The sequence below is a fragment of the Acinetobacter brisouii genome (genome assembly GCF_008993995.1).
Classification (GTDB): Bacteria; Pseudomonadota; Gammaproteobacteria; order Pseudomonadales; family Moraxellaceae; genus Acinetobacter; species Acinetobacter brisouii_A.
This window is the reverse complement of sequence record NZ_BKNN01000012.1, coordinates 1-57,671: the sequence shown is the minus strand read 5'-3', so window position 1 is coordinate 57,671 and position 57,671 is coordinate 1. Positions and strand designations below refer to the sequence as shown.

Annotated in this window: 47 protein-coding genes, 1 tRNA gene and 5 pseudogenes (1 of these 53 running past the window's edge); 17 read left to right on the top strand and 36 right to left on the bottom strand. The window is 41.4% G+C overall.

The window, feature by feature from the left end; all coding sequences use genetic code 11:
* A protein-coding gene (locus tag GBN19_RS05080) for a hypothetical protein (protein WP_151708743.1) crosses the window boundary here: on the bottom strand, nucleotides 1-139 show its start. It extends 368 nt beyond the left edge of the window; only the first 139 of its 507 coding nucleotides appear in the window; the start codon lies at nucleotides 137-139; its stop codon lies off the left edge, out of view.
* Nucleotides 140-463: 324 nt separating this feature from the next.
* On the opposite strand from GBN19_RS05080, the gene carA reads away from it, so the two are divergent.
* The 3 genes from carA (at nucleotide 464) to greA (ending at nucleotide 5,413) form a co-directional block, all read left to right on the top strand.
* A complete protein-coding gene (carA, locus tag GBN19_RS05075; protein WP_151777401.1) occupies nucleotides 464-1,603 on the top strand; it encodes a glutamine-hydrolyzing carbamoyl-phosphate synthase small subunit in 1,140 nt (379 codons plus the stop codon).
* Between the two features lie 14 nt (nucleotides 1,604-1,617).
* On the top strand, nucleotides 1,618-4,845 hold the full coding sequence (gene carB, locus GBN19_RS05070) for a carbamoyl-phosphate synthase large subunit (RefSeq protein ID WP_151777400.1): 3,228 nt from the start codon (nucleotides 1,618-1,620) through the stop codon (nucleotides 4,843-4,845).
* 91 nt (nucleotides 4,846-4,936) lie between these two features.
* The gene (gene greA / locus GBN19_RS05065) at nucleotides 4,937-5,413 is read left to right on the top strand and encodes a transcription elongation factor GreA (protein ID WP_151708740.1); all 477 of its coding nucleotides are present in this window, start codon (nucleotides 4,937-4,939) and stop codon (nucleotides 5,411-5,413) included.
* 32 nt (nucleotides 5,414-5,445) lie between these two features.
* On the opposite strand, the pseudogene GBN19_RS05060 reads toward greA, so the two are convergent.
* From GBN19_RS05060 to GBN19_RS05050, 3 genes and pseudogenes are all read right to left on the bottom strand, one after another.
* Nucleotides 5,446-6,326, bottom strand: a pseudogene (locus GBN19_RS05060) (histone deacetylase).
* Between the two features lie 12 nt (nucleotides 6,327-6,338).
* Nucleotides 6,339-7,307: pseudogene (locus GBN19_RS05055) on the bottom strand (hypothetical protein).
* A gap of 83 nt (nucleotides 7,308-7,390) precedes the next feature.
* Nucleotides 7,391-7,702, bottom strand: coding sequence for an MGMT family protein (locus GBN19_RS05050; RefSeq protein ID WP_151708739.1), 312 nt, complete (start codon nucleotides 7,700-7,702; stop codon nucleotides 7,391-7,393).
* Between the two features lie 89 nt (nucleotides 7,703-7,791).
* On the opposite strand from GBN19_RS05050, the gene GBN19_RS05045 reads away from it, so the two are divergent.
* Nucleotides 7,792-8,874: an ArsO family NAD(P)H-dependent flavin-containing monooxygenase gene (locus GBN19_RS05045; protein ID WP_151777399.1), complete on the top strand. Its 1,083-nt coding sequence runs from the start codon at nucleotides 7,792-7,794 to the stop codon at nucleotides 8,872-8,874.
* A gap of 12 nt (nucleotides 8,875-8,886) precedes the next feature.
* Here GBN19_RS05045 and GBN19_RS05040 read toward each other — a convergent pair whose 3' ends face one another.
* The 5 genes from GBN19_RS05040 to GBN19_RS05025 form a co-directional block, all read right to left on the bottom strand.
* Nucleotides 8,887-10,386, bottom strand: a complete 1,500-nt coding sequence (locus GBN19_RS05040; protein ID WP_151708737.1) for a cation:proton antiporter — start codon at nucleotides 10,384-10,386, stop codon at nucleotides 8,887-8,889.
* Nucleotides 10,387-10,600: 214 nt separating this feature from the next.
* Nucleotides 10,601-10,909: a hypothetical protein gene (locus tag GBN19_RS16060; protein WP_228271212.1), complete on the bottom strand. Its 309-nt coding sequence runs from the start codon at nucleotides 10,907-10,909 to the stop codon at nucleotides 10,601-10,603.
* Between the two features lie 8 nt (nucleotides 10,910-10,917).
* Entirely contained in the window at nucleotides 10,918-11,445 is a 528-nt protein-coding gene (locus GBN19_RS16055; protein WP_228271211.1) for an alpha/beta hydrolase family esterase, read from the bottom strand.
* A 16-nt stretch (nucleotides 11,446-11,461) separates the two neighbouring features.
* Nucleotides 11,462-12,361, bottom strand: coding sequence for a KPN_02809 family neutral zinc metallopeptidase (ypfJ, locus tag GBN19_RS05030; RefSeq protein ID WP_151777398.1), 900 nt, complete (start codon nucleotides 12,359-12,361; stop codon nucleotides 11,462-11,464).
* A 15-nt stretch (nucleotides 12,362-12,376) separates the two neighbouring features.
* Nucleotides 12,377-13,285 (bottom strand): DUF808 domain-containing protein, encoded by a 909-nt coding sequence (locus GBN19_RS05025; protein WP_151777397.1) that lies wholly within the window; start codon nucleotides 13,283-13,285, stop codon nucleotides 12,377-12,379.
* Between the two features lie 164 nt (nucleotides 13,286-13,449).
* Between GBN19_RS05025 and trpS the strand changes: the two genes are divergently transcribed.
* Nucleotides 13,450-14,463 (top strand): tryptophan--tRNA ligase, encoded by a 1,014-nt coding sequence (gene trpS / locus GBN19_RS05020; RefSeq protein ID WP_151708733.1) that lies wholly within the window; start codon nucleotides 13,450-13,452, stop codon nucleotides 14,461-14,463.
* Nucleotides 14,464-14,795: 332 nt separating this feature from the next.
* On the opposite strand, the gene sucD is transcribed toward trpS, so the two are convergent.
* From sucD to sdhC, 9 genes are all read right to left on the bottom strand, one after another.
* Nucleotides 14,796-15,686 carry a succinate--CoA ligase subunit alpha gene (sucD, locus tag GBN19_RS05015; protein ID WP_151708732.1) on the bottom strand — a complete coding sequence of 297 codons (891 nt, stop codon included), beginning with the start codon at nucleotides 15,684-15,686 and terminating at the stop codon, nucleotides 14,796-14,798.
* 12 nt (nucleotides 15,687-15,698) lie between these two features.
* Nucleotides 15,699-16,877: an ADP-forming succinate--CoA ligase subunit beta gene (gene sucC, locus GBN19_RS05010; protein ID WP_151708731.1), complete on the bottom strand. Its 1,179-nt coding sequence runs from the start codon at nucleotides 16,875-16,877 to the stop codon at nucleotides 15,699-15,701.
* A gap of 276 nt (nucleotides 16,878-17,153) precedes the next feature.
* Nucleotides 17,154-18,587: a dihydrolipoyl dehydrogenase gene (lpdA, locus tag GBN19_RS05005; protein ID WP_151708730.1), complete on the bottom strand. Its 1,434-nt coding sequence runs from the start codon at nucleotides 18,585-18,587 to the stop codon at nucleotides 17,154-17,156.
* Nucleotides 18,588-18,647: 60 nt separating this feature from the next.
* A complete protein-coding gene (gene odhB / locus GBN19_RS05000; RefSeq protein WP_151777396.1) occupies nucleotides 18,648-19,865 on the bottom strand; it encodes a 2-oxoglutarate dehydrogenase complex dihydrolipoyllysine-residue succinyltransferase in 1,218 nt (405 codons plus the stop codon).
* 21 nt (nucleotides 19,866-19,886) lie between these two features.
* Nucleotides 19,887-22,706 carry a 2-oxoglutarate dehydrogenase E1 component gene (locus GBN19_RS04995; protein ID WP_215903478.1) on the bottom strand — a complete coding sequence of 940 codons (2,820 nt, stop codon included), beginning with the start codon at nucleotides 22,704-22,706 and terminating at the stop codon, nucleotides 19,887-19,889.
* A gap of 571 nt (nucleotides 22,707-23,277) precedes the next feature.
* Nucleotides 23,278-23,988, bottom strand: coding sequence for a succinate dehydrogenase iron-sulfur subunit (locus GBN19_RS04990; protein ID WP_151708727.1), 711 nt, complete (start codon nucleotides 23,986-23,988; stop codon nucleotides 23,278-23,280).
* Between the two features lie 14 nt (nucleotides 23,989-24,002).
* Nucleotides 24,003-25,898 carry an FAD-binding protein gene (locus tag GBN19_RS04985; protein WP_151777394.1) on the bottom strand — a complete coding sequence of 632 codons (1,896 nt, stop codon included), beginning with the start codon at nucleotides 25,896-25,898 and terminating at the stop codon, nucleotides 24,003-24,005.
* Between the two features lie 12 nt (nucleotides 25,899-25,910).
* Complete coding sequence (gene sdhD / locus GBN19_RS04980; protein ID WP_151777393.1) at nucleotides 25,911-26,276, bottom strand: succinate dehydrogenase, hydrophobic membrane anchor protein; 366 nt, start codon at nucleotides 26,274-26,276, stop codon at nucleotides 25,911-25,913.
* Complete coding sequence (gene sdhC / locus GBN19_RS04975) at nucleotides 26,276-26,677, bottom strand: succinate dehydrogenase, cytochrome b556 subunit (RefSeq protein ID WP_151708724.1); 402 nt, start codon at nucleotides 26,675-26,677, stop codon at nucleotides 26,276-26,278. The genes sdhD and sdhC overlap by 1 nt, the downstream gene beginning before the upstream one ends.
* 954 nt (nucleotides 26,678-27,631) lie before the next feature.
* Between sdhC and gltA the strand changes: the two genes are divergently transcribed.
* Nucleotides 27,632-28,906 (top strand): citrate synthase, encoded by a 1,275-nt coding sequence (gene gltA, locus GBN19_RS04970; protein WP_151708723.1) that lies wholly within the window; start codon nucleotides 27,632-27,634, stop codon nucleotides 28,904-28,906.
* Nucleotides 28,907-28,973: 67 nt separating this feature from the next.
* Here the strand turns inward: gltA and GBN19_RS04965 are convergent, their stop codons facing one another.
* From GBN19_RS04965 to GBN19_RS04945, 5 genes and pseudogenes are all read right to left on the bottom strand, one after another.
* A complete protein-coding gene (locus GBN19_RS04965) occupies nucleotides 28,974-29,213 on the bottom strand; it encodes a helix-turn-helix domain-containing protein (protein ID WP_151708722.1) in 240 nt (79 codons plus the stop codon).
* A 32-nt stretch (nucleotides 29,214-29,245) separates the two neighbouring features.
* Nucleotides 29,246-29,677 (bottom strand): DUF2946 domain-containing protein, encoded by a 432-nt coding sequence (locus GBN19_RS04960; protein ID WP_151777392.1) that lies wholly within the window; start codon nucleotides 29,675-29,677, stop codon nucleotides 29,246-29,248.
* The gene (locus tag GBN19_RS04955; RefSeq protein ID WP_151777391.1) at nucleotides 29,643-29,927 is read right to left on the bottom strand and encodes a hypothetical protein; all 285 of its coding nucleotides are present in this window, start codon (nucleotides 29,925-29,927) and stop codon (nucleotides 29,643-29,645) included. Before GBN19_RS04955 ends, GBN19_RS04960 begins: the two co-directional genes overlap by 35 nt.
* 42 nt (nucleotides 29,928-29,969) lie before the next feature.
* Nucleotides 29,970-32,045, bottom strand: a pseudogene (locus tag GBN19_RS04950) (TonB-dependent copper receptor).
* Between the two features lie 77 nt (nucleotides 32,046-32,122).
* The gene (locus tag GBN19_RS04945; RefSeq protein WP_151708788.1) at nucleotides 32,123-32,530 is read right to left on the bottom strand and encodes a DUF2946 family protein; all 408 of its coding nucleotides are present in this window, start codon (nucleotides 32,528-32,530) and stop codon (nucleotides 32,123-32,125) included.
* A gap of 393 nt (nucleotides 32,531-32,923) precedes the next feature.
* On the opposite strand from GBN19_RS04945, the gene GBN19_RS04940 reads away from it, so the two are divergent.
* Entirely contained in the window at nucleotides 32,924-34,549 is a 1,626-nt protein-coding gene (locus tag GBN19_RS04940) for an NAD+ synthase (protein WP_151777390.1), read from the top strand.
* A gap of 108 nt (nucleotides 34,550-34,657) precedes the next feature.
* Here the strand turns inward: GBN19_RS04940 and GBN19_RS04935 are convergent.
* Both GBN19_RS04935 and GBN19_RS04925 read right to left on the bottom strand, forming a co-directional pair.
* Nucleotides 34,658-34,734 (bottom strand) — tRNA-Met (locus tag GBN19_RS04935).
* A 687-nt stretch (nucleotides 34,735-35,421) separates the two neighbouring features.
* On the bottom strand, nucleotides 35,422-36,897 hold the full coding sequence (locus GBN19_RS04925) for an alanine/glycine:cation symporter family protein (RefSeq protein ID WP_151777389.1): 1,476 nt from the start codon (nucleotides 36,895-36,897) through the stop codon (nucleotides 35,422-35,424).
* A 685-nt stretch (nucleotides 36,898-37,582) separates the two neighbouring features.
* Between GBN19_RS04925 and GBN19_RS04920 the strand changes: the two genes are divergently transcribed.
* Complete coding sequence (locus GBN19_RS04920) at nucleotides 37,583-38,290, top strand: nitroreductase (protein ID WP_151777388.1); 708 nt, start codon at nucleotides 37,583-37,585, stop codon at nucleotides 38,288-38,290.
* A 59-nt stretch (nucleotides 38,291-38,349) separates the two neighbouring features.
* Here the strand turns inward: GBN19_RS04920 and GBN19_RS04915 are convergent, their stop codons facing one another.
* Both GBN19_RS04915 and GBN19_RS04910 read right to left on the bottom strand, forming a co-directional pair.
* A complete protein-coding gene (locus GBN19_RS04915) occupies nucleotides 38,350-38,754 on the bottom strand; it encodes an NUDIX hydrolase (protein WP_151708715.1) in 405 nt (134 codons plus the stop codon).
* Nucleotides 38,754-39,356, bottom strand: coding sequence for a DUF2939 domain-containing protein (locus GBN19_RS04910; protein WP_151777387.1), 603 nt, complete (start codon nucleotides 39,354-39,356; stop codon nucleotides 38,754-38,756). Before GBN19_RS04910 ends, GBN19_RS04915 begins: the two co-directional genes overlap by 1 nt.
* A gap of 219 nt (nucleotides 39,357-39,575) precedes the next feature.
* Here GBN19_RS04910 and ygfZ point away from each other — a divergent pair, with 219 nt between their 5' ends.
* Complete coding sequence (gene ygfZ, locus GBN19_RS04905) at nucleotides 39,576-40,298, top strand: CAF17-like 4Fe-4S cluster assembly/insertion protein YgfZ (RefSeq protein WP_151777386.1); 723 nt, start codon at nucleotides 39,576-39,578, stop codon at nucleotides 40,296-40,298.
* 135 nt (nucleotides 40,299-40,433) lie between these two features.
* Nucleotides 40,434-41,141, top strand: coding sequence for a DsbC family protein (locus GBN19_RS04900; RefSeq protein ID WP_151777385.1), 708 nt, complete (start codon nucleotides 40,434-40,436; stop codon nucleotides 41,139-41,141).
* A gap of 44 nt (nucleotides 41,142-41,185) precedes the next feature.
* Here the strand turns inward: GBN19_RS04900 and GBN19_RS04895 are convergent, their stop codons facing one another.
* From GBN19_RS04895 to GBN19_RS04880, 4 genes and pseudogenes are all read right to left on the bottom strand, one after another.
* Nucleotides 41,186-42,172 (bottom strand): bile acid:sodium symporter family protein, encoded by a 987-nt coding sequence (locus GBN19_RS04895; protein WP_151777384.1) that lies wholly within the window; start codon nucleotides 42,170-42,172, stop codon nucleotides 41,186-41,188.
* A gap of 177 nt (nucleotides 42,173-42,349) precedes the next feature.
* Nucleotides 42,350-43,273, bottom strand: a pseudogene (locus tag GBN19_RS04890) (AEC family transporter).
* Nucleotides 43,274-43,287: 14 nt separating this feature from the next.
* A complete protein-coding gene (locus GBN19_RS04885) occupies nucleotides 43,288-44,412 on the bottom strand; it encodes an NADH:flavin oxidoreductase/NADH oxidase (RefSeq protein WP_151777383.1) in 1,125 nt (374 codons plus the stop codon).
* 22 nt (nucleotides 44,413-44,434) lie between these two features.
* The gene (locus tag GBN19_RS04880; RefSeq protein ID WP_151777382.1) at nucleotides 44,435-46,576 is read right to left on the bottom strand and encodes a TonB-dependent receptor; all 2,142 of its coding nucleotides are present in this window, start codon (nucleotides 46,574-46,576) and stop codon (nucleotides 44,435-44,437) included.
* 231 nt (nucleotides 46,577-46,807) lie between these two features.
* Between GBN19_RS04880 and mutM the strand changes: the two genes are divergently transcribed.
* Nucleotides 46,808-47,638: a bifunctional DNA-formamidopyrimidine glycosylase/DNA-(apurinic or apyrimidinic site) lyase gene (gene mutM, locus GBN19_RS04875; protein WP_151777381.1), complete on the top strand. Its 831-nt coding sequence runs from the start codon at nucleotides 46,808-46,810 to the stop codon at nucleotides 47,636-47,638.
* Between the two features lie 16 nt (nucleotides 47,639-47,654).
* Nucleotides 47,655-47,939 carry a peptidylprolyl isomerase gene (locus GBN19_RS04870; RefSeq protein WP_151777380.1) on the top strand — a complete coding sequence of 95 codons (285 nt, stop codon included), beginning with the start codon at nucleotides 47,655-47,657 and terminating at the stop codon, nucleotides 47,937-47,939.
* 41 nt (nucleotides 47,940-47,980) lie between these two features.
* Here GBN19_RS04870 and GBN19_RS04865 read toward each other — a convergent pair whose 3' ends face one another.
* The 4 genes from GBN19_RS04865 to typA all read right to left on the bottom strand — a co-directional run bounded on the left by GBN19_RS04865 (nucleotide 47,981) and on the right by typA (nucleotide 51,707).
* Nucleotides 47,981-48,328 (bottom strand): gamma-glutamylcyclotransferase family protein, encoded by a 348-nt coding sequence (locus tag GBN19_RS04865; protein WP_151708708.1) that lies wholly within the window; start codon nucleotides 48,326-48,328, stop codon nucleotides 47,981-47,983.
* Nucleotides 48,329-48,550: 222 nt separating this feature from the next.
* Nucleotides 48,551-49,108, bottom strand: a complete 558-nt coding sequence (locus GBN19_RS04860; RefSeq protein ID WP_151777379.1) for a thermonuclease family protein — start codon at nucleotides 49,106-49,108, stop codon at nucleotides 48,551-48,553.
* Between the two features lie 102 nt (nucleotides 49,109-49,210).
* Nucleotides 49,211-49,645 (bottom strand): large conductance mechanosensitive channel protein MscL, encoded by a 435-nt coding sequence (gene mscL / locus GBN19_RS04855; RefSeq protein ID WP_151777378.1) that lies wholly within the window; start codon nucleotides 49,643-49,645, stop codon nucleotides 49,211-49,213.
* Between the two features lie 226 nt (nucleotides 49,646-49,871).
* Nucleotides 49,872-51,707 (bottom strand): translational GTPase TypA, encoded by a 1,836-nt coding sequence (gene typA, locus GBN19_RS04850; protein WP_151777377.1) that lies wholly within the window; start codon nucleotides 51,705-51,707, stop codon nucleotides 49,872-49,874.
* Between the two features lie 177 nt (nucleotides 51,708-51,884).
* Here typA and GBN19_RS04845 point away from each other — a divergent pair, with 177 nt between their 5' ends.
* The 5 genes from GBN19_RS04845 (at nucleotide 51,885) to GBN19_RS15740 (ending at nucleotide 57,453) form a co-directional block, all read left to right on the top strand.
* A complete protein-coding gene (locus GBN19_RS04845) occupies nucleotides 51,885-53,258 on the top strand; it encodes a uracil-xanthine permease family protein (RefSeq protein WP_151777376.1) in 1,374 nt (457 codons plus the stop codon).
* A 63-nt stretch (nucleotides 53,259-53,321) separates the two neighbouring features.
* The gene (locus GBN19_RS04840) at nucleotides 53,322-54,356 is read left to right on the top strand and encodes a methyltransferase (RefSeq protein WP_151777375.1); all 1,035 of its coding nucleotides are present in this window, start codon (nucleotides 53,322-53,324) and stop codon (nucleotides 54,354-54,356) included.
* Complete coding sequence (locus GBN19_RS04835; protein WP_151710102.1) at nucleotides 54,357-55,823, top strand: amino acid permease; 1,467 nt, start codon at nucleotides 54,357-54,359, stop codon at nucleotides 55,821-55,823.
* A gap of 259 nt (nucleotides 55,824-56,082) precedes the next feature.
* On the top strand, nucleotides 56,083-57,288 hold the full coding sequence (locus GBN19_RS04830; RefSeq protein WP_151777374.1) for an RtcB family protein: 1,206 nt from the start codon (nucleotides 56,083-56,085) through the stop codon (nucleotides 57,286-57,288).
* A gap of 3 nt (nucleotides 57,289-57,291) precedes the next feature.
* Nucleotides 57,292-57,453, top strand: coding sequence for a hypothetical protein (locus GBN19_RS15740; protein WP_171492602.1), 162 nt, complete (start codon nucleotides 57,292-57,294; stop codon nucleotides 57,451-57,453).
* 33 nt (nucleotides 57,454-57,486) lie between these two features.
* On the opposite strand, the pseudogene GBN19_RS15890 reads toward GBN19_RS15740, so the two are convergent.
* A pseudogene (locus tag GBN19_RS15890) lies at nucleotides 57,487-57,671 on the bottom strand (IS4 family transposase); the annotation flags it as partial.

The window sequence follows — 57,671 nt, the reverse complement described above, 5'->3', positions numbered from 1 at the left end:
CCTGTTCCGCAGCCTTTTCTTTCACCTCTTCAAATTTTGCTTCAGCTGCTTCAACTTTCTTTTCAACTTTAGCCTTCACCTCTGTTGCGGCTTGCTCAAGCTGTTCTGTTTTTTCTTGTAGAGTCGTTTTCGTCGCCATGAGTGCGCTCCTTATTTATACAAAATCAATTGCAGTATTGCTGTTACCCAATCTACCAAAGCGATGTTTTTTTAAACATAAAATTGTCGGACAATTAACGAATTCTCACATAATGACATTGCTTTTTTGCAGTTCACTACAAATCCTGAGCACAGTGCTTTTGTCTGATTGATTATTTATAAATAACGTGGACTTTCTTTGCCTATATGCGTACAATACGTTTTTAAGTTACAAGCGAGCAGACCAAAGGAGGGCATGTTTTTAGGCAGCCATCTTTTTTATGTCTACTCGCTTTTTTACAGCTTAAAATTCAGGAGCTTTGGTTTGAGCACCCCCGCCATTTTAGCCCTCGCAGATGGAACTATCTTTAAAGGTACCTCTATCGGCGCTACGGGATGTACGACTGGTGAAGTCGTTTTTAATACTGCCATGACTGGCTATCAAGAAATTCTTACTGACCCAAGTTATGCACAACAACTTGTGACATTAACTTATCCGCATATCGGAAATACAGGTTGTAACGCAGAAGATTCTGAATCAGGTCGTATCCATAAAGTATGGGCGAACGGTTTAATCATCCGCGATCTTCCATTACTTCACAGTAATTTCCGTGCAGAACAATCTTTAGGTGAATATCTTGCACAGCATAATGTTGTTGCAATTGCTGACATTGATACCCGTAAATTGACACGTATTTTACGTGAAAAAGGTGCACAAAACGGCTGTATCCTTGCCGGTGAAAACATCACTGAAGAGCAAGCTTTAGAAAAAGCACGTGAATTTGGCGGTCTCAATGGTTTAGACCTTGCTAAAGAATGTTGCGATCCTGAAGGCTTTGAATGGACTGAAGGTTCATGGGCTTTAGGTCAAGGCTTTGCACAACCTGAATTTAAATATCATGTCGTTGCATATGACTACGGTGTCAAAACCAACATCTTACGTATGCTCGCAGACCGCGGTTGTAAGTTGACTGTTGTACCTGCGCAGACTCCTGCTGAGAAAGTTCTCGCATTAAATCCTGATGGCGTATTTTTGTCGAACGGTCCTGGTGACCCAGCGGCATGTGACTACGCAATTGAAGCTGTAAAAACTATCGTTGAAACCACAACTTTACCTGTATTTGGTATTTGTTTAGGTCATCAAATCCTTGCTCTCGCTTCTGGTGCAAAAACCATCAAAATGAGCCATGGTCACCACGGTGCAAACCATCCTGTGCAAAATCTTGAAACAGGGACAGTGATGATTACATCACAAAACCACGGTTTCGCAGTGGATGCAGATACTCTTCCAGCGAACTTAAAAGCAACACATAAATCGTTGTTTGACGGCACGCTACAAGGTATCCACCGCACAGATAAACCAGCGTTTAGCTTTCAAGGTCACCCTGAAGCAAGCCCAGGTCCACATGACTGTGCCCCACTGTTCGATCATTTCATCGAACTTATTGAAGCCACTAAGAAGTAATTAAGGAGCGAATAATGCCTAAACGTACGGATATTAAAAGCATCTTAATTATTGGTGCTGGTCCTATTGTGATTGGTCAAGCCTGTGAGTTTGACTATTCTGGTGCACAAGCCTGTAAAGCACTTCGTGAAGAAGGCTACCGCGTTATTTTGGTGAACTCTAACCCAGCGACCATTATGACCGACCCTTCAATGGCGGATGCAACTTATATCGAGCCAATCACTTGGCAAACTGTTGCACAAATCATTGAGAAAGAGCGCCCAGATGCCGTTCTTCCTACAATGGGTGGTCAAACGGCATTGAACTGTGCGCTTGCGCTTGATGAACACGGTATTTTAGAAAAATACAATGTGGAATTGATCGGTGCGACTAAAGACGCGATTGAAAAAGCTGAAGACCGTAAACTGTTTGACATCGCCATGCGTAAAATCGGACTTGAATGTCCTCGCGCTGACGTTGCAGAAAGCATGGAACATGCTTTAGAAATTCAAGCACGTTTCGGTTTTCCTGTAATCATTCGTCCATCATTCACGATGGGTGGTTCAGGTGGCGGTATTGCGTATAACAAAGAAGAATTCATCGAAATTTGTGAACGCGGTTTCGACCTTTCTCCAACTAAACAGTTATTGATTGATGAATCTTTAATTGGTTGGAAAGAGTACGAAATGGAAGTTGTTCGTGACAAAAACGACAACTGTATCATTGTTTGTGCGATTGAAAACTTCGACCCAATGGGCGTGCACACAGGTGACTCAATCACTGTTGCCCCTGCGCAAACATTGACGGACAAAGAATATCAAATCATGCGTAATGCATCGATTGCTGTTCTTCGTGAGATCGGTGTTGAAACGGGTGGTTCAAACGTTCAGTTCGGTATTAACCCGAAAGATGGTCGTATGGTTGTAATCGAGATGAACCCTCGTGTTTCTCGTTCATCTGCACTTGCATCTAAAGCAACGGGTTTCCCGATTGCAAAAATCGCAGCAAAATTGGCAGTTGGTTACACACTTGATGAGCTTAAAAATGACATCACTGGCGGTGTAACACCTGCGTCATTTGAACCCGCAATCGACTATGTTGTGACCAAAATTCCACGTTTCAACTTTGAGAAATTCCCTCAAGCTGAACCTGTATTGACCACACAGATGAAATCTGTGGGTGAAGTGATGGCGATTGGCCGTAACTTCCAAGAATCAGTACAAAAAGCACTTCGTGGTCTTGAAGTTGGCGTTTGTGGTTTTGACGAACAAATCGCTGTAGGTACTGAAGGCGCGAAAGATAAGATCTTAAAAGAACTTAAAGTTCCAGGTCCTGAGCGTATTTGGTATGTTGCTGATGCCTTCCGTCATGGCTTTAGCCTTGATGATGTGTTTGAAGCGACTAAGATTGACCGTTGGTTCTTGATCCAAATCGAAGACATCATCAAAACTGAAGCTCAAGTAAAAGCTTTAGGCTTTGGCGACTTGACTGCTGACAATATCCGTTCATTCAAACGTAAAGGTTTATCTGACCTTCGTATTGCGAACTTGATGGGTATTTCACAAAAACAATTCCGTAAGCACCGTTGGAACTTGGGTGTTTACCCAGTTTACAAACGTGTTGATACCTGTGCAGCAGAATTCGAATCTGGCACTGCCTACATGTACTCAACTTACGATGAAGAATGTGAAGCAAATCCTTCAGCGAAAGACAAGATCATGGTGATCGGCGGTGGTCCAAACCGTATTGGTCAAGGGATCGAGTTTGACTACTGCTGTGTACACGCTGCGCTTGCAATGCGTGATGACGGTTATGAAACAATCATGGTGAACTGTAACCCTGAAACTGTTTCTACCGACTATGACACTTCAGATCGTTTGTACTTCGAACCAATTACTTTAGAAGATGTCCTTGAAATCGTACGTACTGAAAAGCCAAAAGGCATTATCGTACAGTACGGTGGTCAAACTCCGCTTAAATTGGCTCGTGCTTTAGAAGAAGCTGGCGCACCAATTATTGGTACATCTCCAGATGCGATTGACCGTGCAGAAGACCGTGAACGTTTCCAGCAAATGATTCAACGCCTGCAATTACGTCAACCCAACAACAGCATCGTAAAATCTGCTGAAGAAGGTATTTCTGAAGCTGCGAAAGTGGGTTATCCGCTCGTTGTTCGTCCATCTTATGTATTGGGTGGTCGTGCAATGGAAATCGTATATAACGAAGATGAGTTAAAACGCTACCTTCGTGAAGCGGTTCAGGCCTCTAACGAAGCGCCTGTACTTCTTGACCATTTCTTGGATTCAGCCATCGAAGTTGACGTTGACTGCGTATCTGACGGTAAAGATGTGGTGATTGGCGGGATCATGCAGCACATCGAACAAGCGGGTATTCACTCTGGTGACTCTGCATGTTCAATTCCTCCATACTCGCTTTCTCAAGAAATCCAAGACGAAATGCGCCGTCAAACTGTAGCTATGGCGAAAGAGCTTGGCGTGATCGGTTTGATGAACGTACAGTTTGCGGTTAAAGGCAACGACATTTATATCCTTGAAGTGAACCCACGTGCATCACGTACTGTTCCGTTCGTATCTAAATGTATTGGCGAGTCTTTAGCGAAAGTTGCTGCACGTTGTATGGCGGGTCAGTCTTTAGAATCTCAAGGTTTCACCAAAGAGATTATTCCGACTCACTTTGCTGTTAAAGAAGCGGTATTCCCATTTGCGAAATTCCCTGGTGTTGACCCAATGCTTGGCCCTGAGATGAAATCTACAGGTGAAGTGATGGGTGTTGGTAAATCATTTGGTGAAGCATTCTATAAAGCTGTATTAGGCTCAAATGAACGTTTACCAGGCTTACCAACTGAAGGCGAAGTTAAACATGCATTCTTGTCTGTTCGTGATTCAGACAAAGAACACGTGGTTGATATTGCTAAACGCCTTGCTGACTATGGTTTCAAACTGATTGCAACGTCTGGTACGCACAAAGTATTGAGCGATGCGGGTGTTGAATGCGAACGCGTAAATAAAGTAACCGAAGGTCGTCCACACATTGTAGACCGCTTGAAAAATGGTGAAATACACCTTATTGTCAATACCACTGAGGGCAAACGTGCTCAGTATGACTCAGCCATGATTCGTCGTGCTGCGCTACAAGGTAAAGTGTATTACACCACCACCATTAATGGTGCTGAAGCAGTTTGCCAAGCCTTTGCGATTCAATTACCAATGGATGTATATCGCTTGCAAGACTTGCAAAATTAATTCCTGATCTGATAAGTCCCGTCACCTTATCGGTGGCGGGATTTTTCTTTTTTTTAAACGATATAATCCCATTTCATTTCGAGGGACTAAAATGCAACGTTATCCAATGACGCCTGAGGGCAAAGCAGCTTTAGAGAAAGAATTACAGCAATTAAAAACTGTTGAGCGTCCACGTATTATTCAAGCCATTGCTGAAGCACGTGAACATGGTGACTTAAAAGAGAATGCTGAATATCATGCTGCTCGTGAACAGCAAGGTTTCTGTGAAGGTCGTATTCAGGATATCGAAGGCAAGCTTGGTGCATGCCAAGTGATTGATGTCAATGATCTTGAACAGAATGGTCGCGTTGTATTTGGGGTAACAGTAACCATTGAAAACCTTGATACTGAAGAACGCAAAACCTATAAAATCGTAGGTGATGACGAAGCAGATTTTAAAATCAACAAAATTTCGGTCAATTCACCCATTGCACGTGGTCTTTTAGGTAAGAATGAAGGCGATGAAGTCAAAATCGTCACGCCACAAGGTGAAGTTGAATACGAAATCGTAAATGTAGAATATCTATAAAAAATTAAGGAAGTACAAGGTACTTCCTTTTTTTAGCTCGCTGCTTCAACTTCAGCATACACTTCATGTGCCGCCTCAAATGTATTCACATGTAATGGGACTAGATCAACCAAAGGCTGATATCCTCCTGCCAAGACAAACATCAAAGGAAGGTTATTTTTTTTGCTAAAGAAAAAACCAAATGATCTCTCTGTTTAAGCAATTCAGTGGTAAACCAAGCCGAACCAAAGCGATCATGTTGATGACAATCCATCCCCGCCTGATAAATAATCAGATCTGCTCCCCAAGCAATCGCATTGTTAAAACCTTGCTGAATCGCTTTGACATACTGCTCAAATGAACCTTCTTGTTTATCAATATGATGGGTTAAGCTACGTTCGTGATAAGCACAACCAAAAGGAATAGCAAAAATACTATAATTAAATAAATTATGTAGTCTCAAAGTAAACTCTGCCGTACCATTTCCACCATGCTGATCACAATCAAGTATAAAGATTTTCTTATGCGGAAAGTGCTGCGCCACCAAAGCTAAGCCATTAAAGGTACAATACGCCAAGCCACATTCATAAACGGCATGATGAAAACCTTGTGCAATATTGGCAGAAATTCCATATTGAAATGCCAGTTCAGCTGCCTTTAGTTGTCCACCTTGTACACTCAGTACCGCGTCACGCAATTGTTCATTCCACTGTTTAAAGCCTTGAGCACTGGCAAGCGGTTTTTCCCCTTGCACAAAAGCATCAACATAATGTGGATCATGCAATTTTTTTAATAACTGAACATCAATCAGCTCTGGCTCCACCAGTTCAATATAACTTTTCTGTGCAAGTACCTCTGCCACCGCAGCCAGTTTTTCCATGCTATTGGTGTGGGTATGTGCATAATAACGTGGCGAATAACACACATGGATCACATTGGATTTCATCTAAATTTGCTCGTTTGCAATATCAACCAATTGGGATAGCTTGGTGGTTTCTGGGCTAAATAAATGATTATCAACCTGTTGTTTAAAATGGGTCGTAAAAGCTCTTGGACGGTTTTCAGGGCTAATCGCCAAAGTGGTGATACGTAAGAACCAAAATGTAACGGCTTCAACAGGAATGATATACCCCCGAACTTGTTTATTTGGGCGTTTATCTGCGATCTGTTCCAAATCATAATCGAGTGAAAATAAACTCCCCGCAGGTAAACGCACACCATTAATGAGCACAGGAACAAGACTGATACAGGAATGATTATCGCCCATATTCATTTTTTCAAGCAAAATCGGGCGCTGCTGATGATCCACAAAAATATTAATTGAGCCTTGCCTTAAAATACGATGATGTGCAATCTGCAAGAAAAAATCTTCAGCCATAGGACAAGAGCCGACCTTCGGCTTAGCTTGGGAATTCACCAGTTCAACATATTGATCAGTCAAGTTCTCAATCGGTAAAATGATATCTGCAATCAACTGACAAATCAGATGACTTTCTTCTAATTTTGCTTGCTCACTGATATGGCGTAAGTCGTGCTGGAACTTAATTTCCTGCCGTAATTGATCAATGATTGGGTCAGTAGTATTTTGATGTTCTTTTAAAAAATGGATGACTTGAGATGAAATATCCAAATTTCGCCAATCTTCTAACGCTAAACCATACTGTTTCAGCATCGGGAATTTGCTTTTAAGCTGATTAATTTTGTAATCATCAAAAATACGATGATCTTTGTTGTCTTCAGTATTTCGGGGCTGATTAATAAACTCAGCCAGTAATCGGGTTGATTAGGTATAACCACAACCACGACGTTCAGTTTGGTGACTATAATGCTCGTTCAGCATTTCCGTGAGTGTATTTGATAATGGAAGTAAATGTTGCTGAAATAAAGCAACAACTTCATGATTGAGTTCAGCCATAGTTATCATTATTCTCCTTTCTTTATTCTGTTTTACCATAGCTGTTTCAAGCTTGAAAGTCTTTCAATGATTAGTTTTCACACTTAAATTTGCCATTGATATTGGCTTAATTTAACGCGACCTGCAATCACCACAATCCCTTCTTGTTGCAACTTGAGTGCCTGAATATTATTGCCTTTTGCATCGAGTTGGCTGAGGCTAATTTTCCCTTGTGCATTGATCACCCGATGCCAAGGAATCTGACTTCCTGACTCTAAGTTCTGTAAAACCTTACCCACCAAACGTGCATGGCGAGGCAGACCTGCCATCTTGGCAACTTGCCCATAAGTTGCAACTTTTCCATCTGGAATTTGCGCAACGACTTCTAAAATTTGGCAATAAAGTTCTATTTGCATTTGAAATATAGCAGTCTGATCATAGGAAAAATACTAGAATAAGCGGCATCGACTTGGTATTGCCAGCCCTTTAGTACAGGATTTCTAACATGAAAACAACACACACTGTAGATGTTTGTATTATTGGTGGTGGGCAGGCAGCTTTGGCTTGTGCCTATTTTTTAAGACGTACAAATCTCTCCTATGTCATTCTTGATCGAGAACAGCATGCAGGTGGTGCGTGGCAACATGCATGGGATTCTTTACAGTTATTTTCACCTGCCAGTTGGAGCTCAATTTCAGGTTGGTTAATGCCGCCCACTCAACATGCTTATCCAACTAAAGCTGAAGTCCTCAATTACTTAAGCAATTATGAAATACGCTATCAACTGCCTATTTTGCGCCCGATTGATGTCAAAACAGTCACGCCCCTAGACAATGATTTATTGGTGCAAAGTGCCGAACAAAATTGGCAAGCTAAAGCTGTGATTAGTGCTACAGGCACATGGAGTCATCCCTATATCCCCTATTATTCAGGTTTTGAAAATTTCAAAGGTATGAGTTTACACTCTGCACACTATCAAAATCCTGAGGCATTACAGGGACAGCGTGTGTTAATTGTGGGCGGTGGTAATTCAGCTGCACAGCTTGTTGCTGAAATTTCTCAGGTGGCTACAACGATATGGGTTACACAGACTCCACCACAGTTTTTAGCCGATGATGTCGATGGACGAGTGCTATTTCTGAGAGCAACGGAACGTCTAAAGGCACAACAGGAAGGGCGTAGTATTGAACAGCCACTTGGTGGCTTTGGCGATATTGTCATGGTTGATTCTGTCAAAGATGCTCGAACCCGAGGCGTTTTAGTCAGCCATCCTGCGTTTTCTCACTTTACAGAACACCATGTGGTTTGGGAAAATGGCGAAATGCAAGAGATTGATCGCGTGATCTGGTGTACAGGTTTTCGCCCTGCGCTATCTCACTTAAAAGCATTAAATATTATTGAAGAAAATCAGCGTGTTCTTACTCAAGAATCACGTTCAATCAAACAGCCAAATCTATGGCTTGTGGGTTATGGCGACTGGACGGGCACTGCATCAGCCACATTAATTGGGGTAAACCGCACTGCACGTCATGCTGTTGCTGAAATTAAAGCTTATCTTGACCAAAGAGATGATTTTTCATCTCCTTGATCTCATTAAAACTTAGAAATTATGTGGATTTTCCAACTGATTGCGTTCAGTCATTTTGCTTGGATCATGTAAAGCAGCAACACCATCCTCTGTTTTTACATCGGTAATTTGCTCTGGATTATAGACCGTAATGGTTTCATTACCATTGGCATCCTCCCCCACAATATACTTAATCCCTTTACGATTCATTTTATGGCACATCCGCTGATACCAACCTTTAAAACCTTCTGTTTCCTCATGCGGGTTGTAGTAGAAAGCATTCATCACCGCAGGCAATCCCAAACCACAGACTACACCTGACAACAAAACCGCAATAAACGTATAGCCAATTAAAATACTACTGTATTGATTTAAAGCAGGATGGTTGGCAACAGCCAAGATCAAGGCAAGTGACAGTCCACCTCGCACACCACCCCAGCTTAAAATGGCAAGACTACCGTTATAACTCTTTCTTCTAAAACTTGGGAAACAGGCAAAAGAGAGAAAATTCGCTGCAAATCTTGAAATATGTAGCACAATAAATGCCACAATTCCGCCAAAAATCATACTGGCATTCAAATCTAAAATGAATAATTCCAAACCAATCAAGGTAAACAGAAAGGAGTTAATAATTCCTTCAACAGTATGCCAAAAGTGGTTAATTTCGCGGATTGCCGTATCTGATAAAATCTCTTGCCAACGGTTCCCCACAATCAAACCACCAATCACACAAGCAATTGGAGCAGATGCGTGAGCAAACAATGCCACCAAGTATGAGCCACATGCCAATAATGCTGTGGTTAAAATCAAAGATTCTGGCTCATGCTTCCCGCGAAGCAAACGCAAAATGCCCTGCCCAAATGCCCAACCGATCAGTACCGCCACCATAATTTCATAGAACAAGGTTTCCAGTGTCCCAATCAGGGTAAAGTTTTTACCTTGAATGACATTCAGCAACGTCATGAATACGGCAATACACATGGCATCATTAAACAGCGATTCGCCTTCAAGCTTAACGATTAAATGATGTGGCGCACGAACTGAACTCAGCACACCTTTAATTCCAATCGGGTCAGTTGCACCTAATGCTGAACCTAAAAGCAATAAAATCGCAATCGGTACATAGTGCCCAATTAACAACTGAAACCCAAAGAGCATTCCCCCAAAAAAGACAGCACACAGCACTAGTGAAATACTTGCCAAAATACTGATAGGTTTCCAATGGTTACGCAAATCAGAAATTTTAAATTTAAGGGCTGACGAGGTTAAAATAAAGCAAATCACACCATTAATTAAAAAGTCATAAAAATCAATATGACGAACCGCATTTTGAATACTCTGAATATTAATACTGACAAAAGCATTTCCGCTCAGCAGACTAGCGCCCCACTGAAGAATAAAGACAAAAATTGCCGAAACAATAGGCACACCAATGGCTTGTGGAAAACCTAAAACACGCTTATTGAAAATTGTAGTGGCAATAGAGAGGGCAAAAATAACCGTAAAAACCTGTAAAATAAAATAACTACCCATAAGCACCCTACATCATTGAACTCATCTTGTTTTACATAAATAAACTCTGCGACGAAAAAAAAGCCGTCTGAATCATTTTACAGATTTTTAGGCTTTACTGGGGAAAAATGTAACAAACTATTTACATAAAATGAAAATTCTTACGGTGTTTTGAGTCATTCACGAAATAAACATTTCATAAAGCTCAAACAAGCTTTATCAATCAAAAGTCTCATCAGCGATGATGTTGCTTTAAGAAATTCCAAATCGTTTGTGTTGTATCAAACTCATTGGCGTGCTCTGCTTCTAACCATGTATGCCCTGTCAATTTTAGTATATTTACCTGTAAGTCGGCTTGACATACAGTGTATTGCCATATGCTTAAAGTGTTAGAAGTTGATATCAAGTTTTTGTTTTGACAATGATTTGTTTTTTTCCAAATATTCAGAGTCTGATTTAAAGACAAAAATGGCTGGGCTTGCGTACGAGCAACAAATCTCATCTGACTCATGCCACCATCTATCGGTACCACTTGATCTTGCACGCCATGAATCACCAATAAAGGCAGGCAGCCTGAGGCTGTGGCTGCCCTGCAAACATCGCCGCAGAAACAACGGCAGCAGCAGCAAATGGCGTTCGATTTTGCGAAATCAATTGATAGGTCAGCATTCCCCCATTTGAAAACCCAACAATATAAATATGATAGGGATCAATAGAATAATTCTGTTGTGTACTTTTTAGTACCTGCTGAATAAAAGCAGCATCTGCATTTTGTTGCTGCTGACCTTGTCCACAGCATCCTACTGCATTCCATGTGTTTTTTTCAGCATTAGGCGCAACAATAATTAATCCCTCACGCTGTGCTACGCTTTGCCAACGCTTGAGCATTCGTAAACCATTACCACCACCACCATGTAAAACCAGTACTAAAGGTGCTTGTTTCTGTTGATGTGCATCAAAGACAAAGTATTGCCGATCTACCCCTTGTATCTGTAAATGCCGTTCAACTGGCTGTTGTGCCATGATCTCAGATGAACCCCAAAAACCGAGACAAATCAAAAATAAAGTGACCCAACGCATAAGGGATTACCTCTTATCAGGTATGTTGAAATGTGTCACAAGCTGATAAATCCTGTGCATGTAAGCCCTGCTGAAACCATTTAATCCGTTGCTGACTTGTCCCATGCGTAAAACTGTCAGGAACAATTTGTCCTTGGCTACGCTTTTGCAAATAGTCATCCCCAATTTTTTCAGCAGCATCAATCGCTTCTTCAACATCGCCTTGTTGCAAGAAGTGTGTTCGCTGATTGTTATATTTTGCCCAGATACCCGCAAAACAGTCCGCTTGTAACTCCTGTTTAACTGAAAGCTGATTTGACTGTTTTTGGCTCATTTGCTGACGCTGTGCATAGACTTTTTCAGAAATCCCCAACAGGTTTTGAACATGATGACCTACTTCATGCGCAATCACATAAGCCATCGCAAAATCTCCCGCTTGATCCTGCCGTGAGAGCTGGGTACTGTTTTTCTCACCAGAAATCCCCAACTGTTGACGCATTTCCACAAAGAAATCTGTATCTAAATAAATGCTCCGATCTGAAGGGCAATAAAAAGGCCCCATCGCAGATTGCCCAGTCCCACAAGCTGTTGGTGTAGATTGACGATAAAGCACCAATTTAGCAGGGGTATATTGTAGACCTTGCTGCTTGAAAATGATTTTCCATGTATCTTCTGTATCCGCAAGAACGGTGGATACAAATTGTTTTGCTTCTTGCTGCTCGGCTGTTGGATTTTGGATGGCTTGAGAAGAAGCTGGCTGCTGCTGTGTGGTCAGTTGCTTGGTGACCTGATACGCCTGCTGCGGATCTGCACCAAAGAATTTCCATGCCACAAATGCAACCACTAAGCCTAGAATACTGATACCACCCGTTTTTACTGCACCGCCACCACGGCGGTCTTCTACATTGTCACTTTCTCGACGCCCTTTCCATTCCATAACAACACCTTTTATTTAATTTGCACGACGAAAAATTTTACTGAAAACTGTCATTGCCACCAAGACAATGACTCCAGCAATCATGCCAATACCAAAATTGAGTAACATTGGGGTAATGCTTCCCAAAATCTGTCCAACGGTTGGAATCACTTCAGCTTGATTCGTTGCATGTTCAGTTAAATGATGAGCAAAAGGAACCGCATGGTTAATAATGCCACCACCCACCAAAAACATGGCAATCGTCCCCACAAGCGTCAATGTTTTCATTAATTTTGGTGCAAAAGCCAAGAGAATATTCCCAAAGCGAGTTTTCCATGCCTGACCTTGTTGTGTTAAATACAGCCCTATGTCATCAATTTTGACGATAAAAGCCACTAAGCCATAAACACCAATTGTCATAGTTAACGCAATTGCACTCATGACAATCACTTTATTCAGCAAAGTTGTGGCTGCAACTGTGCCTAAGGTAATCACCACAATTTCAGCAGAGAGAATAAAATCGGTACGTATTGCGCCTTTAATCTTATCTTTTTCATAAGCCACCATATCTTGTGGAAGCTCAGGAATTTCGCTGACATCGGTATGTTTTTTGGTCTTTAACGTATGTAAAACTTTTTCTACGCCTTCATAACATAGAAATAATCCGCCAATCAGCAGTAAAGGATTAATTAACCATGCTGCGAACACGCTAATAATCAGTGCAACAGGCACTAAAATGCATTTATTGAGTAAAGAGCCCTTGGCCACCGCCCAAACAACGGGTAGCTCGCGTTCTGCTCTTACACCTGCAACTTGTTGAGCATTTAGAGCGAGGTCATCTCCCAAAACGCCCGCTGTTTTTTGTGCTGCGGTCTTACTCATTAAGGCAACATCATCTAATAAAGTTGCAATATCATCTAATAAGAGTAATAGGCTACCTGCCATATCAAGTTCCAATCAATATTTTCTAGCATTGTAAAGTGTTTTTATGGCACAAATCTAACAATCTTCAAGAATTGCCTGACTTTGGCATAAGACATCACTTCGCTTATGCCTTACAATAACTGCATTTTTGAAAAACGATCAAAGCACAGTTTTTAGGATATCCCATGACAACAGCAGATCAACGCCCAATTATTTTGACAGGTGACCGCCCAACTGGACAACTCCATTTAGGTCACTTTGTTGGTTCACTTCGTTCACGTGTTGGTTTACAAGACACGCATCATCAACATATTTTATTAGCCGATGCACAAGCATTGACAGACAATGCCGATAACTTTGAAAAAGTTCGTCGCAATGTCATTGAAGTTGCGACAGATTATCTAGCAGTCGGTATCGACCCGACTAAAACAACGATTTGTGTTCAGTCTCATTTATCGGCTTTAAATGAACTGACCATGCTGTATTTGAACTTTGTGACTGTGGCACGTTTAGAACGTAACCCAACAATCAAGTCTGAAATTCAAATGCGCGGTTTTGAGCGTGATATTCCAGCAGGTTTCTTATGCTACCCAGTGGCTCAAGCTGCCGACATCACTGCATTTAAAGCGACTGTTGTTCCTGTGGGCGAAGATCAAATTCCAATGATTGAACAGACCAATGAAATTGTTCGTCGTGTCAACCGCCAGATTGGCCGTGATTTACTCCCAGAATGCAAAGCATTACTCTCAAGTGTTGGTCGTTTACCGGGCTTCGATGGTAAAGCCAAAATGTCAAAATCTTTGGGTAACACCATTGTGTTAAATGCGACAGACAAAGACATTAAAAAAGCAGTCAATGCCATGTACACAGACCCAAATCATCTTCGGGTTGAAGATCCAGGTCAAGTCGAAGGCAATGTCGTATTTACTTATTTAGATGCATTTGATCCAAATAAAGAAGAGCTAGAAGACTTGAAAGCACACTATCGTCGTGGTGGTTTGGGTGATGGTACGGTGAAAAAACGTCTTGAAGGTATTCTAAAAGATTTGATCGCTCCAATTCGTGAACGCCGTAATGAGTTATCTAAAGATCCTGACTATATTATGGATGTTTTGAAAGCAGGTACTCAGAAGTGTCAAGTGATTACCCAAAGCACTTTAGATGAAGTCAAAGATGGTCTTGGAATGTTCCGTTTCTAAGCATTATTCTTGCTACAAATAACCAAAAGTGACCATTTTGGGTCACGGTACTGAAATCTTGCAACAAAAAGTGTCATTTTTTTACGTTATTTAACACTTAATTGAGCTTAAAGCCTATTATTTTAGTCTGCTTTTTACTATACTAGCTCTATAGCGTTTAGTTGTTACAACTAAATGACATTTCTCCATTTTACGGAACTGTATGCAGTTTTTCGTTGTTCTACGCAGTGGTCACCCCAACCATTGCGTATTTTTTTGCCTAAAAATCCTCAAAAAAATCAAGTTGCCACTTTCATGAAAACTTGATTTTTAAACTTTAGAGAAATTACAACTTAGACCAATTTTCTCTGTTTTAATACTTCCAACATGGTTGCACCAATTTCTGCGGGGCTACGTGTATAAGCCATACCTGCACGCTCAAATGCCATAAATTTCTCTTCCGCAGTCCCTTTACCACCAGAAATGATCGCACCTGCATGCCCCATACGTTTACCTTTTGGTGCTGTTACTCCTGCAATATAACCAACAACAGGCTTCGTCACATTGGATTGGATATATTCAGCAGCTTCTTCCTCAGCAGTTCCACCAATTTCACCAATCATAATAATCGCATCGGTATCTGGATCATCTTGGAAAAGTTTTAAAGCATCAATTTGGTTCATACCTGGAATCGGATCTCCTCCAATCCCAATACAAGTCGACTGCCCAAGTCCTAATTTTGTGGTTTGAGATACTGCTTCATAAGTCAAAGTACCTGAGCGTGAGATAATGCCAATCCGCCCTGCTTGATGAATATGACCTGGCATAATTCCAATTTTACATTGGTCAGGGGTGATAATACCCGGACAGTTTGGCCCAATCAGACGGGTATTATTACCACAGGTTTCCAAATAGCGCTTGGCCTTTAACATATCTAGAGTTGGAACACCTTCCGTAATGACCACGACCAACTCAATTCCTGCATCAATCGCTTCAACAATCGAATCCAAAACATAAGGTGCAGGGACATAAATCACAGAGGCATCTGCCTGTGTTTCACGTACCGCATCTTGCATGGTATTAAATACAGGTAAATCAATATGTGTTTGCCCACCCTTGCCCGGCGTTACACCACCTACCACTTTCGTTCCGTAATCTAGTGCTTGCACAGAATGGAATGTGCCATTTTTCCCTGTAAAGCCCTGTACTAAAACTTTTGTATCCTTATTGATTAATACGCTCATGCTGACAATCCCTTATTCATTTTCGTTTTGTTGTAATGCTGCAACGACTTTTTGTGCTGCATCAGCCAAGCCATTTGCAGAAATAAGTGTCAATCCAGATTCATCCAGAATTTTTGCACCTAACTCAGCATTATTACCTTCCAAGCGAACCACAACAGGGATTTGTACCGCCACTTCCTGTACAGCTGCAATAATGGCTTCTGCGATCATGTCACAACGTACAATTCCACCAAAAATATTGATTAAAACTGCTTCAACAGAATGATCTGCTAAAATAATTTTAAACGCCTCAATCACACGTTCTTTAGTTGCACCACCACCCACATCAAGGAAATTCGCGGGTTTTCCCCCATAAAGCTGAATAATATCCATGGTCGCCATGGCTAAACCTGCACCATTGACCATACAACCAATATTCCCTTCGAGGGCAACATAGTTAAGATCATGTTCAGAAGCTTTGAGTTCACGCTCATTTTCTTGCGTTTTGTCACGTAAATTTGCAACTTCAGGAATACGATAAAGCGCATTAGAATCAATGCCAATCTTGGCATCAACACATAAAATCTCACCATTTTCACGAATGGACAATGGGTTAATTTCAAACAATGCAAAATCATTTTCAGTAAATGCGCGATAAGCACCCTGCATCAATTTTGTGAAACTCGAAATTTGCTCTTCTGTAAGTTGTAATGCATACCCCACTTGGCGTGCTTGAAATGGTAACAAACCGACTAGAGGGTCAATACTAATTTTAATGATCTTTTCAGGTGTTTCTTCTGCAACTTTTTCAATTTCAACACCGCCTTCGGTCGATGCCATAAACGTCACGCGACGTGATGAACGATCAATAACTGCCCCTAAATACAATTCACGCTGTACAGGATAAACATCCTCGCACACCAAAACACTATTTACAGGTTGACCAAAAGCATCCGTTTGGTAGGTTACAAGGCGAGTTCCTAAAATTTGCCCCGCATATTCAGCAGCTTCATCTTTGGATTTTACAACTTTTACACCACCCGCCTTACCACGCCCACCTGCATGGACTTGAGCTTTCATGACCGCAAATTTACCAGCTAATTTTTTATAAGCAGCGATGGCTTCATCGGGAGTTGTAGCGAGAATACCTTCTTGAACGGGTAAACCATAACGCTTGAGTAGAGCTTTTGCCTGATATTCGTGTAAATTCATTCTCGTACCTTTATACTTATTACATCCACTTATTTTAAGAGCGAGCTACGACAGCATCATGCTGAAGTCTAATTGTAGTTGTATTAGAAATTTGCTTGAAACTCAACTCATTACTACAAATTAAACATAATTCTCAAAAATATCGCAAAATTTGGTATTTTTTATATAAATAAAAATACATTTTCTAATTCTTAATATTTATTTATCAATATCTTAAAATAAAAAGAGCGACCAAAATGATCGCTCTTTTTCAATTAAATTATTTAACTAATCTAATTATTTACGCTTACGCTGAATCGCATGAATTGCACGACCATCAACAGCAAGTGCAGCTTCATGTACAACTTCAGAGAAAGTTGGGTGACCAAAAGTCATCAACTGTAGATCTTCAACAGAAGATACAAACTCAAGTGCGATCATACCTTGGTGAACGATATCAGACGCAGCAGGTCCAATCACGTGCATACCCAATAAGCGGTCAGTTTTTGCATCTGCAACAAACTTCACAAAACCTGCATTTTCACCCGCAGCCATTGCACGACCATTTGCAGCGAAACCAAATTGACCCGTTTTAACTTCATGGCCTTTTTCTTTCGCTTGCTCTTCTGTTAAACCTACCCATGCCGCTTCAGGATGTGTATAGATGACAGAAATGATGGTGTCATAGTTCACTTGTGCAGCATGACCATGAATACGTTCAACCGCCATGACGCCTTCTTCCATTGCTTTATGTGCAAGCATTGGACCACGTACCAAGTCACCAATTGCATATACACCTTCCACAGAAGTTGCACACCAATCGTTCACTTCAACCAAACCACGTTCAGTCAATTTAATGCCAGAGTCTTCAGCCAATAAACCTTCTGCATAAGCACGACGACCAACACAAACGATTAATTTATCAAAAGTTTGCGTTTTTTCTTCGCCACCTTGCGTGTATTTAACTGTAACTTCACGGCCATTTACTTCAGTGCCAGCGACTTTAGCGCCAACACGAATATCAAGACCTTGTTTAGTTAATACTTTTTGGTATTCTTTAGCCAATGCTTTATCTGCCATTGGTAAGAATGCATCCATTGCTTCAAATACAACAACTTCAGCACCTAGACGACGCCATACTGAACCAAGCTCTAAACCAATTACGCCAGCACCAATAACACCTAAACGCTTAGGAACTTCTTGGAATTCTAAAGCGCCCGTTGAATCGACAATAATGTCTTGATCAACAGGAGCTACAGGAATATTTACAGGCACAGAACCAGATGCAAGGATCACATATTTTGGCTCTAAAACTTGAGTTTCACCTTCATGAGAAACAAACTCAACTTTTTTACCCGCAAGTAATTTACCCGTACCTTTTAACCATTCGATACCATTACCTTTAAGAAGACCATCGACACCCATTGTTAATTGGTTGACGATTTTATCTTTACGATCCAGCATTTTAGCCAAGTCAAACTGCACTTCACCTGTTGTAATACCATGATCATCTAAATGATGAACTGTATCTTCATAGCGGTGAGATGAGTCAAGCAATGCTTTAGAAGGAATACAACCCACGTTTAAGCAAGTACCGCCTAAAGATGGCTTGCCTTTGTGAATACGTTTCTCAATACACGCAACTTTAAAACCCAGCTGAGCAGCACGAATTGCCGCTTCATAACCACCTGGGCCACCACCGATTACAACAAGATCATATTGTTGAGACATGTTTATCTCCAAATACAGACTTAGAGGATCACTCTAAGCCTGTTATTTTTATTCTATCAATTAAAGGTCAAGGATTAATTTAGCTGGTTCTTCTAACAATTCTTTGATTGTTACCAAGAAACCTACCGCTTCTTTACCATCGATCATACGGTGGTCATAAGAAAGCGCTAAATACATCATTGGCAAGATTTCAACTTGACCATTCACCGCCATTGGACGTTCTTGGATTTTGTGCATACCCAAGATACCTGTTTGCGGTTGGTTCAAAATTGGCGTTGAAAGCAATGAACCGAATGTACCACCGTTAGTAATGGTGAATGTACCGCCAGTCATGTCTTCGATGCCCAATTTGCCATCACGTGCTTTATACGCATAATCACGGATGCCATTTTCAACTTCGGCATAGCTCATACGGTCTGTATCACGCAGTACAGGAACCACTAGACCACGATCAGAAGATACAGCAACACCGATGTCATAGTAACCGTGATAAACGATGTCGTCGCCATCAATTGATGCATTCACTGCTGGGTAGCGTTTTAATGCTTCAGTTGCAGCTTTAACAAAGAAAGACATGAAGCCTAAACGTGCACCGTGACGTTTTTCAAAGATGTCTTTGTATTGCTTACGCATTTCCATAACTGGTTTCATGTTCACTTCGTTAAACGTTGTCAACATTGCAGTTTGTTGAGTTGCTGAAAGCAAACGTTCAGCTACACGTTTACGTAAACGAGTCATTGGAACGCGTTTTTCAATACGTTCACCAACAGCCACGCTTAATGGTGTTACGTTAGCAGCAGCAGGTTTAGTTTGATGATTTACAACATCTTCTTTGGTGATGCGACCACCACGACCTGTACCTGCCACATCAGATGCTGCAATACCCGTTTCGTTTAATGCCTTACGCACAGCAGGAGCTTGGTCTTGAACAGTTTGAGTACGCTCAACCACAGGTGCAGCGCCTGCTTGTGTATTTGCAGCCGCTTGTTCTACTTTTTCTTCGCTTTGAACAGCTTCAGTCGCAGCAGCACCAGAAACAGCACCCACTTCGAATTGAGCAATCACTTCACTAGAAAGAACAGTTTCGCCTTCACCTTTCACAATTGCAACTAAGCTACCATCAGCAGGTGCAACAACTTCCAATACAACTTTATCAGTTTCAATATCACAGATCACTTCATCACGTGATACTGCTTCGCCCACTTTTTTATGCCAAGTTGCAATTGTTCCGTCTGCTACAGACTCTGGGAATACCGGAGCTTTAATTTCGGTTGCCATTATATTAGTCTCTCCTGATGATTAAGCTTCAATCGCAAGCGCGTCTTGAATTAATTTAGCTTGTTGTTTTGCATGCAAATATGGTGAACCACATGCTGGGGCTGCAGAAGCGTCACGACCTGCGAAGCTAATGCGTACTTGTTTGCCGACATTTGACACAGTGTCATATAAGAATGGGGCAATAAAGTGCCATGCACCTTGGTTCTTCGGCTCTTCCTGACACCAAACAACATCTTTTGCGTTTGGATATGCATTCAGAACTTCAGCAATACGTTGTTCTGGATATGGATACAATTGTTCTACACGTACAATTGCAACATTTTTCAATTCAGCTTCACGACGTTTTTCAAGCAAGTCGTAATACACCTTACCACCACAGAACACGATGCGATTTACATCGGCTTTGTTGATTTGATCAACTTCATCAATCACAGTTTGGAATTGACCATGTGCCAATTCTTCTAGATTAGATACTGCAAGTTTATGACGAAGCAATGATTTTGGTGACATGACGATCAATGGTTTACGAATTGGGCGTACAGCCTGACGACGTAATGCATGATAAATTTGTGCAGGTGTGGTTGGTGTGATCACTTGCATGTTGTCTTCAGCACAAAGCTGCAAATAACGCTCTAAACGTGCAGATGAGTGCTCAGGACCTTGACCTTCAAAGCCATGTGGTAACAACATGGTTAAACCACAAACACGTTCCCATTTGGTTTCGCCAGATGCGATAAACTGGTCAATCACCACCTGCGCACAGTTTGCGAAGTCACCAAACTGAGCTTCCCAAACAATCAAACTATTTGGCAATGTGGTTGCATAACCATATTCAAATGCCAAAACAGCTTCTTCAGAAAGCAGTGAATCCCAAAGTGCAAAACGCGGTTGGTTTTCTTTGATGTTACAAAGCGGAATGTAAACTGCACCATCTTTTTGGCTATGGAGCTTAGCGTGACGGTGTGAGAATGTACCACGACCCACGTCTTCACCACTGATACGAACCAAGAAACCTTCATCCAGCAAAGTGGCATAAGCGAGAGTTTCAGCCGCACCCCAGTTTAAAGGCACTTCACCAGTTTGCATTTTCAAACGTTCGTCAATCACTTTAGAGACTTGACGTTGCATTTCAAAACCTTCTGGAAGCTCACGCATTTTGGTACCTAACGCTTTTAAGCGGTCGATATCAAATGAAGTATCCCAGTTGTCTGTGTAGTCATGACCCAAGTACGGAGTCCAGTCCACAAACATTTTTGTATTTGGCTCAAGTACTAATGCGTTCGCAACATGGTTACCTGCTTCTAAATCCGCACGGTAGTCTTCAACCATTTTGTCCGCTTCAGCGCGATCCAAGATTTTTTGTTGAACCAATTGATCAGCATAAAGCGTACGAGTGGTTGCTTTTTTGTTAATCACTTGATACATCATTGGTTGAGTTGCAGATGGCTCATCCGCTTCGTTGTGACCACGACGACGGTAACAGAACAAGTCAATTACAACATCTTTACGGAATGTATGACGGAAATCATGCGCAAGTTGTGCAACAAATACCACCGCTTCAGGGTCATCACCATTCACATGGAAGATTGGTGCCTGAACCATTTTTGCGATATCGGTACAGTATTCGGTAGAACGTGCATCACGTGGATCTGAAGTTGTGAAGCCCACTTGGTTGTTCACTACAATGTGAACTGTACCACCAACGGTATAACCGCGGGTTTGTGACATTTGGAATGTTTCCATGTTCACGCCTTGACCTGCAAATGCAGCATCACCGTGAACGATCACTGGTAACACATCGTCACCACCAATGTCTTTACGACGGACTTGGCGTGCACGAACAGAACCTTCAACGACAGGCCCAACGATTTCTAAATGTGATGGGTTAAATGCCAATGCCAAGTGAACTTCGCCACCTGGAGTCATTACATTTGATGAGAAACCTTGGTGATATTTAACGTCACCAGAACCTTTTTTGTTGAGTGCTTTACCTTCAAACTCACCAAAAAGGTCGGCTGGGTTTTTACCCATAATATTTACAAGCAAGTTCAAGCGGCCGCGGTGTGGCATACCGATAACAACTTCTTTACAACCTACGGCACCAGCACGTTGAATCAGCTCATTGACCATTGGAATAAAGGTTTCACCACCTTCCAAACCAAAACGCTTTGCACCAACGTATTTGTTACCTAGAAATTTCTCTAAACCTTCAGCAGCAGTCAAACGTTCTAAGAAGTGTTTCTTTTGTTCTGCTGTAAAGTTAAATTGACCACGCGCACCTTCAAGGCGTTGTTGAATCCAGCGTTTCTCTTTTGTGTCCACGATATGCATATATTCAACACCGATCGAACCACAATAGATTGCTTCCATTGCTTCAATCATCTCAGCAAGCGTTGCTTCGCTTTTACCGATCTCAAGATTGCCTGTGTTGAATACTGTGTCTAAATCAGATTTGGTCAACCCATGTGCATTTAATTCTAAATCTGGAACGTCTTCACGCTTTGCTAAACCTAATGGGTCCAACTTCGCTTTTTGGTGTCCACGGTTGCGGTAAGCAGCAATAAGTTGCAAAACACCAATTTGGCGTTTTTCATGCTCAGTACTTACAGTGCTTTGAACAACAGGCTGTACACGGTTTGAATTACGACCCAGTAATAAAAATTGTTCACGCACAGTTCCGTGTGGTTGGTCGCCTTTTGGGAATTTATCGAAATATTGACGCCAGTCTTCACTGACAGAGGATGGAGAAGTTAGGTACTGCTCGTATAGTTCTTCGATATACGCTGCACTATCAGCGGAAAGTTCAGTATCAAGACGCAATGCGTCAGCAACTTCTTGCATTTGTGGACCCATTTCCTATTGCAAAAATATTACAGATTACTCAGTGAAGTAATCCATGATCGATAATGTCAGATTGGTAAAATGACATCATGCCCAATGACTTTCATCATCGGGAACATTCGCGCTTATAAAGTAGACATAACCTACTTTACAGGCACAATGAATGATAACGCCCATACCTGGCATTATCACTCACTTATACCCGACCAAAAGCCGAGCAATTTTTTGCAAATCGTTTTAGATAAAGATAAATTCACGATTTAGCTTTTCTAAAACGTTTTTAGGCGTCTTTTAAACTCACGCTATTTTCTCACATTATGAAAATAATAGCTCTTTTTTTTCACTATTTTTTTCAATATAGTGACTTGCTAAATGCTAACATGTTCTCCGAAATGATTTAATTTTTTTCCCACATACCCCTCATAACTGATCAAAATATATAAATACAAAACAGGTATATATGTTGATCGATCTATCAAAAATATGCAATTTCAAGTCCAATAAGCTTAACACTCCACCTACAAATAAAAAAAAGCGCACATTGAATAATGTGCGCTTCTTTTGCATAAAATTAGCCCGCTTGATCTAACAACATGCTACGAATGTGACCAATTGCCTTAGTTGGGTTCAAACCTTTAGGGCAAACCGATACACAGTTCATAATACCTTTACAACGGAACAGACTAAATGGATCATCTAAACGCGCTAAACGATCTTGAGTTGCTGTATCACGTGAATCAATAATGAAACGGTATGCATTCAACAATGCTGAAGGACCCAAGAATTTATCAGGGTTCCACCAGAATGATGGGCATGAAGTTGAACAACATGCACACAAGATACACTCATACAGCCCGTTCAAATGTTCACGCTCTTCTGGAGACTGCAAACGTTCTTTAGGCGGAGCTGGTTGGCTGTTGATCAAGAATGGGTGAATTTTGTTGTATTGATCATAGAACTGATTCATATCAACAACCAAATCTTTAATCACAGGCAAACCTGGTAATGGACGAATCACGATTTTTTCTGGTAAATCGTTCAAATTCCACAAACAAGCCAAACCATTTTTACCGTTGATGTTCACACCATCTGAACCACAAATCCCTTCACGACAAGAGCGACGGAAAGTCAATGTTTCATCTTGCACTTTCAAAGCAAGCAAAGCATCAAGCAACATACGGTGCTTATCAGTCAATTCAAGCTTAAAAGTTTGCATGTACGGTGCTTTATCCTTATCAGGATCATAGCGGTAGATTTCGAATGTACGAGTACCTCTACTCATCTTTATACTCCCGATTAGAATGTACGTGGTTTAGGTTCAATCGCTTCGACAGTCAACGGCTTATAGCGTACTGGTTTGTACTCTAAACGGTTATCTGAAGAATACCAAAGGGTATGTTTCATCCACTCATCATCACGGCGACCGTATGGATAGTCTTCATGATCTGGCGGTAACTCATAATCCACAACGGTATGCGCACCACGACACTCTTTACGTGCAGCTGCAGAAATTAATGTGGCTTTCGCAACTTCATACAGATTTTCAACCTCAAGTGCTTCAACACGAGCAGTGTTAAATACTTTAGATTTATCTTTCAGATGAATATTGCGCACGCGTGGTTCAATCGCAAGAATTTGTCTCACACCCTCATCAAGCAAAGCCTGAGTACGGAATACACCTGCATGATCTTGTACGATATCACGAATTGCATCAGCAACATCTTGTGCATTTTCGCCTTGAGTCGACTCATCTAAATGACGAACACGTGCTAATGTTTTTTCTAAAACATTGGTTGGTAACGGCGCATAATCATCACCGTGATGCTTGGTCACATAATCAATAATATGCTCACCAGCAGCTTTACCAAATACAACCAAGTCAAGTAGTGAGTTTGTACCTAAACGGTTTGCACCATGTACAGACACACAAGAACACTCACCAATAGCATACAAGCCTTTTACAGGTTGTGTGTAATCACGTGTTCCTGTATGAGAATATTCTTTCGTTTCTTTATTATAGTGGGTTGTAAACTCACCTTCTTCAACACCTACTGGAATCACAACCTGACCATGAATATTGGTTGGAATCCCACCCATTTGATAATGGATTGTTGGCACAACAGGAATTGGCTCTTTAGTGATATCTACGTTCGCAAACTTCTTACCGATCTCAAATACAGATGGTAAGCGCTTCATGATCGTATCTGCACCCAAGTGAGTCATATCTAGCAAGATATAATCTCCTTTAGGACCACAACCACGACCTTCTTTAATTTCTTGGTCCATAGAACGAGAAACGAAGTCACGAGGCGCAAGGTCTTTTAATGTCGGTGCATAGCGTTCCATGAACGGTTCGCCATCTTTGTTACGAAGAATCGCACCTTCACCACGACAACCCTCAGTGAGCAAGACACCAGCACCAGCTACACCTGTTGGGTGGAATTGCCAGAACTCCATATCTTGCAATGGGATACCCGCACGAGCAGCCATACCCAAGCCATCACCTGTATTAATATAGGCATTGGTTGATGCACGGTAAGCACGACCTGCTCCACCTGTTGCCAACAATGTGACTTTTGCATGGAATACTGCAATGTTTCCTGTTTCTTGGTCATACGCTGTTACACCAAGAACATCACCTTCTTCATTGCGAATCAAATCAAGTGCGATCCACTCAACAAAGAATTGAGTACCCATTTTCACGTTGCTTTGATAAAGCGTATGCAAAAGTGCGTGACCTGTACGGTCGGCTGCTGCACATGCACGAGGTACTGCTTTTTCACCATAATTTGCAGAGTGACCACCAAAGGGACGTTGGTAAATCGTACCATCATTATTACGGTCAAATGGCATACCCAGATGCTCAAGCTCATACACCACTTTTGGTGCTTCACGAGTCATGAACTCACACGCATCTTGGTCACTTAACCAGTCGCCACCTTTAACAGTGTCATAAAAATGGTAATGCCAGTTATCTTCTTGCATGTTTCCAAGAGATGCACCAATACCACCTTGAGCAGCAACTGTATGAGAACGAGTCGGGAATACTTTGGTTAAAACCGCTACCTTCAATCCAGCTTGTGCGAGCTGATAAGAAGCTCGCATACCTGAACCACCACCGCCAACAATAACGGCATCAAAGGTAAGATTTTGAATATTTGAATAATCTTCTTTAGGGGTTATAGCGCCCATGATTTTTTCCTATCAATTCGCCCAGAAAATCTGGATACCCCAGATTGCATATACAAACACAGCAATAATTACTGCACTCGTTAATACTAGGCGCAAACCTTTAGCAGATGGACCCATCTGACGAGTAGTCACATAGTCTGTAAAGACTTGCCACATACCAATCCAAGCGTGCACAACCAATGATAAAATTGAAAGCAATGAAAGAACTTTCATTGGCAAAGTCATCATAAAGCCAGACCATTGTTCATAGCTAAAGCCGCTGTGGAATAAAATCCAACCCAAAATCACGACTGTATAAACAGCTAGAATAACCGCGCTAACACGTTGGAGATACCAATCGCGAGAACCTGAACCCGTTAAACCTGTAGCACTTTTCATTAGAATACAATCCACACAAAGGCTGCGATAATTGCTACCACAGATAGAACCAATGAAATTGTAGCTGCCACTCGACCACTTTGTAGTTCTTCATTAAAACCAAGGTCTGCGAGTAGATGTTTAATACCATTAATAAAATGGAAAATTAAACCTGCTACAAAAACCCAAACAATGAATCGTACTAAGAAATTCCCAAATATTTGTTCTTTTACATAAGTAAAGCCTTCAGGTGAAGACAATGACTTATCTAATATCCATAAAAGTACTGGAACCAACAAAAATACGATGACACCTGATAAACGGTGCAAGATTGATGCAATAGCCACGGGAGAGCGTAAGTTAACCGCTAACACCTGCCCCATGGACAAATTGACAGGTCTGTTGCTTTTCACAGCGGGCATCCTGTAAGTAGAAACTCCAGCTGGAGTTTGTTTGATTAATTCGAAGGAAAGCTGGCATCGTTAGGCGAGCAAATGCCTAAACTTTTAAACGACACTGGATTATAGAACGCAAACTAACAAAATTCAAACAACCTAAATGCATGCATTTTCAATATTTTTCATAAATAAGAATCATTTACATCTATTTTTAACTCGAAAATTCACTATTTTTCATAACATTTTTGCGCTATGTTATTATTTTTATAAATTAATTTAATTGTTTATTCTAACTTTGACTTTCATCATCCAAGTTTCCTCCTACAACCAAAGACCAATATTATGAAAAATAATAAGGAACATTTATTTAACGAAATACACAACCAACTTTTTGCATACCTTTTCGTCAAATATCACAAAATATCCTTTCATGGCGATAATTTTTTAAAAGAATTGGTATTTAGAAAATAAATAGTTATTAAAAATAAAATTTACCAATTTGTCGTATTTAATCATTGTTTTTTTCCATGAGAGTGCCTAATTTCATCTAAATTGAGCTAAATATGTGATATAGCGCAAAGCTTCATGAATTATGATTATGACTTTTTACCAATAAATGTTTTACTAAATATTTCGAGAGCAAATAACCGTGTTTCATAGGCTTTCATCATTCTAGTGCTTATTTTTTGTTCTTTTTTAAGCTTTTTTGCCTCTTTTTTCACATGATAGTTGCAATATGCACTGTATTTTTAAGCACTGCTTGCTGTACATTTATGTCGGGCAAAAAAACGTACCACCAATTCACCTAGATACAGCATGGATGCGATTAACATAGAGGTTAAAAGTTAATCCATAAGTATTATTGACAATTTTGTGGTAACGAATAATCTTTGTCCATGTTTATCCCCCTGATTGCGTTCATTAAAATACAATTAATACGTATCAGATCAACATTCACCAGGACAGGAGATCTATTGAATGTCTGAAGCAACTGGCAAGAAAGCCGTTTTAAAACTTGACGGAAAAGAAATTGAATTACCAATTTACAGTGGTACATTAGGTCCAGACGTTATTGACGTTAAGGATGTATTGGCTGCTGGGCACTTCACTTTTGACCCTGGTTTTATGGCTACCGCTTCTTGTGAATCTAAAATCACATTTATCGATGGTAACAAAGGGATTTTATTACACCGTGGTTATCCAATCGATCAATTAGCGACTAAAGCTGACTATTTAGAAACTTGCTACTTGCTTTTAAATGGTGAATTACCAACGCCAGAACAAAAAGCAGAATTTGATGCAAAAGTTCGTAACCACACTATGGTGCATGACCAAGTAAGCCGCTTCTATAACGGTTTCCGTCGTGATGCTCACCCTATGGCTATAATGGTTGGCGTTGTTGGTGCTTTATCTGCGTTCTATCACAACAATCTTAATATCGAAGATGTTAATCATCGTGAGATTACTGCAGTTCGCCTGATTGCAAAAATTCCTACACTTGCAGCGTGGAGCTACAAATACACTGTAGGTCAACCGTTCATTTACCCACGTAATGATTTAGGTTATGCAGAAAACTTCTTACACATGATGTTTGCTACACCTGCTGACCGTGATTACAAAGTCAACCCAATTCTTGCTAAAGCAATGGATCGTATCTTTACGCTTCATGCTGACCACGAACAAAATGCATCAACTTCAACTGTTCGTTTAGCGGGTTCTACTGGTGCTAACCCGTATGCATGTATTGCTGCTGGTATTTCTGCACTTTGGGGTCCTGCTCATGGTGGGGCGAACGAAGCTGTTCTTAAGATGCTTGATGAAATCGGCTCTGTAGAAAACGTTGCTGGCTTCATGGAAAAAGTGAAGACTAAAGAAGTTAAACTCATGGGCTTCGGTCACCGTGTTTACAAAAACTTCGACCCTCGTGCGAAAGTCATGAAAGAAACTTGTGATGAAGTTCTTGCTGCTCTAGGCATCAACGATCCACAACTTGCGCTTGCAATGGAACTTGAACGTATTGCACTTTCTGACGAATACTTCATTAAACGTAACCTGTATCCAAACGTAGACTTCTACTCAGGTATCATCTTAAAAGCGATTGGCATCCCAACAGAAATGTTTACGGTAATCTTCGCGCTTGCACGTACAGTAGGCTGGATCAGCCACTGGTTAGAAATGCACAGCGGACCTTACAAAATCGGTCGCCCTCGTCAGCTTTACACTGGTGAGACTCAACGCGATATCAATCGCTAATTCCTCGCAGGAAAGTAGCAAAACGACAAAAAAGACCGCATTTGCGGTCTTTTTTAATTGGTCACAATCAATATGTAAGATAACGAACAACAAAGCGCGGATTTTGAATAAAAAGCTTCAACAAGGTCTGCGCTGCACTCGAAGGTTGACGTGTACCTCGCTCCCAACTTTCCAAAGTTCTTACCGAAATGCCCAGCACCTGAGCCAGTTGCAATTGGGTAATTTGAACCTGCTTACGTGCTAGTACAATTTGCCGAGCCAGTTTCAAATCTTGTGTTTGATGAATGGATTGGTTTTGGATATACATTCTTTGCATCCCCACCTATTTTTATAATGTGATTAGAAGTCTCGATAACTATTCATTCTCAACATCACAGGGGGTGCGCGCCCTTGTGGCAATAAAAAAACGCCATTCCAAAATATTTCAAAAAATCGCCTGACGTTGTTGACCAACATCAGGATTCTGATTTGAATCCCATCCACAACTGCCTGAACACCAAACCCCAAAGCAATCGGTAGATGTCCATAAACAAAACAATATAAACAAGTATGCTGTTTTGAGTTGTCCTGCACAGGCAGATGCTGCATATGAGAATGTTCTGCAACATTCATGACCATCACACATGCAGGTTCTATCTGGAACTTTTTCGGTAATAAAGGCTGAGCAAACACTGCGATTTGACACAGGATTGCAAACAGCCCCAAATATGCAAAAGTGAAGCGAAACGCCCCTTTGTTATTGCTGTTTAACCGCGCTTGCTGGCGTATCATGATGCATGTTTGCCATATCTTGCTCACTCATTTTCGACATATCCATATCTTTCATATTGGACATGTCATGCTGCATTGAAGATGATGATTCATCTCCCGTTGAGCGCCACTGCTGCGAATAGCGGTTAATATCGTTATTATCTGAAGCAACGCTGTAATACAAAAAGCCTAAAAAAGTAAGGCCCAAGACCACAGCAATAATCACACCACGCCATCTACCTGATGACTTCTTATTTTGCGAATTTTCCATAAAAAAAGACCTTAAATTAAGAGATTAAAAATCTGAGAGCAATTAAAATTTAAAGCTCATGCGTGCCCAATAGTTACGTCCAATACTATCAAATTGTGTATCTGGGGCATAACCAAAAACACTGGCTCCTGCTTTGTTCAGATGCTCGGCATACGCTTTATTAAAGAGATTGTCTACACCCAAAGACAGATCGATTCCTGAACTCACATGGTAAGTCGCATTTAGTGCAACTGTGGTAAAGGCTTTACTTGCCCCCATGTCATAACCCACAACATTTCCCTCATGTAAGCTATAGCGGTTCTGTTGGGCGACTGAACGGATTAACATTCCCAAGGTATAACGATCTTGGATGTAACGTAGATTCAAACGCGCTTCTAAAGGTGCAATTTGCGGTAATGGGGTATGATCCGTGGTGTTTTGACCCCATGCATACATCAGGCTCAGATTAGTCTGAACGTGCGGCGTAAACTGATAACCTACACCTGCTTCAGCCCCTGCGATTGTTGCATCGACATTGCGAACCGTTGGATATAACTGTGAACGACTTGGATTGGCCTATTGCATGAGAATAAAATCTTTCACGACACCCGCATAAGCTGACACCCATGCATTCCACGACCCCTGTTGCCACTGTGTCCCAAGGTCGAGCTGTAAGGTTTTCTCGGTTTTTACAGCATCCATGTTATTGATGGTATCGGTTTTTACAGCATCCATGTTATTGATGGTATATGCACCCGAGGCTAAGGATGTACTGTATAACTCCCAAAAATCTGGAACACGTTCAACATAGCCCAGACCTACATAATTTTTTAAGCCATAACTCGGCAGATTATTTTCAATCCGAATAAATGCACTAGGTACGGTTTCAGTACGTTCACTTGGATTGGTAATCACATTGGTTTTTGATGTTGTCATTGCAACGTGATCAAAACGTGCGCCTGTCACCAATTGATTATCTGCACTTAAATGATAAGTGAATTCACTAAAAGCCCCATAAGACTGATATTTCATATTGCGCATATAAGGCTTCATGGTCATCATTCCGCTTTGCATTTTCATATCACCGCCATGATTCCAATGCTGCGAATCGACACCGCTGATAATGCTCCATTTTCCCCATTCCGTAGTGATTGCTAAACGTGAATTTAGCGTTTGACGCGCAAGCTCCATCGAACTTTTAGTCCCTGTATTCACACGGTAACTATAGTTATCCATGACATGATCGTTGTCGGTATAGTCAATTTGCGCTTCAATTTTCTTAATATGTTCAGTCAGGTTTTTCTTTTCTGCATGAAAGCCCAAGCTCTTACGTTTGAACTGCACACCATCCATAGAACGACCCGCATATTCAGAGTAGCCATCACCCGTGCCTGCATTCAGCTCAAGCCATGTATCATCATCAGGTGTCCAGCCCATCGCCACATCGGCAGTCCAGCGCTCCCAAGCCGATGGTACTTTATTCCCATCACCATCTTTATAACTATTGGATGTAGATCGACTGGTGGTTAGGCGTAAATATTTGGTTTCATCCCCCAAAGTCCCATCAAAGTTCTGATCTAAACGACCATATGACCCCACCAAAACACTTGCTGTCCCTTGATATGGTTTTTCACTGCTCAATTTGGGTGGAGTACGTTCAAATGAAACTGTCGCTGCTGAACCTGTTGTCGGGTAAAGTACAGTTTCAGGCCCTTTCACAACGGTGATCTTGTCATACGTCTCTGGTGAAATATAAGAAGTCGGCGCATCCATTCGCGCAGGACACGCACCTAACTTTTCAGTTCCGTTGGTCAACATTTTAATGCGGGAACCAAACATTCCCCGAAATGTAACGTCACCATTGGTTCCACCGCTACTGATCGCATTAAATCCCATAATACTTTTGAGATAATCTGCACCATCGGTTGCGGGCACAGGCTGGATCGGTTGTTTAGGGTCTGCAACAACAACTAAGCCATTCGCCTGATTGCCTTTTTCTGCGGTCACCACAATCGGAGCAAGCTGAATTTCATCGGTTGTTACTGATGATTGAATGGTAGTTTCTTCTGCATGTGTCAAATTTGAAGCAAGTACAACTGCAACCGCGAGCGACTGTAAAATAAATTTCGGCTGTGACATGAATTTTCTCTTTTATGCCATAAACAAAATCCTTGAGGCGTGACTCAAGAACATAATCGTTGTATTTAAAATTTTGTTTAAGCAAAAAGAGGGGGCGCTCGCCCTTGAGGTATGAGAAAAAGCCTTTGTAAAACAAAGTAAATATGTTTGAAAGTTTTTTGGAAAGCAATTAAACGAATCTGTAAGCGTTCAAAAACTTCTTTGATGTCGAGATCAAGAAACGCCACGACATGCCCATACACTTTACAATAAATACATTCATGACTTGGGTCATGTTGATGTTGCTGATCGTGGGACGTGGCATGCGACATGTGCATACCCTGCATATGAGACATCTCTGGCATATCCGCCATCGACATATCCATTGGGGCAGTTTTGTTATGAGTGGTTAACGCTAAAGCATCAGAAATAGTGGCACATACCGGAGAAATCTGAAATTTCTCTGGCAGTAGCGCCTGTAAAAATACGGCGATTTGTAACAGCATTGCAGCAAGTGCAACTACAAATCCAGTTCTTTGCAATGAGAGTCTCTACAATCTAATTTAAAGATAGGGCACGTTAGCCTCGGGCAGTCTACTATATTTATTTTGTTTTGAGCCAAAAAATTCAACGTAGAAATTTTAAGCTCACATTTTTGAGGAAATTGAACAGGTTTTTTCAATTGTGTAATATTTTCATCAAAAACTGAGTAAAAATGTTGGTTTTTCTGTATTTCAGCTAGAATTTTTTCATATTTAAGATCAATCCAAGCTGTGTTTCGTATATAGTATGACTACCTAAACGCCACCGTATACCCCTGTTATACTTTGCATTAAGCTGAACAATTAAATTTATAAATCAGCCTGATGTAAGCCTTATAGGAATAGGATTTTATTTGAATGAAAAATTTTAAAATTGCCCTTGCTCAATTCTCTCCACATATTGGCAATATTGAAAACAACACCCAAAAGATGATCGAGCAGGTCAATCAAGCCAAAGAACAACATGCTGATATTATTTTATTTCCTGAGCTCAGCACGATTGGTTACCCTGCAGAAGATTTATTTTTACGCCCAAGCTTAAAAAAACGCACTGAAAATGCCTTAACTGTTCTCAGTGCAGTAAAAGACATTGTAATGGTCTTTGGCTTTGTTCATCATAGTGACGATGGTCAGCGTTTTAACTCGGCTGCTGTCATGAAAGATGGTGAAATTTTAGGAATTTACAACAAACAGAATTTACCCAACTATAGCGTTTTTGATGAAAAACGTTATTTCACCACTGGGCAACAACATCTGATTTTTGAATATCTAGAACATAAATTTGGTGTATTGATTTGTGAAGATATTTGGAGTCTGAACACAGTTCAGCAACTCAGCCAGCTCAATGTTGATACTGTCTTGGTTCTTAACTCATCGCCTTATGAAGTGGGCAAGCCTCAACACCGCTTGAACACCATGGCAAAACTGGCAAAAGAACTGAATCTAAACTTGGTCTATAACAACCAAGTGGGTGGTCAAGATGACCTAATTTTTGATGGCTCAAGCTTTGTAATCAATCGCAATGGTGATGTTGCTTTACGTGCTGAAAGCTTTAAAGAAGAAATTTATTATACCGAATTTAATGCTGAAAACGCGGCTTATAAGCAGCAAGAAATTGCACCTGAACTTGATACAATGGCTGAGATCTATCAAGGTTTGGTCATGGGAACACGTGACTATGTTCAACGCTCAGGGTTCCCTGGTGTAATTTTAGGTTTATCAGGCGGGATTGATTCAGCTTTGACTTTAGCAATTGCGGTAGATGCTCTCGGTGCAGATAAAGTTCAAGCAGTAATGATGCCATATACCTATACATCACAAATCAGTGTGGAAGATGCCGCTGAACAAGCAAAACGCTTAGGAATTACCTTTGGTATTGCGGAAATTCACCCAATTGTGAATAGCTTCATGCAAACGCTCTATCCATTCTTTGGTGATCGCCCTGCCGATGCAACTGAAGAGAACCTTCAAGCGCGCGCGCGTGGTACTTTGCTGATGGGCTTATCCAACAAATTTGGCAACCTTGTCCTTTCAACAGGCAATAAGTCTGAATTGGCTGTAGGTTACTGCACACTGTATGGTGATATGGTTGGTGGCTATGCAGTACTCAAAGATGTCTATAAAACCATTGTGTTTGAATTGGCAAAATATCGTAACAGCATCAGCGAAACTCCTGTGATTCCTGAGCGTGTAATCACACGTCCACCTTCAGCAGAACTTCGCCCAGACCAAAAAGACCAAGACTCTTTACCTGCGTACGAGATTCTTGATGCGATTCTTTATGCTTATATCGAAGAAGATTGTAGCGAAACCGATATTATTGCACGTGGTTTTGAGCAAGAAATTGTTCAAAAAGTCATTCGTTTAGTTGACCGTAATGAATATAAGCGCCGCCAAGGTGCGATTGGCCCACGTATCAGTTCACGCGCATTTAGCCGCGAACGCCGCTACCCAATCATGAATGGCTGGAAACCTGGCATCTAATCTTTAGAATGCTATAAAAGCCCAAACACACGTTTGGGTTTTTTTATGATTTCAGTTTTTGTTAGGCACAAAAAAAGAAACCATGCAAGGATGCATGGTTTATAAAAATGGTGGCTATGACGAGACTTGAACTTGTGACCCCCGCATTATGAGTGCGGTGCTCTAACCAACTGAGCTACATAGCCGTAAACTGTGGGTGCATTATCTACAGATCTATAATGCACGTCAACTATTTTCCAATCTATCTGCTCATCAAATATGCAAAACCTTGTTTTTTGACTATAAATTAGCTTTTTCGCCACTAAATTTCGAATTTTTATCTCATTTAAAAGATGACCTTAAGCCAATATATGAAATTGCCAGTTTGCGGATATATGGATATTTCAAAGTAGATGAGTCAAAAACAGTTTGCCCAACACTAGGTTGGGCAAAATAATCAAAGAAAAAGTATGTTAAATCCCTATGTCACTGCTCGCTATTTTAAGCATCAGCACACTCAGGTTTTTTTTCACATTCCACTTTATTCCTATTACGGCATTGTGCTCAAGAAGTTCGCAATATGATCTAAACAAAAAAAGCCAATGATGACACTAATGCCAGCCAGTTAAGCAAAAAAATGCAAATTGCTGTAAAAATGAGTGTATGCAAATACACTCTATATTGAGGCATACGCCTTTAGAGTCGGCAGGTAATTTGCCTAGACATTTAGAGCATTTATTAGAAAGTTCAAAAATGTATGTATTACCTGAAAAAAGGCATAGGCTGTGTCCGAGAGTAGTTAAAGCAAAACCTGCAAAATATCCAAAGAAAAAATGCCAATCAGCTTAACTGACTGGCATTACAGTGATGACACTGGCTTTTTCGATGTGATCTTACCAAATATCGGTATCGATCTTTTTCTTAAATTCTGGATGGTTATCTAACTTAAATACAGGCTCTTTTACACCACAATTGAGCTGTGAACGATAGTCTTTTAGCATCATGCGTAAGAATGGCATCAGCAAGAGAATCGCAATCAAGTTAATCGTTGCCATGATCCCCATCGACAAGTCAGCCATTGACCAAACTAATGGAACGCTGGTAATCGCGCCGAAGTACACCATAAACAACACCATCAAGCGGAAAATAAACATCACCACACGGCTGTTATTGATGAACTGGACGTTACTTTCTGCGTAAGCATAGTTCCCTAAAATCGCAGAGTAGCAGAACAAAAATAGAATGAATGCAAGGAAGTCACCACCATAGTGTCCAATCTGGGTTTCGAGTGCATGCTGAGTCAGCTCAACACCTTGCAAGCCAGAATTGGTATAAACACCTGAAATCAAAATGATAAGTGCCGTACTGGTACATACCACAAAGGTATCTACAAATACACCCAACATTTGAACCAAACCTTGGTTGACAGGATGGTGTACATCCGATGCTGCCGCAGCGTTTGGCGCAGAACCCATCCCCGCTTCGTTTGAGAACAAGCCACGTTTAATGCCTTGCATCATCGCCATAGATACCATGCTACCGAAGAAACCACCTGCAGCCGCATCAAACTGGAATGCCTTGCTAAAGATCAGGTAGAAAATGTGCGGAATAATGTCGTAATTGCTGATACAAATATAAAATGCAATTGCTAGGTAAAGACCCGCTTTCAGCGGTACGAACATTTCGGCAAAATGTGCAATACGCTTGATACCACCAAAAATGGCCATTGCCGTAATGGCAACCAAGGCTAGACCGACCCAAGAAATCGTCAGGTTCAAACCACCCAGTGGTAGCACGATATTGGCTTTGTCCCAGCCCCAAGCATGTGATGAAGCATCAATCATGGCATTGGCTTGTACCGAGTTAAATACAAAACCGTAAGCCAAAATCATTGCAAGGGCAAAAACAATCCCGAATGGTTTGCTCTTTAGACCTTTGGTGATGTAGTACGCAGGCCCACCACGGAACTGTGCGTTATTTTCATCACGAATTTTAAACAACTGTGCCAAAGAGGACTCAACAAATGCTGAACTCATGCCTACAATTGCAGTGACCCACATCCAAAAAACCGCACCTGGCCCACCAATTGCGATCGCCATTGCAACCCCGCCGATATTTCCCACACCAACACGGCTTGCTAAACCTGTTACAAAAGCCTGAAATGGGGTAATCCCATGTTCATCTTCCCCAGGTTGGCGACTTTCTTTCATCACTCGAATGCTTTGTAAAAACATTCGAACTTGAACACCACCTGTCACAACGGTATAAATCAAGCCGACCGCAAGTAGTAAAATTACCAAGAAATTCCATAATGGGTCATTTAATCTTGAAACCCACTCCATGAGGAATGCATTTAATTCCGAATTCATTCAGACGTCCTTCTAGATTATACGGGATCACTCTTTTGGATAATTCAGCCCGCTTTCGATATGTGTTTGCCTCGATTGCTTGCTATCACATGTATGTTCCATGAAAGGTTGAACTCAATTTCCCCCACAAAGTCTGAGTGATGGTCAACATGACAAGCTGTTTGCTTGGTATGAAGCACCGCATCTATACTGTGCTGCACAAGAAAATTGTTCAGCCCTCAACAAAAAATTTTTGACTGGCACAAGTTAGAATTAACAAAAATCTTTAGAAAAGATTAATAATCAAACAGCATGAAGAAATCCCATTCTGCAAAATTGCACCAAAAAAATCTATTGCACTAAAAAAAGACGCAATTATACCGATATGAACCTTAAATCCAACTTATTTTTTAATTTTTGCACCATTTTAGTGATTAAATTTCAAACGCTTTTTTATGATTATTTGATCAAGAATTTAGATTGTTTAGATTAAATAAACAACATTTTTTCTTTTCCTAGTCTATAAAATTCCGACTTTTTACTATAACAACAGTTAGTTAAAGTTGACCATTTAGTCTAACAATTTAAAAGACCATGATTAAACAGTCACTCCTATAAATGATTTGTGGTTTTGCTAGCCACTGCCCTGCTCTATCGTTTATAGTGCTAAAAAACCATTAACTGATCAAATTACAGGAGTATACTTATGAACTTGGAGCAAGTTCGCCACGTCGATGACGCCATTACTTCACGCCATTCAGTACGTGCTTTTCTAAACACCCCTGTTGACCCACAAATCATCCGTGACATTTTAAGCGTTGCCAGCCGAGCACCTTCAGGGACCAATACACAACCTTGGAAAGTTTACGTTGTTACAGGCAAAAAACGTGATGCGATAGTTGAACGTGTCTGTCAGGCTCAACTTGAAGTAAATGAACATCCTGAGCTAGCAGAAAAATATAAAGAAACCTTTGCCTATTATCCTGAAAAATGGATTTCACCTTTTATTGACCGCCGCCGTGCCAATGGTTGGGGACTGTATAGCTTGTTGAACATTCAACGCGGTGAAAAAGAAAAAATGGCGGCACAGCAGTTGCGTAACTTCAAACTGTTCGATGCACCTATCGGTCTGTATTTCACAGTTAATAAAGTGATGGGTATTGGTTCAAAAATGGACATTGCCATGATGATTCAAAATGTGATGGTGGCTGCTAAAGCACGTGGTTTAGACACTTGCCCACAGGCTGCGTGGAATCATTTTCACCCAATCGTGCTTGAAGAAATTGGTGCGCCTGAAGATGAAGAGTTAGTGTGTACTGTAGCTTTAGGCTATGCAGACCCAGATGACATTGTAAATACCTTCATCACTCCACGTGAACCTGTAGAAAGCTTTAGTGTATTTATTGAAGAATAAATACAACATGTTATAAAAGGTCATCGCTTGATGACCTTTTTATTTTAAAGAGAGATCAGTTAAAAACTGGCACTTTGAACTGCGCCTTGAAAATTCAGACAATCCAAGACTCTTTTTTGCTGGACTTCTGTCAGTTGTGAAACGTCGAACCAGCGATATTCAGAATGTTCTTCACTCAGTTGAATTTTTGCCTGCTCAGGTAAAGAACAGCGAAAAATAAAAGCATGTGAATTCACTGCTCTGTGATAATACACGCCACTCAGATAAGCAATCTCGACATCACAGCCCAATTCTTCCTGACATTCTCGAATTAAAGCCTGATGAATGGTTTCTCCGACATCCAAGCCACCACCAGGCAAGCCCCATGCCTGATTGGCATAAGTGGCTTTAAGCAATAACACTTGCTGGCTGTGATTGGTGATGACTGCATGAGAACTCATGCGATATAAGTCATGAAAACCCACTAAGATGCCTGCTGATTTTTTGTCAGACCAAGGTCAATGTCCGTCATTTTCCAATTCCAGCCATCACGAGTAAAAATAAACTGGGTATCGGCACCTTGCACATGCACCACATGAATGACAAAGTGGTTTAAATCTCGATAACCTGCATGGTACTGTAATTCAGTACTGGAAAGCTCAGACGTTGAGTCCTCGGATGCTGTATGACTCATGTTCGCTTGCATGACATTACTACTATCATCTAGCTTTTGGTGGCTAACCAGTGATTGAGAGAGCTGTTTACCTTGTAACAGTAAAATCATGGTTTTAGGGGTCACTACCGTATCTAAAACCGCATCGGTAATCGGTTCACCCATATATGCACCTAAAAGCTTTTTCCAAGATGGACGCTCTCCCTGATTTAGATCGGTGCCAAACCATTGTGCATTCATTTGTGGCTTCAAGCTTTCTTTGACCGCATCATAGTCAATATATGCTGAAATCCGTTCAGGTTGATTATTTTCGTAAGCTTGTTTCAGTTGGTACATCATCCAATACGGCGATGCCAACCATGCTGACACCAGCATAACCACCATGACACCAAGAGCAACAATGAGTTTTTTCACTGTAACTTTACCCTGCTTTTTAACCACAAACCAAAGTTTCTTAATGTAACCGATTCTCACTTTACATGTTGTAACGCTTTGCTGATTTATGTAGCAATTGCTTTATTACAACACCGTATACTGGGCTTAAACGCAGAAACATAACAATCAACGGCTGAATTTTTTGGCAAAATCCGCCACAATAGACCGATAGTAAAAAGCCTAATTTTTGAGAAAAAGATGAGTGATTTAGCCTTTATTCAATATCAACTGAGTGGTGTTGATGCACAAAAATTTCTGCAAGGACAAGTGACCTTACATGTTGAGCGTCTTGCCGAACAAACCCCGCGCTATACCGCAATTTGTGATTTAAAAGGTCGTATCCAGTTTGGTTTATGGCTCAATAAATTAGATGCTGAACATTTTGAATTGGTGGTTACACAAGACCAAAGTGATGAATTTGCCAAGCATATTAAAAAATATGGTGCATTTTCTAAAATGACGTTGACTCTAGTTGGTGAAGTTTATCCAACACTCACTTCTGACTCGACCAGCTTTGCAGCAGAAGTTACAGATATTTCAGCATGGAAACAACACGCCATCGCACAGGGTCAAGCCTACATTTGCCAAGCCACGGCACATGAGTTTCAACCCCAAGAACTGCGTTTACATCAACGTGAAGGCGTACATTACGATAAAGGCTGTTATATCGGTCAAGAGATCGTGGCTCGTTTATGGTTTAAAGCCAAACCAAAACATTGGCTGCATTTAGTTGAAAGCACGGGGGACGTCCCTGCTGTTGCAAGCAAACCTCATGCAGATGTTGAAGTCGTAAATAGCGTTGAGACTGCAACAGGTTTCCAAGCCTTAGTGGTTGCCAAACCTGCTGCATTGGCAGAACTGGGTTGGACAGTACTCGATTTACCTGAAGCCTTAAATGGGGACATTGCTCGCCCTCAATAACACTCTATTTAACTTTGGGCAAGCTCAAGTTTGCCCAAAGTGCTGTATTCAAAAATCCCACAAATTGCCCTCGTTTTCTTCTCATAATTTCTACAAAATAACCAAAATTTCACAGAATACACTTCGAGTTACTTTATGAAAAAACTGATTGCTGCCCTTGGACTGAGTCTGATGACCATGGGACTGGCACATGCCGATATTGCAACCCTAAAAGCCAACCTGCAAAAAAACTACCCAGATATTACGCCACAGTCGATTCAACCCACCCCAATTAAAGACATTTACGAAGTCTATATGGATGGTGAAGTGGTTTATACCAATGACGAAGCGCGCTATTTCTTTATTGGGAACTTGGTCGACTTAAAAAACAAAGTCAGTCTAACCGAACAGCGCCTACAAGAACTCAATAAAATTGATGTAAAGACACTGCCACTCAATCAAGCCATTAAGCACGTAAAAGGCAATGGTAAACGTGTGATGTATGTATTCAGCGACCCCGACTGTCCATATTGCCATGCTTTAGAAGAAGAACTGAAAAAAGTAGATAATGTCACTGTGTATTTATTCTTGTATCCATTAAAGAATTTACATCCAAATGCAGAAACAATGGCACAAAAAATCTGGTGCTCAAAAGACAAATACAGTGCATGGGAAAACTATGTACTTGATCGTAAACAACCGACAGGCAAAGAAAGTTGCACTACCCCTGTACAGAAAAACCTAGAATTGGGTGAAAAACTGCATATTGATGGCACACCAACATTCTTCTTAAAAGATGGTCAGCGTATTTCTGGCGCACGTAGTGCCGATGATATTAATCAGTTACTGGATTCCGTTCAGTAATTGGAAGCACCTCAGTCCAATCGGCTGAGGTGCGTTTTTAATGATTATTGATCGTCTAACGATTCATCACGCTGAGCAAAACGGCTCGCCAAAATACCACACACAATCAATTGAATTTGATGGAACAACATCAAAGGCAACAAGATCAGACCAATTGGCTGTCCTGCAAAAATAATCTTGGCCATCGGTACACCACTCGCCAAAGTTTTTTTAGAGCCACAAAATAAAATCGCAATCTGATCTTTCTTTTTAAAGCCCAAAGCACGGCTCGAATAATGAATCAGCAACATCACAATCGCCAGTAACACAGCACATACAATAAATAGAGTCAACAAAGTTCCTACTGAAACCTGATGCCAAATCCCTTCAATGACTGCTTCACTAAAAGCCGCATAAACCACCATCAAGATTGAGCCTTGATCAACCACCTTAACCATTGAACCATGCTTTTTAATCACTGGGAAAAGTTTTGAACGGCAAATTTGCCCCAAAATAAATGGAACAAGCAACAAAGAAACAATATTCAGGACTGCACTAGATGAACCTGTATCATGCTGAGACAAGGACTGACTAATGAAGATACTGACCAAAAACGGCGTAATAAACATCCCGAAAATATTGGATGCTGAAGCGCTACAAAGTGCTGCTGGTACATTACCTTTGGCAATCGAAGTAAATGCAATTGATGATTGCACCGTAGAAGGCAACAATGCTAAATACAAAACCCCCAGATAGAGTTGATGCCCTAACAGCGGCTCAATCAATGGTTTTAGTACAAGACCTAAAATTGGGAACAAAATAAAAGTTGCTGCAAAAATACACAGATGTAAGCGCCAATGGGTTAAACCCTCCATCACGGCTTGGCGTGACAACTTTGCTCCATGTAAAAAAAACAACAGCGCAATTGCACAATTGGTCAATTGTCCAAAAATACTGGCTGCATGACCCTGAATCGGTGCAAGACTGGCAAGTACCACCATGCCAATGATCATCAGGCTAAAATTATCGGGTAAAAAACGTGGTCGAGCCATTTTACATCCTCTTGGTCGGTTCGCCTCGGCTGATCTCTCTGGCTTCATGAGATATTTCAGATGACTTTTCACATATTAAAAGAACATCATCCAAATGAAAAAAGAGCCTTATCTTTCTGAATAATTGATTAAAAAATCACTTGCGCGATAGTAAACCGAGTCGCTTTACGGGTCAATCTACCACCAGAAAGTCATTAACATGCTGACTGCAATAAACCCTAGAAGCGTACTGAGCATCACAGCTGCAACCGCTCGCTGCTCCAATCCATACACTTGCCCTAAAATTCCAAATACAATTGGCATCGGCAGTGCCGCAATCAAGGTTGCTGCTTGTTGCATGTCCAAAGATGCATTCGATAAAATAAAAATAGAGCAAAAATAACACTGGGCATAAGTAGAATTTTTAAGCCAACCAGCAGTAAAGTTTGATGGTCAAGTGCCCGCAAGCGAATACCAACCAAACTGCCCCCCAATCACCAGCAATGCCAAAGGCGAAGCTGTTTTACCGAGTACAGTCAACAGATTATTCAAAATCTGTGGCAAGTGTAACTCAAATATAACAGCACACATTGCCAGTAAAATAGCAATAACCAATGGATTTTTTAGCAAATTTTTAACTGCATGATAGAGCATAACAGAAGTGCGATGCTGTGCTTGCAACCCTGCTTCTGCCAACAATAACACCATCGTCATCATTAACAGATTTTCAATCATTAAGGTTAAGGACAAATAAATGACCGCACGATCAGGCAACAATAACGGCAAGATTGCACTACCAATCAAGCCTGTATTCGACATGGATGCACCCATCGACATCACTGCGGCTTGGGTCAACGGATAAGAAAAGTGACTGCGATATAGCCTGTAAGCTAAAGCATAAATTAATAGTGAGCCACCCGCATAGGCAAATAAATAAGGTGGCAACCAGATATCATGCAGATTTTTACTGGCAAGTGAGGATAAAATCAGAGCAGGCAGCGCTATTTTAATGACATAGCCACCTAAGCTCTTAATTTGTTCAGCAGTGAGCAAGCCAAGCTTGACACTGCCATAGCCTGTTCCTATGAGGAGGAAAATTGGCCGTAGAATATTCAGAACCAAATGAAAAAAATCATTTAAGATTCAGAAAAAGCGTGGAATAAGTTTTTAAAACCATGCGGCTGAGAACGTAAATACTGCGGTGCAACCTGAATTGGCTCACCCAAGGAAACTGCGGCATGCCATACCCAACGTGGGTCATACAAAATTGCACGTGCTAAGGCAATCGCATCAGCTTGATGATGACGTACAATCATTTCTGCCTGTTGAGATTCAGTAATTAAGCCCACTGCAATCACGGGAATATGAACATGTTGCTTAATTTCTGCAGCAAATGGCACTTGATAATTCGGTTCAATATCAATGTGCTGCTTTTCATGTAAACCACCACTAGAAACATGCACATAAGCTGCACCCACTTTTTCAAGTTGCTTGGCAAGTTCAACACTCGATTCAAGTGTCCAACTGGCATCGGCTTGCGATTCCATCCAGTCGGTTGCAGAGATACGCACGCCAACAGGGAAGCCTTGTGGAACAACTTCCAAAACTTCAGCAAGCACTTCAAGAGTCAAACGCATGCGATTTTCCAAGCTGCCGCCATATTGGTCTTGGCGCTGATTCGACAACGGCGATAAAAACTGATGCAACAAATAACCATGCGCTGCATGAAGTTCAATCAAATCAAAACCTGCATCAACCGCTCGCTGTGCCGCTGCGACAAAGTCGTGTTTCACTGCCTGAATTTCTTCAAGTGTTAATGCATGTGGCGCAAGATCTTTTTCTGAAAAAGCAATCGCACTCGGTGCTACAGTTTGCCAACCATGTGCATGTTCAGGTGCAAATTGCCCACGACCTAACCAAGGTTTATCAGTTGAAGCTTTACGACCTGCGTGCGCCAACTGCACACCAAACGGCATTGGAGAAAGTGTTTTCACTTTTTGAAGTAATGTCTTAATTTGGTCACGTTGCTGGTCATTCCACAACCCTAAATCAGCATAAGTAATTCGTCCCTCAGCCTGTACAGCTGTTGCTTCAACAATACATAGCCCTGCGCCAGATAAAGCATAATTTGCCCACTGTTGTTCATGCCAGTAGCTGACTTCACCTGCTTCTGTTGCCGAATACTGACACATCGGTGCAATAATGACCCGATTTTTTAATGTCAGATCAGCAAACTGAATGGTTTCAAATAATTTTGACATCGAACAAAGTTCTCCTGTTTCATTAAAATTGTTTGGTAATACTTAAACCTGCACTCCAATTGCGCCCTTCTGCGGGTTCAAAATAGCGTCCATCTGGTTTTGTTGTATCATTCACAATCACTGAACCAATATAGTTTCGATCAAATAGATTATCAACACGAGCATAGGTATTGATTGCCCAGTCCTGCATTTTCCACTTATAACCAACATCAATTGCTGTCACGGCATAGCTTGGAGCTGCATCAGAGTTCTGATCATCTACATAAATCTTATCCATATAACGTGCTTCAATACCTGCAAAAGCCCCAGTTTCAGGCTGCCAAGCTAAACGGGCAAATGCCTGATTTTTTGCAATACCTGGAATTGAATTTCCTTTTTTGACCGTGCCAGACGAAGATGTGAAATCTGTGTCAAAGGTTGCATCTAAGTGGCTATAACTGGCCTGCGCTTTTAAATCTCGCCACAGGTTTTTATTCCATGAAAACTCAATACCTTGACGCTGAGTTTGATCAACATTTTGATACGTTGCCCGACCATTCACCATTGCATACGACACAATGTCATTTTTAGTGTGAATTTGGAAGGCTGCCAAGGTGAAATATCCCCAAGGATTTTCAGACTTCAAACCCACTTCATAGTTATCACTGCTTGAAGGTTTTAAATCAAAGTTAAACCCTGCTGCACCATCTGGTCGATAAGCCATTTCGGTAAACGTTGGGGTTTCAAAACCTTTGGCGTAACTGGCATAAGCCAACAATTCAGGTAAAATCTGCCAGCTTAAAGTCGCTGAAGGCAATGTTTTCGAGTATTCAGTTTTACCACTGTCATCGCCATTTACAGTTCCATATTTATCAGGCGCAGAAGTGTAGTGATCTTTAGACTTGTAATGTACATTACTATAACGCACGCCCATATCTAAACGCCAAGTCGGTAAAAACTGCCAAGATGCTTGCAAATATGGATCAATATTCCACAAGGTATTGTCTTCATTACGGCGTAAATTGCCTTTGACACCATAGTTGCCTGCGGCATCATAGTTTTCATAACCTTTACGGTCTTCATCCATTGCATCGAGCGCAACACCCGCACTCACTCGGGTATTTGGCAACAAATCTGTACCTGTCCAGCGGAAATCCGCACCATAATAATTACGATCAAAATCAATCACACCACCTGCATTATTCACATTGGTTTGAGTGGATTTTGGAATAGATTGGTACTGGGTCACATGACGGTTGCCAACATAAGTCATGGCGTACAGTTCATTGTGATCATCTAAAGGTTTTGTCCACGTTACCCCTGTTTGAGTTTGCTCAATTTCTTTACGGGTATTGTACGGAGCAATTTTAGGATCAATTTGTTTTGGGTTTTGCTCCCATAAAGCACGTGTTAGCCCCATCGGATCATCGGCATTGATTTTAACGTAGTTGGTTACCCAGTTCACTTTACTGCCATCACTCAAATTCCAAGTGAGCTTGGCATTATTGAGTACTTTGTCCGCAGCACTATGATCACGATAACCATCGGTATCAAAATAAGATGAACTAATGACATAACTCGGTTCATTTTCCGCATGTGCGCCACCTTGCAGCACAATCGAACTGTTACTACGTTGATCACTACCACCTGAGTAGCCCATGGTTACTGAGTCTCGACCCTGACCTTCTTTGGTGGTTGCTAAAATTGCCCCGCCTGAAGAGTTGCCATATAAAGAGGAAAATGGACCTGTGAGAACTTCTAAATGATCGAGGCTTTTTAAATCAATATTGGAGGTTTGCCCCTGACCATCGGGCATGGTGGCAGGAATGCCATCGACATATAAACGAATGCCACGCACACCAAAAGTCGAACGCGCACCAAAACCTCGCATAGAAAGCTGCAAATCTTGTGCGTAATTTTCACGGTTATTGAGCTGTAAACTTGGAATTCCCTTCACCACTTCGGTCAGGTTCACACCAATGTTGTCTTGCTGCTTTGGCGCGTCTACACGAAAAATCGAAGCTGGCGTTTTTGCATAACTAGTTCCCGTGTGGGTTGCTTCTACTTTAATTGCAGGCAAATCCTGTACTGTCGAATCATCTTCAGCATAAAGACTTTGACAAATACAGGCTGTGAGCAATAACAGTGTGCTTTTTAATGTCACATGAACATGCAGATTACGCATTATTTACATCCTAAATTTTATGGAGGGAGAGCAATGGTGGGCATTGAAAAGTTCAAGCAAAAATAGGCTTGTGGAATGCCAAAGGTCAGTAACCTGACAAATTGATGTTTAAAATCATAAAAATATAGGAGCTATTGTAGTAATGCATTTCACTGAACACAAGTTACAGATATACCTGTTTCAGTGTGCGTGCTAAAGTATGGATTTGATCGTTGTTGTTAATATCCAGTTATGCCTGAATTACCCGAAGTCGAAACCACCAAAAATAGTCTAGCGCCCTTGCTGCATCAAACTGTTCAAGCTGTTCGCGTGCGTCAACCTCAATTACGCTGGGTGATTCCGCAAGATGTAGATAAATTACAAGGTCAAAAACTGATTGGATTACAACGACGTTCCAAATATATTCTGGCCGAGTTTGAACACGACACCATGTTATGGCATTTGGGGATGTCGGGCAGTTTTCGGATTTGCAAGGCGCAAGATGAACTGCGTAAACATGATCATTTCATTCTCGATTTTGGGGAACTTCAGCTACGCTACCATGACCCACGCCGCTTCGGTTGCATCGTCTGGCTCAATGCAGATTCGCAGCATAAGCTGCTTGACCCGCTTGGGCCTGAGCCACTGACTGATGCATTTAATGCTGCCTACCTGACTGACAAGCTCAAATCCAAGCAAGTTGGTATCAAAGTTGCACTGATGGATAATCATATTGTGGTGGGTGTGGGCAATATTTACGCAACCGAAAGCCTGTTTAATTTAGGCATTCATCCTGCCCAGCCTGCTTCGAGTTTAAGTCCACAACAGGTTGAAGCACTGGTTGTTGAAATTAAACGTATTTTAAGTTTTGCTATTGGTCTTGGCGGCTCAACCCTCCGAGACTATACCAATGCGATGGGAGAAAATGGCTATTTTCAACAAACCTTACTCGCCTATGGGCGTGCTGGTGAAATGTGCGTCAACTGTGAAACAACGCTAGAAAATATCAAGCTGGGTCAGCGTGCCAGTGTCTTCTGTCCGCAGTGCCAGCCACTTAAAAAAAACACAAAAACAAAACAGTGAATAAGAGGCTAAAACTATGCAAACTGCAATCGTACGACATATTTTGGTGAAAGATAAAACACTGGCTGAACAGCTCAAGAAAAAGATTCAGTCGGGTGCAGACTTTTCCAAAATTGCTAAAGAATACTCCACTTGTAACTCTGCCAAGCGTGGTGGTGAGCTGGGTGAGGTCAAAAAAGGGCAGCTTGTGCCTGTCATTGATAAACTGGTCTTTAGCGCAGCCGAAAGAATTTTACACGGGCCAATCAAAAGCCAGTTTGGCTTTCATTTGCTTGAAATTAAGTTCCGTACGGATTTCTAAATAAATCAGATGCCAAAGACAGATTGGCATCTGATTCAGTTTCAACCCTGCTCAGATTTGGCTGTCGGGTGCATTTGGTAAGTCCATGCTTGGACAATCTCACCTGACTCCAATTCCACATCTACAATGACGCGCTGATACTGAAAACCTTCAAAATCATCGAGCATCTGCCAATGATGTGCCAATTCATCTGTCGAGAACAATAATCCTTCGACTTGTGCTGCTTGAGCATCAATGACCAACGCGGGTAAGCCTTCATCGGGTCCCCAATCTAACGTATGCACCACCCCGCGCACATAAGCTTTTTGCCACTCACCATCTAGATCACCCAAAATATGTTGATTGGGTTGTCCTGGGCGCAACGTACCATACGCAAATAATCGATTCATGAAAATATCCAATCAAAAAACACGTCAAAAAATAATGCTGATCATCAAATGAAGTTTTTTTGATGCTACCTAGATTTTCCTATGCCCGCCATATTCAGCATAGAAAATACTGTGTATTTTATTCAGCAAAGCGTTGGCTCTTTAGCAAAATCTAAAACCATTTTGTTCAATCAAGATCAATAAAAAAATGCGACTCGCTTGAGTACTATTTTTTATTCACAATCAACGACTCCGATACTCTTTAGGGTTCATCGGTCGGCTATGTTTCCACAAACCGCGTTTACGTTTTTTGGCATCATCCTGCAATTCATTCAAACGCTTTAACCGTTTTGGGTGGCGCACATAGTCAGCATAGACCCATGCAATCCCATCTTTTATCAAGGTTTCACTCACACTCTCACGTCCTAAATAAACATCGGCAACCACACGACCATAACGATCCATATCTGCAACATTCAATGTCACAATTCGTCCTTGCAGCATTTTCTTAAGATACCTCTGAGCTTCTTCACCAAACTGCTGTTTAGACTCAGGTGCATCCACATAAGCTAAACGCATTCTTTGAGATTGCCCAAAATAAAATAGACGTCGGCAATCAATTGTATCGCCATCTACAATCGCAAGCACTCGACAGCGATATTTCCGACCTTTTTTAAATGGTCTCAACAATTTTTTTAAGTAGGTATTAAGTTTCGTAATCGCAATCCAAAGCAGCATGCCCCCAATTACTGCCAAAACCCACGGCAACCATTTTATCCAGTGTGCAAAATCAATCATCATCTTCAATATATCAAGGAAACATCTGCCATATTTCGAGTCAATAACATACTCAAATTGGCATAAAAAAAGAGGTAAATATACCTCCTTTCTTTATCAACACAATTATTTCTTTTTCAATTCATCACGAATTTCACGTAACAATTGAATATCTTCTGGCGTTGTTACAGGTTTTGGAGCAGCTTCTGCTTCCTGTTTACGGCGTAATCGATTAATTAATTTAACCATAACAAACACAACCCATGCCAAAATAATAAAGTTAATGAAAATGGTGAGGAAGTTACCGTAGGTTAAAACATTGACGCCTGCCTTTTGCAATTCTGCTAAAGATTGCAGGTTATTTGGATTATTACCCAACACGATAAATTTCTGGGTAAAGTCAACACCACCTCCCGTGATTGCCGTGATGATCGGCATAATGATGTCTTTGACCAATGAATCAACAATTTTACCAAATGCACCACCGATGATCACACCGACAGCCAAATCAATCATGTTACCCTTTATCGCAAATTCGCGAAACTCTTTTAAAATACTCATGGATGAAGACTCCAATACTCATTTGGTTTGTTATTTATTCGGTGACAATTGACCGAGTGAAATCATGTAATCTGCTATTTAATTTAGCGTTTTTAATTAAAAAATCTTGAATACTCACGGTATTACAACAAAAAACTTCTCTAGGATTAACCAGAGATACAAATTCATTTATTCAAAACAATAAAGCCACCCGATTGGGTGGCTTTATCTTTACAACTCAAAGCAATTAGCCACGAGAAGCACGTTTACGTTCATTTTCAGTCAAGAATTTCTTACGAATACGAACTGATTTAGGTGTCACTTCAACTAATTCATCATCTTCAATAAATTCTAAAGCTTGTTCAAGCGTGAATTTAACTGCAGGTGTTAACGTTAATGCTTCATCTGTACCCGATGCACGCATGTTAGTTAATTGTTTTGCTTTAGTTGGGTTTACAACCATGTCGTCTGAACGAGAGTTCATACCCACGATCATACCTTCGTAAACTTCTAACTGTGGTTCAGCAAATAGACGACCACGGTCTTGTAGCGTGAACAAAGCAAATGCCAAGCAAGTACCGTTAACCATAGAGATCAACACACCGTTTTGACGTTTCGCAACTGTACCCTGTTTTGCAGGACCATAATGCGAGAAGCTTGAAGTCATGATCCCTGTACCAGAAGTCATGGTCAAGAATTCAGAACGGAAGCCGATCAAACCACGTGAAGGAACAGTTGCTTCAATACGGATACGACCTTTGCCGTCAACTTCCATATTGGTTAACTCGCCTTTACGGTTACCCATTTGTTCCATTACAGAACCTTGATGTTGTTCTTCAACATCAAACGTTACGTTTTCGTACGGTTCTTGGATTTGACCATCAACTTCTTTCATGATGACTTGCGGACGAGAAACCCCCATCTCGAAGCCTTCACGACGCATGTTTTCAATTAAAACTGAAAGGTGAAGTTCACCACGACCAGAAACTTTGAAACGGTCTGGACTGTCAGTGTCTTCTACACGAAGTGCTACGTTGTGAATCAATTCACGTTCAAGACGTTCACGGATGTTACGTGAAGTCACGAATTTACCTTCTTTACCCGCAAACGGTGAGTTGTTGACTTGGAATGTCATCGAAACTGTAGGTTCATCTACAGACAATGGCGGTAAAGCTTCAACATTTTTCGGATCACAGATCGTGTCTGAAATGTTCAGTGCATCGATACCCGTAATACATACGATGTCGCCCGCTGATGCTGAATCAACATCAATACGCTCTAAACCGTGGTAACCCATGATTTTCAAGATACGACCGTTACGTGTGTTGCCTTCTTTGTCAATCACAGTTACAGGTGTATTGGTTTTTACTGAACCACGTTGAATACGACCAACACCGATAACACCCACGAAGCTGTTATAGTCAAGTGAAGAAATCTGCATTTGGAATGGACCATCAACATCAACTGCTGGTGGTTCAACGATGTCAACAATCGTTTCGAACAACGGAGTCATGTCTTCAGCCAACTCTTCTGGTGTAGGACCAGCAACACCGCGTAAGCCTGAAGCATAAACGATCGGGAAGTCTAACTGTTCGTCAGTTGCACCCAAGTTGTCAAACAAATCAAAAACTTGATCAATAACCCAATCTGGACGCGCGCTTGGTTTGTCAACTTTGTTAATGATCACGATTGGTTTCAAACCACGCGCGAACGCTTTTTGCGTTACGAAACGAGTTTGTGGCATTGGACCTTCTTGTGCATCCACAAGAAGTAATACGCAGTCAACCATTGACAATACACGTTCTACTTCACCACCGAAGTCAGCATGTCCCGGGGTGTCCACGATATTGATACGGTAAGTCGTATCAGTACGCTTGTCCAACCAAGTGATCGCCGTGTTTTTTGCAAGAATGGTAATACCACGCTCAGATTCAAGCGCATTCGAATCCATTACACGCTCAATCTCGCCCGCGCGATCACCAAGAGCACCTGATTGTTGTAAAAGTTTGTCTACAAGAGTCGTCTTACCATGATCGACGTGCGCAATGATGGCAATGTTACGGAGAGTTTTGATATCTGACATGTAAATTCGATACGCCTAAAGTTTGAGGGCAAATTATACAGAAAAAATATAGATTTTAGTAGTGACAGTTTATTGACAGCAGCATTTTTTTCATCGGTCAAACCGATTTTTAGTTTGTAAAGGGATGTAACTCGATTAGAATAGCCGCATCTTGCTTAGTATATTCCCCAAAATTCCATGTCGGATTTCGATCACTCATCTCATTCCCACTCTCAACCCGATTTATTGTTAGGGCTTGATGACAAGCCAAAACCGCTGATTGCATTCTTTGCAGCCTTACAACATCTTCTTGCGATTCTTGTCCCGATTTTAACGCCTGGTTTACTAATTTGTGGCGCTTTAAAAGTTCCTGCCCATGAAACCACCATGATTTTATCGATGTCTTTGGTGATCTCAGGGATTGCAACGTTCTTGCAATCGAAAAAGGTCGGCCCATTGGGTGCAGGCTTACTGATTGTTCAAGGCACAAGCTTTAACTTCATTGGTCCAATCATGGCGATTGGCAGCATGATGATTGCCAATGGCACGCCTTATCAACAGGTGATGGCTGCGATTTTTGGTGTGGTGATTGCGGGCGCATTTATTGAAATGGGCGTATCACGTATTTTGCCGTGGGTGAGAAAACTGATCACTCCACTCGTTACAGGCGTCGTTGTGCTGATGATTGGTCTGACTTTAATTAAAGAAGGTCTGATCAGTATGGGTGGCGGTTATGGTGCGATGGCAAATGGGACATTCGCCAACAGCGACAACCTGATCATGTCGAGTGTGGTGCTTGCAATTATCATCGTGCTCAACCGCATTCCTGTGGTGTGGATTAGAAGCTCAGCAATTCTACTGGCTTTGGTGATTGGCTATATTTTGGCGGGTTTTATGGGGCATCTGGATTTCACCGCATTCCAACAAGCCCCCGTTTTTCAGTTACCAACACCGCTGCATTTTGGGATCAGTTTTGACTGGTCACTATTTTTACCGTTTGCCTTTATTTACTTGGTCACTTCTCTTGAAGCGATTGGTGACATTACGGCAACCAGTAAAATTTCCAAACAGCCTGTGACTGGCGAAACTTGGATGCAGCGTATTAAAGGCGGTGTATTGGTAAATGGTTTTAACTCACTGATTGCAGGGATTTTCAACACTTTCCCAAGTTCAGTATTTGCCCAAAATAATGGCGTGATTCAACTGACAGGTGTCGCAAGCCGCTATGTCGGGATTTGGATCGCGGCATTGTTGGTTTTACTTGGTTTATTCCCAAAAATTGCAGGCGTTGTACAGGCTGTTCCTGAAGCCGTACTCGGTGGTGCAGTCATGGTGATGTTTGGCGCAGTTGCTGCATCGGGCATTAATATTTTGGCAGGGATTAAACTGGATCGTCGTGCCTTGCTGATTATTGCAATTTCTTTGGCACTTGGTCTTGGCGTTGCACAAGTTCCTGATTTCTTAAAGCACATGCCTGAACTTATGCGAAATATCTTCAGTTCTGGTGTGGCGACAGGTGGTATTGCGGCACTGTTATTGAATTTAATTTTGCCTGAACAGTCAGAGCAGTAATTTTTAAAACAATGTCCAATCACTCTTGCGGATTGGACATTTTTATTTTTGTAGGGTGTCATCATGGATCCTCGAAGTGAAGTCGTCTTGCGTCAACAAGACCAGCTCAAAGGTCGTGTGTTATTTATTCATGCACCTCAAGATCAATTGCTCACTGAACTCAAAAACAGTGTAGAGGGTTGTATCTGGACATGGAATTTTGCCGATCATCAAGCACATCTGGCACAAGGTTTCGACAGCCATTTTTCAATTGAATTTCCAGCACAGGCTTTTGATCAGGTTGTGATTTTTGTTCCCAAATCCAAAGAGTTGCTGAATTACATTATTCATCAAGTCGCCAGTCATATGCAGCTTGGACAATCGATTTTCTTGGTGGGCGAGAAAAAAGGTGGCGTAGAGCGTGCAGCCAAACAGCTCCAAGCATATGGCAAAATGCTCAAACTCGACAGCGCTCGTCATTGCCAATTCTGGCAACTGGTTTTACAACAACAAGAAACGCTGAAACCACTTGAGGTATGGCTAAAAACCTATGACATTCAAGTTGGTGAACAACAACTTAAAATCTGCGCCCTGCCTGGGGTGTTTAGTCAAGATCACTTGGATGTCGGAACAGCCGTACTTTTGCCATACCTCCATCAAGTAAAATCGGGTAAACTCGCCGACTTTGGCTGCGGTGCGGGCATTATTAGCTGCTATTTAGCAAAACTGAATCCACTGAATGTGATCCATGCGCTTGATGTCGATGCATTTGCATTAAAGTCGACAGCATTGACCTGTCAGCATAATGCGATTCCCGAATCACAAGTGCAAACCCAAGCGGTCACAGGCATTCAAGATGCTCCGACAGATTTGGCTGCTTTAGTGAGTAATCCGCCATTTCATCAGGGTATTCACACGTCTTATACCGTCAGCGAAGATTTGTGCAAACAAACCAAGCGTCACTTGCAAGTACAAGGTGAGCTGTGGATTGTCGCCAACCGTTTTTTAAATTATCCGACTTTAATTGAGCAGCATTTCGGGCATTGCGACACGAAAGCTGATCAACAAGGCTTTAAGGTGTTATATGCCTGTGCAACTGCAAACAGACAAGGAAACTAGATGAGCGAAATGAATGAACATGCGCACTTACAACGCAGGTTAGGTGCTCGCCATCTGAATATGATCGCGATTGGTGGTTCAATCGGAACAGGGTTGTTTTTAGCTTCAGGCTCAACCATTAGTACCGCGGGGCCTGGTGGTGCATTACTGGCCTATGTCCTGATCGGGATTATGATTTACTTTTTAATGACCAGTCTCGGCGAACTTGCCACACACAATCCTACTTCAGGTGCATTTTTTACCTATGGTAATAAGTACGTTGAAGAAGGTTTTGGTTTTGCTCTCGGCTGGAACTACTGGTACAACTGGGCAATTACCGTTGCTTTTGAACTGGTTGCAGCACAGTGGATTATGGCATTCTGGTTCCCTGAAATTCCGGGTTACTGGTGGAGCTTATTGTTCCTGATCATTATTTTTGCAATTAATGCCATGTCGGTAAAAGGTTTTGGTGAAAGTGAATTTGTCTTCTCACTGGTCAAAGTGGTGGCTATCGTCATTTTTATTTTGATTGGTCTTGCCACGATTTTAAAAGTGATGTTGACGCCAAATGCCCTACCATTTGCCAACTGGACACATAAAGATGCGCCATTTGTTGGTGGATTCCAAGCCATCATTGGCGTGGCGATGATTGCAGGTTTCTCATTCCAAGGGACTGAAATGGTTGGGGTTGCTGCAGGTGAATCCAAAGACCCTCAAAAAACGATTCCTTTAGCGATCAAGCAAATTTTCTGGCGTATCTTACTATTTTACGTTGTGTGTATTTTCATCATTGGCACACTCATCGCTTATGATGATCCGCGTCTGATTCAAGCAGCAAGCAGTAACAATATTGCCCTTTCGCCATTCACATTACTGTATGAAAAAGCTGGTTTTGCCTTTGCTGCGGGTCTGATGAATGCCGTGATTTTAACTGCGATTCTTTCCGCAGGTAACTCTGGAATGTACTCATCAACCCGTATGTTGTGGGATATGGCGAAAGAAGGTCGCGCACCACGCTGGTTTGCACAACTGGACAGTCGTGGGGTACCAATGCGTGCCTTGTATGCAACCACTGCGATTGCAGCTTTATCACTGCTCACCAGTTTTATGGGTAAACAGGAAATTTACAACTGGCTCCTGAATATGTCAGGCATGTGTGGTTTTATTGTCTGGTTAGGTATTGCGATTTCACATTATCGTTTCCGTAAAGGCTATATTGCTCAAGGCTACAAATTAGAAAATTTAGCATATCGCGCTAAATTCTTCCCTTTTGCGCCTTGGTTTGCTTTTATTCTGTGTTCAATCATTATCTTAGGACAAAACTATCAAGCTTTGCTTGGAGAGAAAATTGACTGGTTAAGCCTACTTGCAACCTATATTACCTTGCCATTATTTTTGGTGGTTTGGCTCAGTTACAAGTGGATTTACAAGACCAAACTCATTCCTTACGACAAGATGGATGTGAAACCAATGCAAGATGATGATTAATTCTTCGCTTGACATTTAATTTTTTAAGTTTATTATTTCGCCGATATTGAATTTCGGCACTATCCCCGAACGGATAGATTTTATTGAGGAGGACATCATGCCAGTACTAGCGAGCTTAAAACACTAATCGATTTGGCACGATGTCATCTCACGGACAGGTGTACAAATCTCATCTGTCCGAATGCAAAACCTAGCATTCGCTAGGTTTTTTTATACCTAAAATTCGGACAAAAACAAAAATAACTTGAGAATCATCTAAATGAGCATTCAAAAAATTTTAAATGCTGAGGGGCACTTTGGCGTGCCTGTGAAAATTTTCACCCAAGACATCGATCACGACAGTATCGAACAGCTCAGCAAAATGGCACAACTGCAATTTATTCACTCACACATTGCCGTCATGCCCGATGTCCATGTAGGCAAAGGTGCAACTGTTGGTAGTGTCATTCCAACCAAACACGCGATTATTCCTGCTGCGGTTGGTGTAGATATTGGCTGTGGCATGAATGCTATTCGCCTGAATCTAAAAGCCCATCAGCTACCTGATAATTTATCGCCATTACGCCATGCGATTGAACGTAAAGTGCCTGTTGGTTTTAATATGCATAAGCAAGTGAAGGCAAAGGCATCCACGCTGACGCCGCTTGAGAAACGCTTACAACCCATTTTACTTAAACATTCAGGCTTGGTGCGTATGCTTCGACAGTTTGATGCTACATGGCAAAAACAGCTAGGCACTCTCGGTGGCGGCAATCACTTTATAGAGCTATGCCTCGATGAAAATCAGGATGTCTGGATTATGCTGCATTCGGGTAGCCGCGGTTTGGGTAATGTAATCGGCACTTATTTCATTGAACTCGCCAAGAAAGAGGCACAACATCGTTTCGGACATGTGCCAGACAAAGACTTGAGCTATTTTGCAGAAGGTTCAGCCAGTTTTGATGACTATGTTGAAGCGGTGGAATGGGCACAAAGTTATGCCTATGAAAACCGACGTGAAATGATGCGCCTGATTTTAGAAGCGATTCGTCCAATTTTACCGTCATTTCAGATGACCAAAGAGGTGATTAACTGCCATCACAATTATGTTAGTCAGGAAAATCACTTTGGAGAAAATGTCTTTGTGACACGTAAAGGAGCGATTCGTGCACGTGAAGATGAGCTCGGGATTATCCCGGGTTCAATGGGTGCTCGTTCTTATATTGTTCGAGGTAAAGGTCATCCTGAGTCCTTTTGCTCCTGCTCACATGGTACAGGTCGAAAAATGAGTCGCAGTAAAGCCAAGCTTTTGTTTAATCAGCAAGATCTGATTGCACAAACTCAAGGTATTGAATGTCGTAAAGACAGTGGCGTGATTGATGAAATTCCAAGTGCTTATAAAGATATCGATCAGGTGATTGCTTATCAAAGTGACTTGATTGAAGTGGTACACACCTTAAAACAAATCTTATGTATTAAAGGTTAAATAATGAAACTGAAAAATATGCCCAAAATTAAAGCACGTAATCCTGTTGCACTCTCACCACTTTTACATAAAAGTGGTCTGCATGACAGTGAAAAACCCAAAGCACAACATCGCCGTGATCGAAAAGCAATGAAATGTGAACTCAAATCTAAAAACTGGCTATAAAAAAAGCGGCTCTGATGAGCTAATGCCAGTCAGTTAAGCTGATTGGCATTTTTTCTTTGGATATTTTGCAGGTTTTCCTTTAACTACTCTCGGACACAGCCTATGCCTTTTTTCAGGTAATACATACATTTTTGAACTTTCTAATAAATGCTCTAAATGTCTAGGCAAATTACCTGCCGACTCTAAAGGCGTATGCCTCAATATATTGATAATACTCA

Excerpts from the sequence above, each read along its gene's own strand:
- GBN19_RS05045 (WP_151777399.1), top strand. The coding sequence starts at position 7,792 with ATGAAAACAACACACACTGTAGATGTTTGTATTATTGGTGGTGGGCAG.
- GBN19_RS04945 (WP_151708788.1), bottom strand. The coding sequence starts at position 32,530 with ATGCTGTTACAAATCGCCGTATTTTTACAGGCGCTACTGCCAGAGAAA.
- ypfJ (WP_151777398.1), bottom strand. The coding sequence starts at position 12,361 with ATGGAATGGAAAGGGCGTCGAGAAAGTGACAATGTAGAAGACCGCCGT.
- GBN19_RS04845 (WP_151777376.1), top strand. The coding sequence starts at position 51,885 with ATGTCGGATTTCGATCACTCATCTCATTCCCACTCTCAACCCGATTTA.
- GBN19_RS05040 (WP_151708737.1), bottom strand. The coding sequence starts at position 10,386 with ATGGGTAGTTATTTTATTTTACAGGTTTTTACGGTTATTTTTGCCCTC.
- mscL (WP_151777378.1), bottom strand. The coding sequence starts at position 49,645 with ATGAGTATTTTAAAAGAGTTTCGCGAATTTGCGATAAAGGGTAACATG.
- sdhC (WP_151708724.1), bottom strand. The coding sequence starts at position 26,677 with ATGCCCGCTGTGAAAAGCAACAGACCTGTCAATTTGTCCATGGGGCAG.
- GBN19_RS04920 (WP_151777388.1), top strand. The coding sequence starts at position 37,583 with ATGAACTTGGAGCAAGTTCGCCACGTCGATGACGCCATTACTTCACGC.
- GBN19_RS04870 (WP_151777380.1), top strand. The coding sequence starts at position 47,655 with ATGCAAACTGCAATCGTACGACATATTTTGGTGAAAGATAAAACACTG.
- sdhD (WP_151777393.1), bottom strand. The coding sequence starts at position 26,276 with ATGAAAAGTGCTACAGGTTTAACGGGTTCAGGTTCTCGCGATTGGTAT.
- GBN19_RS04830 (WP_151777374.1), top strand. The coding sequence starts at position 56,083 with ATGAGCATTCAAAAAATTTTAAATGCTGAGGGGCACTTTGGCGTGCCT.
- GBN19_RS04900 (WP_151777385.1), top strand. The coding sequence starts at position 40,434 with ATGAAAAAACTGATTGCTGCCCTTGGACTGAGTCTGATGACCATGGGA.
- GBN19_RS05025 (WP_151777397.1), bottom strand. The coding sequence starts at position 13,285 with ATGGCAGGTAGCCTATTACTCTTATTAGATGATATTGCAACTTTATTA.
- gltA (WP_151708723.1), top strand. The coding sequence starts at position 27,632 with ATGTCTGAAGCAACTGGCAAGAAAGCCGTTTTAAAACTTGACGGAAAA.
- sucC (WP_151708731.1), bottom strand. The coding sequence starts at position 16,877 with ATGAATTTACACGAATATCAGGCAAAAGCTCTACTCAAGCGTTATGGT.
- carB (WP_151777400.1), top strand. The coding sequence starts at position 1,618 with ATGCCTAAACGTACGGATATTAAAAGCATCTTAATTATTGGTGCTGGT.
- GBN19_RS04885 (WP_151777383.1), bottom strand. The coding sequence starts at position 44,412 with ATGTCAAAATTATTTGAAACCATTCAGTTTGCTGATCTGACATTAAAA.
- GBN19_RS04925 (WP_151777389.1), bottom strand. The coding sequence starts at position 36,897 with ATGAATTCGGAATTAAATGCATTCCTCATGGAGTGGGTTTCAAGATTA.
- odhB (WP_151777396.1), bottom strand. The coding sequence starts at position 19,865 with ATGGCAACCGAAATTAAAGCTCCGGTATTCCCAGAGTCTGTAGCAGAC.
- GBN19_RS16055 (WP_228271211.1), bottom strand. The coding sequence starts at position 11,445 with ATGCGTTGGGTCACTTTATTTTTGATTTGTCTCGGTTTTTGGGGTTCA.
- mutM (WP_151777381.1), top strand. The coding sequence starts at position 46,808 with ATGCCTGAATTACCCGAAGTCGAAACCACCAAAAATAGTCTAGCGCCC.
- GBN19_RS04985 (WP_151777394.1), bottom strand. The coding sequence starts at position 25,898 with ATGGGCGCTATAACCCCTAAAGAAGATTATTCAAATATTCAAAATCTT.
- GBN19_RS15740 (WP_171492602.1), top strand. The coding sequence starts at position 57,292 with ATGAAACTGAAAAATATGCCCAAAATTAAAGCACGTAATCCTGTTGCA.
- GBN19_RS05050 (WP_151708739.1), bottom strand. The coding sequence starts at position 7,702 with ATGCAAATAGAACTTTATTGCCAAATTTTAGAAGTCGTTGCGCAAATT.
- lpdA (WP_151708730.1), bottom strand. The coding sequence starts at position 18,587 with ATGTCTCAACAATATGATCTTGTTGTAATCGGTGGTGGCCCAGGTGGT.
- GBN19_RS04960 (WP_151777392.1), bottom strand. The coding sequence starts at position 29,677 with ATGATACGCCAGCAAGCGCGGTTAAACAGCAATAACAAAGGGGCGTTT.
- ygfZ (WP_151777386.1), top strand. The coding sequence starts at position 39,576 with ATGAGTGATTTAGCCTTTATTCAATATCAACTGAGTGGTGTTGATGCA.
- typA (WP_151777377.1), bottom strand. The coding sequence starts at position 51,707 with ATGTCAGATATCAAAACTCTCCGTAACATTGCCATCATTGCGCACGTC.
- GBN19_RS04895 (WP_151777384.1), bottom strand. The coding sequence starts at position 42,172 with ATGGCTCGACCACGTTTTTTACCCGATAATTTTAGCCTGATGATCATT.
- greA (WP_151708740.1), top strand. The coding sequence starts at position 4,937 with ATGCAACGTTATCCAATGACGCCTGAGGGCAAAGCAGCTTTAGAGAAA.
- GBN19_RS04880 (WP_151777382.1), bottom strand. The coding sequence starts at position 46,576 with ATGCGTAATCTGCATGTTCATGTGACATTAAAAAGCACACTGTTATTG.
- GBN19_RS04860 (WP_151777379.1), bottom strand. The coding sequence starts at position 49,108 with ATGATGATTGATTTTGCACACTGGATAAAATGGTTGCCGTGGGTTTTG.
- GBN19_RS04835 (WP_151710102.1), top strand. The coding sequence starts at position 54,357 with ATGAGCGAAATGAATGAACATGCGCACTTACAACGCAGGTTAGGTGCT.
- GBN19_RS04955 (WP_151777391.1), bottom strand. The coding sequence starts at position 29,927 with ATGGAAAATTCGCAAAATAAGAAGTCATCAGGTAGATGGCGTGGTGTG.
- GBN19_RS04990 (WP_151708727.1), bottom strand. The coding sequence starts at position 23,988 with ATGAGTAGAGGTACTCGTACATTCGAAATCTACCGCTATGATCCTGAT.
- GBN19_RS04940 (WP_151777390.1), top strand. The coding sequence starts at position 32,924 with ATGAAAAATTTTAAAATTGCCCTTGCTCAATTCTCTCCACATATTGGC.
- GBN19_RS04865 (WP_151708708.1), bottom strand. The coding sequence starts at position 48,328 with ATGAATCGATTATTTGCGTATGGTACGTTGCGCCCAGGACAACCCAAT.
- GBN19_RS04840 (WP_151777375.1), top strand. The coding sequence starts at position 53,322 with ATGGATCCTCGAAGTGAAGTCGTCTTGCGTCAACAAGACCAGCTCAAA.
- trpS (WP_151708733.1), top strand. The coding sequence starts at position 13,450 with ATGACAACAGCAGATCAACGCCCAATTATTTTGACAGGTGACCGCCCA.
- GBN19_RS04965 (WP_151708722.1), bottom strand. The coding sequence starts at position 29,213 with ATGTATATCCAAAACCAATCCATTCATCAAACACAAGATTTGAAACTG.
- sucD (WP_151708732.1), bottom strand. The coding sequence starts at position 15,686 with ATGAGCGTATTAATCAATAAGGATACAAAAGTTTTAGTACAGGGCTTT.
- GBN19_RS04995 (WP_215903478.1), bottom strand. The coding sequence starts at position 22,706 with ATGCAAGAAGTTGCTGACGCATTGCGTCTTGATACTGAACTTTCCGCT.